Below are 57,671 nucleotides of genomic sequence, written 5' to 3'. Positions count from 1 at the left end.
GACCGGGACGACCGCCGTTTTCAACCACCGGAATGCCGGAAATGCCGTGCGCCTTCATCAGAGAGAGAGCTTCGGCCAGCGTGGCATCCGGACCGATGGTGACCGGATTGACGACCATGCCGCTCTCGAACTTCTTGACCTGGCGTACTTCTTCGGCCTGCTGGACAGGGGTCAGATTGCGATGAATGACGCCAATGCCACCGGCCTGTGCCATGGCGATTGCCAGACGGCTTTCCGTGACCGTATCCATGGCTGACGACAGGATCGGAAGCGACAGATCGATGTCGCGGGCAATGCGCGTGGCTATATTCGTCTGTCCGGGCATGACTTCGGAATGACCCGGCTGCAGCAGCACGTCGTCGAAAGTCAGCGCTTCGGCGCCCGTTGCGGATTCAATGATTCGAGCCATGGCCAATTTCCTTACAATATAGGAAGCCCGTCCCGGCGGGAGATACCGGAAGCGTTCTTCAGGAATGGGAAGTTGGCGAGGGCTGGTAACACGGTTATGACAGGATGGGAATAGCAAAAAGCGGGGCTTCTTCCGATACCCCGCCTTCAGATCCATAAAACTGACTGCTGTCAGATGTCGAACTGGTAGCTCTTCGGCACGAATCGGTAGCCGGTATCCTTCTTTTCCACGAAACCGACCGCCGGGAACGGCATATGGTAGCCAAGGAAGGCAACCTTGTCGGTCGCAAGCATATCGAACACCTTCTTGCGGGTCGCGGCGGCGGCTGCCTTGTCCATATCAAAGCGGACTTCCCATTCCGGCTTTTGAAGCGACAGCACATAGTGGTTTGCCGTATCTGCCGTCAGGATCAGGCGCTTGCCCGCGGATTCGACGTTGTAGATCATGTGGCCCGGCGAATGACCGAAGGCCGCCATGCCGGTAATGCCGGAGGTCACGGACGCATTGTCACCAACGAACTTCGTCTTCTCCGCCAACGGCTTGACGTTTGCCAGAACGCCCTTCTGGCCGCCTTCTGCAGGTGTGCCAGCCCGGGCAGGATTGGTCCAGAAGTCATATTCCGCCTGGCCCGCGATGTAGCGCGCATTAGCGAAGGTCGGCTTTCCATCTTCCATCAGGCCGCCAATGTGATCGCCATGCATGTGGGTGATTACAACAACAGTCACGTCTTCCGGCTTGTAGCCAACGGCCTTGATGCCTTCCAGCAGTCGGCCCGTACCCTGTGCGCGTCCGGCCTGGCCAAGGCCCGTGTCGAACAGCACCACATCGCTTCCGGTATCGATAATGACCGGAGCGAAGGAGTTCACGAACTGGTCCTTCGGCAGGAAATTCTCGGCCAGCAGGGCGCCGACAGCATCCGCGCTCTGGTTGGTGCCGAAGGTCTCATTCGGTTTGCCGGAGGGTCTTGCCCCATCCTTCAGAACGAAAACCTTGAAGTCTCCCAGCTTGAAGCTGTGCGTCTCCGGCGGCAATTGTGTCGTCATGCTTTTATCCGTCGATGCTTGAGGAGCGGTCTGCGCGAAGGCGCGACTCGAGATAATTGTCGGCGCCGCCAAAATTCCCGCACCGGTTGCGCCCAGAAGTGCGCGCCGTCCAAATTTCCATCCTGCCATCTATCCCTCCAAACAGTACGATAATCGCGGATCGTCGTGATTGCGCGACCGGACCGAGAGATAATGGAGGTATCGATAATGAAAACTCCGCTCACGTAGACGTGAAAATGCTCACAGTCGCGTGAAAGCACTGGCGAGGCGAAAGCGAGGGGCGTAGTGAGTGACACAATCTTTGTTGAGCGTGACCGCATGAACCGCATCGTACCGCTGATCCTCGCCGTAGCCCTGTTCATGGAACACATGGACTCCACCGTTATCTCGACAGCTTTACCGGCCATCGCGATGGATCTCGGCGTAAGCCCGATCACGCTCAAGCTGGCGCTTACCTCCTATATGGTGTCGCTGGCGGTCTTCATCCCGATCAGCGGCTGGATGGCAGACAAGTTCGGCGCGAAGAACGTTTTTCGGCTGGCCATCGGCGTTTTCGTCGTCGGCTCGATTTTTTGTGCGATTTCCTCGTCCGTCTTCAGCTTCGTCATGTCACGCTTCCTGCAGGGCATGGGCGGCGCGATGATGACACCCATCGGTCGCCTCGTTCTGCTCAGAACGACGGACCGCAAGGATCTCGTTTCGGCCATGGCGCTGCTAACGATTCCGGCACTGGTCGGCCCGCTGACCGGTCCGCCGATCGGCGGCTTTATCACCACCTATTTCACCTGGCACTGGATCTTCATCATCAATGTACCGATCGGGATCATCGGCATCTGGCTATCTTCCGTGCATCTTCCGGAGATTCCTCCCCGCGGAGCGCCGCCGCTGGACAAGATCGGGTTCGTTCTGACCGCTGTTGCGGCGGCAGGACTCGTGTTCGGGCTATCCGTCGTCAGTCTTCCGGCTCTGCCACCAGCGATCGGCATCGGCACGACGCTGCTGGGCATACTCTGCGGAGGGCTTTACATCCTGCATTCGCGGCGTCACCCGAACCCCATCCTGAAACTGGAGATCTTCCGCAACACGGCCTTCCGGGCTGCGACCACCAGCGGTTCGCTTTTTCGAATAGCAACCGGTGCCGTTCCTTTTCTCATGCCGTTGATGTTGCAGCTGAGCTTCGGGATGACGCCGTTTCAATCGGGCCTCACCACTTTTGCCGGGGCTGCTGGCGCGCTGACAGTCAAGTTTGTTGCAAAGCGTGCCTTCGCCGCCATCGGGTTCAGAACGGCACTCATGAGCGCAAGCGTCGCAGGTGCGGCAATGACCGCCGTGAACGCGCTGTTCACTGCAGCCACGCCGCCGCTCATCATCACGTTTTTCCTATTTGCATCGGGCCTTGCGCGGTCGCTGTTCTTCACGGGCGCAAATGCTCTGAGCTATTCCGACATCGGAGATGACGAGGCGAGCCAGGCAACGTCCATCAGTTCCGTCATGCAGCAGGTCAGTCTGGCGCTTGGCGTGGCCTTTGCAGCGCTCGTACTGGAGTCTTCCTCCTATATCTCAGGAACGCACCTGCAACTGGCGGATTTTCATCTGGCCTTCCTGATCGTCTCGGCGATCTCGCTCTGTTCGATCATCCCGATCCTCTCGCTACCGCGCCATGCGGGCGCAAGCGTCTCCGGCCATCGCATCAGAACCGCCGATCCGGCAGAGGCGCCGGGCGAATAGATCGCTGCTACTCCTCAGCGGTCTCGCTCTCGATTGTAGCATCTTCCGCATCCTGAACAGCCTTGCGGCCTTTGAAGCCCTTGGCCAGCAGGAACATTTCGACCGATTCGGAACGGGAGGAGGCAGGCTTGATGTGCATGACCTGCCGAAAATTCTGCTTGAGCATGTTCAGCAGATCTTTCTCCGTACCGCCCTGGAAGGTTTTCGCCAGAAAGTGCCCACCTTCCGCCAGAACTTCTACAGCGAAATAGGCCGCCACTTCGCACAGATGCATGGTGCGCAGGTGGTCCGTCTTCTGGTGGCCGGTGGTCGGCGCCGCCATATCGGACATCACGAGGTTTGGCGTTCCGCCAACAGCTTCCATCAGCTGGCGTGGCGCATCATCATCCAGAAAGTCGAGTTGCAGGATCTTGACACCGGGAATGGGTGCGACTTCGAGGAAGTCGATGGCCGCAACGCGCACATCCTCCTCCGTCGATCCGGTCACTTTCGCGGCAATCTGCGACCAGCTTCCGGGCGCGGCGCCAAGGTCAATGATCCGGCGAGCGCCCTTCAGGATCTGGTGCTTCTCGTCGATTTCCAGCAGCTTGAAAGCGGCACGGGCGCGATATCCCTCCAGCTTCGCCCGCTGGACATAGGGGTCGTTGATATGACGCTCCAGCCATCGGCGAGACGACGCCTTGAGCTTGCCCTTCTTGACCTTTTGACCGAGCTTTCGGCCGATCGGTGTTTTCGTCATCTGTGCGTCTCCCCGGCACTGCGGGCCGAATGTTCAGCGCGGCGTCCGCGCGCGCGGCGCCAGACACCATCATCCGCCATCATATCTGTCAGCAGGCCTTCACGAAGGCCGCGGTCGGCGACACGCATGCGTCGCGATGGCCAGCGACGGCGGATAGCCTCCAGAATGGCACATCCGGCGAGCACCAGATCTGCCCTGTCCGGCCCAATGCAGGGATTGGTTGCCCTGCCCTCGAAATCCCAGGACAGAAGTTTCTCCTGCATGGCGCTGACTTCCGCGTCCGACAACCAGAGCCCATCCACCTTGCGGCGATCATAGCGTGGCAGATCGAGGTGAACGCCGGCAAGCGTCGTTACCGTGCCAGAGGTTCCGATAAGGTGGAATTCGGGATCCGGCTCCTGACCGTCGGTTTCACCAAAGTTCGGGCAATCGAAACCTGCAAGCATGGTTTCGACCTCCGCCACCATGGCCGAGAAAACGGTGGGTGTGACATCGCGCCCACCATGGCGCTCCGAAAGTGTAACCACGCCCACCGGCAGCGATGTCCAGTGCGTGATGTGGTTGGCCAACCGGCTGGAGCGATTGTCCTGAATGCGAATGACCGCGATTTCAGACGAGCCGCCGCCGATGTCAAACAGAACGACCGAGCGCGCTTCGCGCCCGACCAGCGACGAGCAGCCGGAGACGGCAAGCCGCGCTTCCGTTTCCCGATCGATGATTTCCAGCGTCAGTCCGGTCTCGCGGGTGACACGCTCAAGGAAATCCTCGCCATTGGCCGCTGCACGGCAGGCCTCCGTCGCAATCAAACGCATCTTGCGGATCTGGCGGGAGGCAAGCTTGGAAGCGCAGATTTTGAGCGCCTCTACGGCACGATCCATGGCCTCGTCGGAAAGCCTTCCGGTCGCGGCCAGTCCTTCACCCAGACGAACAATGCGCGAGAACGCATCCACGACGCGGAACTGCCCCGGGCGCGTTGGCTGTGCAATCAGCAGACGGCAGTTATTGGTGCCAAGATCGAGCGCCGCGTAGAGATCATCGGCCTGCGAGCGTCGGCGCTGGTCCGCGAACTGGTCACCGCCAGATGACGTGCGTGCCGGTTGATCGGAAGCATGCCTGAGGTGCGCCGGGCCCTTTGAATGGCCGCCTTTCGCCTGATGCGGCTTTGCCGTGCCAGTAGTTGCCATCGAGGGAGAAGTCTGGAGCGCTTTCGCACCCGCCCCGCCCTTTCCATGCCCATGAGACTGCGTGGCGAGCGGGCGCCCCTGCAGACCACGCGCCTGGTGCGCCTTCTTGCCTCGCCCCTTGCGCCGGCCTGCATTTGGCGCATGACCTGCCGCGTTAGCCGACTTGGCCGACGTCGCGTCCGGCCCCGATTGAGCATCGGCATTTGCAGGTCCCGCTGCGCCCGCTTGCGCACCCGCGCTACCGCCCGGCGATCCGCCAGACTGGCCGTTGCCACGCGCACGGCGGCGCTTTCGCTTTCGCGGGGAGAGTTGTTCCTGTGTTTCCGGCCGTCGGACTTCAGAACGGGCCTGCGCGTCGTGTACACGCGAGCCTTCAGGCGCAGCAATCTGCTTGCCGCCCCGTTTCGCCCTGCGGCGACGGCGGGGTTTACCCCCGGGTCGCCCATCTGCCGACGTACCACCTACGGGCGGCTTTCCGCCGCTATCGGGGTTCATCACTGTCTTATTCCATGGCCGCGCCCAGAGCATTGCTTGCCCGCAGCGGCGTTAATCGTTTCGTTGGCAACAGGATAACAGCCTCTGGCGAATTCGCCAATGGCTTTATCCAGAAAGCTTGAAGAGGCAAATCATGCCGAGAATGCTCCCCGACGGACGGCGCATTTTTCACCACACGGGAAAATTTCAGCTCTCCTCAAAAAACTTGCCGACCGCTCTTGATCACCTGCGGAATTCTGTTAGAAGGGCGCTCACGATGTTGCGGGGTAAAAATGCATCGGGCTTCTTCTCCGACGAAAGCCTGCATCGCCATTACAAGGGCGTAGCTCCTTGCGATTGGGGAATAGTTCAATGGTAGAACGGCGGACTCTGACTCCGTTAATCTTGGTTCGAATCCAGGTTCCCCAGCCAAACTCTTTTTCTCGTTTATTCTCAGTTACTTAGATTGTTGACGCAATCAGCAACCGGAACAGTTTGCCTAAGCACCTATCCGGATCAGCATACATGTACGCCTCAAGGGAGTAAGGTTGTTCGAAGCAGCAGGAGTTCACGCTGGGATCGTTGCCTGACACCGCTCTATCAAAGCTCCGCGATCTTGAACCGGGCGAACGGATAAGGACATGCTTTCCGTGTCCGCTTTTTGCGTGCGGTCGGCACCCATAGAATTTGGGCTGCCCTTTCCGTCTTGGCAGTCAATGTCACCTTATCCAAAAAAATTTGGTTTGACCTATTTCAGCCCAAAGATAACCCGCTGCACCACCCTGCAACCATATGCTGAATTCATGCTTCGTCTGGTAACAGCTGAGGGGGCAAGAATGCGCTTACTGAGATCTAAGGGAACCAGCTACACACGATTTGAGGGACGTCGCGGCCGAGCTAGAGAATAAAGGCGGCCCTCCAGCCGCTCAGGAGGAACGCCGGCCACTCCCTTCACGCGGATTGATGCTCAAGAGCAAATCCACCGATCGAAGCCAAGAAGATGGGGCAGTTCGATTTGCCCTCTTATATCGCGAGAACTCATCTCGGCACCTGCCTTTGGAATCTTTTCGCCGATCTGCAGTTCGAGGACGTGCCGCTGCAGGATCCTGAATATCAGCTATATCTTAAGCGCTGGCAGGCCAAGGTTCATCCCTATGCCCGGCATGAAGTGAACTGGAAGAAGCCGGAGACAGATGACAATGCCAAGGACATTGTCGAAGCGCGGGCTGCTAGCGGTAGCACGAGCGGAGCCCCAGTCTCAAAGACTCGCTGGACATCCGTCTTTAAAGTTCCCATTGGCGCATCAGGCGCTGAAGCCTACCGCGAGGCTGCCGGCAAGATCGAAGATCATCTCCGACTGCAGGAACTGACGATCGAGGGCAAAGAGCGAAAGAGTGACAAGCGGCCGACAGGCTACGGCTTCATCAACAAGCGCGGTGAGATCATCACACTCAATGCGACCGACCCCCGTGATCTTGAGGGTTTTGAAAAACACAAGGTCTGGTCGGAAGAGCTTGAAGATCTCTACACTCGACACGGCGACGTCGCTCGTCAGATCATCGAGGGGTTCAGAGCCGAATCGCGCAAGGGTCGCCCCAGACAGAGGATCGGAGCCGCTCTATACGACCACTTCGGCAAAGTTCTGAATGACCCCTCTATTCCGGAAGAGAAGCGCCAGGAACTGTGGAACCTTCACAATCGCATCCGGCATTTTTATCGCTCTCTTGCCGAGAGCACACGTTTGCTGGAAGCCCTGAGAACCGGCGACAACAACAAGCTTCGTTTCCTTCTGCCACAGAACATGGACGAGCTGCTGGCGCGCGTTGGCGGCAAACGAGATGCGACTCGTCTCACCCGCAAAATCAGGCTTGGCAAGATCATTGCGCACTCCGTGGACATCTGCTCCGGACATGCGGGCGCTGATTTCAACTCGCTCGTCCGCAAGGCCATGGACTACTACACCACGAGCGTCGGCCAGTCAGACATCAAGAGAAACAAGGCCTTCGTCCGTGTCGTGCGGAATGCGGTCGCATTCTCGATCAGGACTCATGCAACTTGGCTGGCAGAAGGTGTCAATCTTCATGCAGAAAACAGCTTCAACGCCGACAAGGCCGGCGGACGAAAGCCTGCTTATCGGGACCTCACACTGAACAAGACGGCTGCCGGCGCTCTCGAATGCACGAAGATCGAAAAAATAGTATCGCATGCTAGACTGATCTTCGGGGCAAGGAAGCACGAATTCCAGATGGACTCTGGACGCACGGATAAAGCTGCTGCTGCAATTAGCCGGACCGATGTTCTGTTTGACGGGAGCGATCTGGACAAGGAAGTGCTCTGGGGACTGTTGCGACTGGCGGCTCTTGTCCGCAACCGCAGTTATCACTTCGACACAAAGAAGCGCTTCTTGAATACGCTAGAGAGCGGGCTGCTGCGGCCTCCGGCGAGCAAGAACGAATTGTATTCAAACCCGGACGTCGAACGGCCTGGTTCTGTTCAGAGTCATCGAATATAGAGACTAGTGACATCCAAGATCTGAGCAGTCGCATAGCGAATAGGCTCTCCGGATCTGAGTTGCCACCTCTTGGGGAAGCGGCGGCAACCATCAAGGAGACCATCCTTGACGCCCTACCCGAACGATTTAGAAGCGAAGCAACAAGACTAGAAGACCGATTCAACAATCAATTTTCCATCACTCCGACTGATGATGGCTCGACAGCGATTGAGCTCGCGGTAGCCCAAGAGCTGTCCCGGGTCGCTCTTGGCGTCGAATTCGTTATTGCCCAGCCTCGTACTTAAAGGGCAATGAACCATGCGGGAGCGGAACGGTTACCCTTGCCAAAGCCCTAGGGAACAGCCCCACACCTGCCATGCGACGGAGAAGGTCAGCAGGCTGTAGGCGGCGCGGCGCGCAAACTGGCGTCCATCCGAACCCCATAATGGTCAACTTTTACTTACGCTAATCACCTCATCCGAGGTCGCAAATATCAGCCGTCAGCAGTGCGTTCTTGAGCGGAAATAAATGCCGCTCTCCCGCCATGTTGACGTCGGCCCAAAGCCAGGGCACAAAGATAGCATCCATGGTCGCTCGCGGCAGGAAAACATAGGAAATCAAAGGCGATTTTGTTAAGCCTTTGAAATCATATGAGAATCCATGTCTCCCAACCAAAAAACCTCCAGACGTTAGGTGATGTTTGTACTTAATTACATCATGGGTTGACCCGAGATAGTGCAACTTCTTGCGGACTTTCGTGGCAAAGTAGATGACAGGTTCGCCTAAGCCTTATTCTGTGCAAAGCATAAATATGATTTAGAGCACCTCCCAATATCGCAGATTGGAGCTGTACACTTCATCCGTTGGTTCATTGCATTTCCTTAACGAGAAATCGCCGCACGCGACTGCACCAGTGCAATGAATTTGACATTGATTCCTGCCTGCAACACGCTCTCAGCGCAAACGTACAATGCGGAAACTCAAAGAGCATCATGTAGTTGCTGAAGCATGTCGTCGCTAAAAGTGTGCAGCGGTTTTGCGATAACGACATGCGATGAGAAAAGACCTAAAGCGTTAGAAGCGAATCTGAAAGATCGCGACACGCTTTAGCAGTCCAGAAGAAAGAGTCCGTCATGAGTGTGGCCTTCGTAAATGAAGAGAGTGCAGAAACGGCAGCGGAAACCCTGTTGCCGGACCGCCCCATATCGCCGCATCCAAACCTTGTGACCGAGGCTGGACTGGAGCAAATGAAGCGGCAGCTGGAGGAAGCGCGAGAGGCCTACCAGGCGTCCAGCGCAATCGACGACATTAACGAAAGAAGACGACAGGCTGCCGGACCGCTGCGTGACCTGCGCTATCTGACGGAACGGGTAAGGACTGCCCAGATCGTACCGGATCCGACAGATACCGAGGTGGTCGCTTTCGGCCACACCGTCACCTTCTCAAGGGAGGACGGCAGGGTTCAGACCTACCGGATCGTGGGGGAAGATGAAGCAGACCCCAAGGCAGGCAGCATCTCTTACGTATCGCCCGTTGCGAGGCAGCTTGTGGGAAAACGTGTGGGCGATGTCGTCATGGCGGGCGGACAGGAACTGGAACTGCTTTCCATCACCCTTCAAGACGTGTGTTAACGTCAACCAGAAAGCCGCTTGAGTGCGAGGACCTCGGCTTCCATTAGATTGCGGCTTTCACCTTTTGCCAGATCTCCAAGCGTCAGATCGCCGATAGCAACGCGCACGAGCCTGAGACATTCGACCTGATGCGCCTCCAGCATTCGGCGGATCTGCCGGTTCTTGCCCTCATCGAGCACAATTTCCAGCCAGGCGTTTTTCTCGCCCTGCCGCAAGACATCCACGCGTCTGGCGCTCAGTCTTTCTTCGTCATGCACCACGCCGGCTCGCAGGCCCTCAATGAGCGTGTCGTCCGCAGGCCCATCGATCTGTACATGGTAAGTTTTAGAAACATGCGTTCTGGGATCGAGCAGGGCATCAGCAAATCGCGTATCGTTGGTGAAGAGCAACAGGCCTTCGCTCGCCTTGTCCAGACGTCCGACCGGGGAAACATGCCGGTCCGGCAGATGTTTCAGGCAATCATAGACTGTTGCCCGACCCTGCGGATCGTGACGGGTGGTGACGAGGCCGCGCGGTTTGTTGAGCATCAGATAAACATGGTCTTCTGCGACGACCGGTCGGCCATCCACGCTGATATTTGCGGTGTCGAGGTCCAGCCAGGTTTCGAGGTCAGTCGTGATATTTCCATCAAGGGAAACGCGGCCCGCGCGCATGAGTTCTTCCCCTTGCGTGCGCGAACAGAAGCCAAGCTTGGAAAGCGCCCGCGCCAGGGTCACGCGCTGGCCCGCAGCCGCCTTTGGCGCAGCCTTCAGTTTCGGCTTGCCGGCTTTGCCCAGCACCCTTCCCGGAGACCGGGCTGGCGGTCGCTGACCGCGCGCATTTCTGTTTCTCACCGTTGTTCTTCACTCTGTTGACCAGCCGCACGCACCATTCTACAGCGAGGGCAGTTTTGCACGACCATATTTTATAAGTGCCATAACCTGGAACTGCGATAACCCAAGTCAGGAAGTGAGACGATCTTGAACACTGACCTCATCACTCAGGAACTCGTAACGCTGCGCGACTATTGGCGTTATGCCATTTCGCGCTTCAACGCGGCAGATCTGGCCTATGGTCACGGCACTAGAAATGCAGGCGATGACGCTGCTTTCCTGCTGCTCGATTCGCTCGACCTGCCGATCGATACGCTGGACCCGTTTCTGGATGCAAGACTTCTGCCCCACGAACGCAAGCTTCTGGCGGAGCGGATCGAGACGCGCGTTTCCACACGCAAGCCGTCCTCTTACATAACCGGTCATTCCTACATCCAGGGTGTGCGCTTTCATGTGGACGAGCGGGTCATCGTTCCTCGCTCGCATATCGGCGAAATCCTGTTTGCGGAATACACCAACCCGCATGGCTCCAACTGGCTGCCGGATCCGATGATGGTGGAACGTGCCGTGGATATCTGCACCGGTTCCGGCTGTCTGGCCGTTATCATGGCGAAGTTCTTCCCGCAGGCGGAGGTCGATGCGGTTGACCTGTCAGCCGATGCTTTGGAAGTCGCCAGGCTCAACGTCGCCGAGCACGAGGTGGAGGGTCAGGTGACGCTTCATCAGGGTGATCTCTTCAAGCCGCTTGATGGACGACGCTACGATCTCATCATCACCAATCCGCCCTATGTGGATCATGAAGCCCTTGCCGGCTACCCGCCGGAATATCAGGCCGAGCCGCGCATGGCCCATGATGGCGGAGAAGACGGACTTGATCTCGTTCGCGAAATCCTGCGCGAGGCACCGAAATATTTGACGCCCGAGGGCGGCCTGTTGTGCGAAATCGGTTCCGGTCGCGAAATTCTGGAAGAGGAATTCCCGCATCTGGAATTCACCTGGCTGGAGACAGCAGAATCCCAGGATGCAGTGTTCTGGATTACGGCGGAACAGCTCGGTATTGAATAGGCTTCTCGCCTCTCCCGGTTGGAAACACCCTTGCAGTCGCTCCCTTCCGTGATATCTCTGCCTCACTAATGCATATCGCGCTCAACCGGATTCGGTTGAGCGCGATATGCATTAATTTAAAGTCTTACAGCGTCGTTCGCGCGTTCAATCGAACGCGCCGCGCTGTAGCTTATGGAGGCAGAGATCATGTCAGAGACGAAAGTGGCACTCATTACGGCGGGCGGCAGCGGCATGGGCGCGGCAGCCGCAAAGCGGCTCGCCGCCGATGGCTACAAGGTTGCCATCCTTTCCTCCTCCGGCAAGGGCGAAGCCTTGGCCACAGAGCTTGGCGGCATCGGCGTGACCGGCTCCAACCAATCGAACGATGATCTCAAGCGGCTGATCGATGGCGCCATGGAAAAGTGGGGCCGGATCGACGCGCTGGTGAACTCTGCCGGCCATGGACCGCGCGCGCAGCTTCTGGATATCACCGACGAGCAGTGGCACACCGGCATGGATGTCTATCTCATGAACGTCATCCGCCCGGTTCGACTGGTGGCGCCCATCATGCAGGCGCAAAAGGCTGGCACCATCGTCAACATCTCGACCGCCTGGGTGTTCGAGCCATCGCCCATGTTCCCCACCTCTGCCGTGTTCCGTGCGGGTCTTGCGGCCTATACGAAACTGTTTGCCGATACTTATGCCATCGACAATGTGCGCATGAACAATGTTCTGCCAGGCTGGATCGACAGTCTGCCCGGCACGGAGGAGCGGCGTGAGAGCGTGCCGATGAAGCGCTATGGCACGATGGAGGAAATCGCGGCCACCATCTCCTTCCTCGTTTCCGAAGGTGCGGGCTATATCACCGGCCAGAGCCTGAAAGTGGATGGCGGATTGATGCGCTCCGTTTGATGTCAGAAGGTTGGCGGCGTGCAGGCGCTGATGACCTCGCAGGGAACAGGCCCGACACAGCGGAAACGATGTGGTCTGCGGCTCTCGAAATAATAGGCATCGCCGGGTCCGAGGATCCGGCGCTCTTCATCCACCGTCACCTCAAGACGGCCGGACAGCACGATACCGCCCTCCTCTCCTTCGTGAACAAGCGGGACCTTGCCCGTATCGGCGCCCGGCTGATAGCATTCCTTCAGGATCTGCAGACTACGGCCAAACAGATTATCGCCGATCTGGCGATAGGAGATCTTGCCCTTGCCGATCTCGACAAGCTCTTCTGCCGCATAGAAGGCCTTCTTCGGCTTATCCGGCTCGAAGGCGAAGAATTCGGCGAGCCCGATGGGAATGCCATCGAGAATGCGCTTCAGTGCCCCAACGGATGGATTGGAGGCGTTCGATTCGATCAACGATATAGTGGAGTTTGTTACACCAGCGCGCTTGGCCAGTTCCCGCTGTGAAAGCTTATGGGCCATGCGCAGATGGCGAAGACGGTTACCCACATCGACAGACACGATAGATCCACTGTTTCGGATGTTGAAGATATCGCAAATCCTGCAACTTCTATATCGAAAAATCAATAGCTTACAGATTGAGAGAAAAGGACTTGTTGGCATCTCAAAAATCGCCCACACCAGCATGACATGCTGTGCCGAAGGAGCCGAACCGCCATGGACTACACAAAGCAATCCAACACACCGACGCTGGAAAATTTCTGGATGCCGTTCACGGCGAACCGTCAGTTCAAGGCCGCTCCTCGCCTGCTCGCCAGCGCGAGTGGCATGTATTACACCGACGTCGATGGTAATACGGTGCTGGACGGAACGGCGGGTCTCTGGTGCGTCAACGCCGGTCACGGTCGCAAGCGCATTGCCGATGCCGTGGAACGACAGCTGCGCACGCTGGATTTTGCCCCAACCTTCCAGATGGGCCATCCGATCGCGTTCGATTTTGCCGAAAAACTGGGAAGGATCGCGCCGGGTGGTGCTGCCGCTGAGCTTGACCGCGTCTTCTTTACAGGCTCCGGATCCGAGTCCGTCGATACCGCCCTGAAGATCGCGATCGCCTATCAGCGCGCCATCGGCCAGGGTACGCGCAGCCGCATCATCGGTCGCGAGAAGGGTTATCACGGCGTCGGCTTCGGCGGAATTTCCGTCGGCGGCCTCGTCAATAATCGTCGCGTCTTCCCGCAGATCCCAGCCGACCACATGCGCCATACGCTGGATATCGAGCGCAATGCCTTCTCCAAGGGTCTGCCGGCGCACGGTCTGGAACTGGCGGAAGATCTGGAGCGCCTGGTCCAACTGCATGGGCCGGAAACCATTGCCGCCGTCATCGTCGAGCCGATGTCTGGTTCTGCCGGCGTCATCCTTCCGCCAAAGGGCTATCTGGAGCGCATTCGCGCGATCTCGCAGAAATACGGCATCCTGCTGATCTTCGATGAAGTCATCACCGGTTTCGGTCGCCTCGGCACACCTTTTGCAACCGACTATTTCGGCGTCGTGCCGGATCTCGTCACCACGGCAAAGGGCCTGACGAATGGTGCCATCCCGATGGGCGCGGTATTCGCCAGCCGCAAGGTCTATGACGGGCTGATGAACGGACCGGAGAATGCCATAGAGCTCTTCCACGGCTACACCTATTCCGGCCATCCGGTGGCCAGCGCCGCTGGCATTGCGACACTGGAAATCTATGCGGAAGAAAACCTTCTGACGCGCGCTGCCGGTCTGGCAGAGACCTGGCAGGAGGCGCTGCATAGCCTGAAAGGTCATCCGCATGTGGTGGATGTGCGCAATCTCGGCCTCGTTGGCGCCATCGAACTTAGCCCGCGTGATGGTGCACCGGGAACGCGCGCTTATGACGTGTTCGTCGATTGCTTCAAAAAGGGCCTGCTGATCCGTGTGACGGGCGATGTCATTGCTCTCTCGCCGCCGCTGATCATCGAGAAGGAACAGATCGAGACGATCGTTTCCATGATCGGCGATGCCCTGAAGCGTGTCGCGTAAAAGTGTGAAGCGGTTTTACGGTTACGACACGCGACCCGACAATTCTGTGAAGCGTGTTGCTTGATGCAACGCAAGATACCCCTGATGAGATTTCATCGGGGGTATTCAACTGTTTTCCGTCATGCTCGGGCTTGTCCCGAGCATCTACAACCAACTGGTTTGGTCAACTTCAGTAGATTCTCGGCAGAAGGCCGAGAATGACGTCGGGTTAACGTGTACGTTATCCCAAGGTTACCAAAGATCGACGTGGCGGTTCACGTCCTTGTAGAGCAGATACCGGAAGCGCCCCGGTCCACCGGCATAGCAGGCCTGCGGGCAGAAGGCGCGCAGCCACATGAAATCTCCGGCCTCGACTTCTACCCAGTCATCATTCAGGCGATAGACCGCCTTGCCTTCCAGAACATAGAGACCGTGCTCCATGACATGCGTTTCCATGAACGGAATGAGCGCACCCGGCTGGAAAGTCACGATATTCAGGTGCATGTCGTAGCGCACGTCCGCGGGATCGATGAAGCGAGTGGTTGCCCATTTTCCATCGGTATCCGGCATGGCGGAAAGCTGGTGGTCATCCTCATGGCTGAAGATGGCAGGAGGCAGTTCCAGCCCCTCGACAGCCTGAAACTTCTTGCGCACCCAATGGAATTTGGCGAGGCTCTGGCTGTTGTTCTTCAGGGTCCATTTCGCCCCTGCAGGCAGATAGGCAAACGAGCCTTCGCGCAATTCGTGGGCTGTGCCATCCAGCACTATGGTCATTTCGCCTTCGACCACGAAGATGGCTGCCTGGGCTGCCGCGTTCGGCTCGGGCCTTTCGCTGCCGCCACCAGGCGCGACCTCCATGATGTACTGCGCGAAGGTCTCGGAAAAACCGGTCATCGGTCGGGCGATGATCCAGGCGCGCGTCGCATCCCAATGTGGCAGCACGCTGGTGACGATATCCGACATGACCCGCTTCGGGATGACTGCATAGGCAGTCTTGAACGTTGCCTTGCTCGACAGAAGCTCCGTCTGCCCCGGAAGTCCGCCCATGTTGGAATAGTATCGTCCTGATATCATGCCCATGTCTCCGTCGGGTGATGCCCCGCCATGTTGTCTGACAGCGGCATCGATTCCTCCTGTCATATCCTCAAGCGAAGTCGAAATAAATCGAGAACTCATGGTGCTTCGTGATCTGGGGCTGTCAACCTGCGCCCAAGGATCCAGCCTTCCCAATCACGACAAGCCGCCAGATCCGGCACTCCGTCGGTGTGTCTTCCCTCAACGATCTCGATCATCGGAAGCAGGCCCATCAGCGCGTCAAAGCGATCTTCGCCGCTAGCATCACTGCCGAAGCAATCGTCGATCATTTCGAGCAGCCCGTCATCCGGTTGCAGATCCGGCCTCGCCGCCAACCATTGCCGGATAGTGGGCGCGAACCGCTGCCGGTCCTCCTGCCTTCGCTTGCTCCATACCGGGTTTCGCGGAATGCCAATTTTCGCATAGGCATCCGCCGGATAGCTTTCTGCGACGACTATCTTATGGGCTCCAAACAGATCAACCAGACCGCCATCGAAGGGCCAGATGCCGATCCTTTGACGAAAGGGCTGGATCAGTTCTCGCCACCCGGCAATTGCCGCCTTGCCCACCTGCGATGCACCCATGGTCCAGAACAGCATGGAAGGTGGCGAAAGGCCTGGAGCCGGACGCTCGCACAGACGCAGCAAATTCTCTCTCCCGATACCCAAGCCCTCGAACAGATGTGCCTGAAGCGTGCCGCCAGAGCGCGCCGGATAAAAGGGACGCCTCAGCGAAATCTCTGAAGGTTTGTCAGCGGGGCGAAACCAGTCCGACCATTCATCGTGACCAAGCACATCGAGCAGATCCCGGAAATTCGCGAAGCCAGTCTTTTCGCCATAAGTGTTTGGAACACCGATCGGGAAGTCGAAACCGAAAAACACACAACCATTTCCCTGATTTCGCTTGGCGATTCGATCGAACAGGGAAATGGTCGATCCAACTTTTTCAGGAGCAGAGATCAGCCAATTCGTTCCGTAGCGACAGGCGAGCGTCATCCACCGTTTTTCATCGACTACACTCCAATCGCAGTGCACAAGACAGGAAGGTTTCATGGACCCGTTTCTACCTCGTTCTCTTTATTGAACATTTGAAACTTCTCAACTGCCCACACACTCAGCGATCCTATGCATCGACACATTGATTGAGCAGATGCAGCACACAAGAACATACGATCTGAGTTGCATTTTATATATTTATTCAATTTTACCCTGCATTATCTTTTCTCTTAGACCAAAGTCGTTCTGATTCAGGCATCAGGCCTGTGCTAGCTTCAAAATCCCAGGTTATCGTTTTGACGATGATGGATACGCAGGGCAAGCTTGGTCCACCTAGATGGACCAATGGGAACTGGAGGGCGTGCCGCCATGGGGGCACGTGAAAGCCTTGAGGCGGTAGAGGGCCGAACTTAAGGCAAGCGAAAGCTACGGAGGTGGCGATCGCGATGGATGTTGAAAGACATTTTCCGGTCGACAGGCCGGACACAAGGAGGAGGAATACATGGCAGCAATCGAGATGAATGCGAGGGACCGTTCACGGCCCATGACCGCAGAGGAAAAGAAGGTCATCATGGCCTCTTCTGCCGGTACAATCTTCGAGTGGTACGACTTTTATCTCTACGGTTCACTGGCCGCCATCATCGGCGCGCAGTACTTCACCGCGTTCCCAGAAGCCACGCGGAACGTGTTTGCGCTTTTGGCCTTCGCTGCCGGCTTCATCGTGCGTCCGTTCGGCGCGCTGGTGTTCGGCGCGCTGGGAGATCTCGTCGGCCGCAAGTACACCTTCCTGATGACCATTCTCATCATGGGCTTCTCCACCTTCCTGGTGGGCCTGCTGCCGGGATATAACAGCTGGGGTGCGGCGGCACCGATCATCCTGATCGTGCTTCGCATGCTTCAGGGTCTGGCACTTGGTGGCGAATATGGCGGTGCCGCGGTCTATGTGGCCGAACATGCACCGTCCAACCAGCGTGGTTATTTCACGGCCTTCATCCAGACGACCGCGACGCTCGGCCTTCTACTGTCTCTCGTGGTTATTCTGGCCGTGCAGAGCTATGTGAACGCCAACTGGGCTCCTACTGCGGTTCTCGATGCAGCCGGTGCTGCCGTCATGAACCCGGATGGCACGCCACGCATGATCAAGGCCTTCGATCTCTGGGGCTGGCGTATTCCGTTCCTCGGCTCGATCATTCTGCTGCTGATTTCGCTCTATATCCGCCTGCAGATGAACGAATCCCCTGCCTTCAAGAAGATGAAGGAAGAGGGTGCTGCCTCCAAGGCGCCGCTGCGTGAAGCATTCGGCACCTGGAAAAACGGCAAGTTTGCACTCATCGCACTCTTTGGTCTCGTCGCTGGTCAGGCCGTCGTATGGTACTCCGGCCAGTTCTATGCACTGTTCTTCCTGCAGAACGTCATCAAGGTCGACAGCTTCACGGCAAACGTCATGGTTGCCTGGTCGCTCATCCTCGGCACCGGCGGGTTCCTGTTCTTCGGTTCGCTGTCGGACAAGATCGGCCGCAAGCCCATCATCCTTGCAGGCTGCCTGATTGCGGCACTGACCTACAAATTTGTCTTCCCTCTGCTGACGCAGGTCGCCAACCCGGCACTCCATGCCGCACAGCAGACTGTCGTCACTGTCACCGCAGCCCCGGGCGACTGCTCTTTCCAGTTCAACCCGGTCGGCACAGCAAAGTTCACGTCTTCTTGCGATATCGCAAAGTCGACGCTTGCCCGTTCCTCGGTCAACTACACCTCGGTGCAGGACCCTGCGGCAACGGTTGCACAGGTGAAGATTGGCGAGACGGTCATCCCGTCCTATGACGCGACCAAGCTTGCAGGCGATGCCGCCAAGACGGCTCCGGCTGCCTTTACAAAGTCTGTCAACGATGCTCTGACGGCTGCCGGCTACCCGGCTTCCGCAGACAAGAATACGACCGTCATCAAGGCCGCCCATTTCTTCGATATCTTCAGCGGCCAGAAGATTACCGTGGTCCTGATCCTGACCTACCTCATCATTCTGGTGACGATGGTCTATGCCCCGATTGCAGCCATGCTGGTCGAACTCTTCCCGACACGCATTCGCTACTCCGGCCTCTCCCTGCCATACCACATCGGTAACGGCTGGTTCGGCGGCCTGATGCCTGCAACTGCCTTCGCCATCTCTGCGCAGACGGGCAACGTCTATGGTGGTCTGTGGTACCCGATCATCATCGCTGGTGCGACTGTCGTCATCGGTGCACTGCTGGTTCCGGGCAACACTCACAAAAAGGATATCTTTGCGGACGACGCACAGTAATCCAGACGGTTCCTTTTGAAGGAATGTGACAGGCTGGCCTCACCGCCAGCCTGTTTTGTATTTCAAGATCAACTTTTTCGTTTTTCCCAAAAGAACCAGCCGACCAGAAATACGCCGAGAATAACGGCATTGGAAACGATGCCAAGGCCGATGGACGTGAAACGCGCAACCTCTGCGCTGGCCGCCGTGGTCATGGGCAGCAGGATCGCAACGAAGACCACGCCCATGGCCAGAGGCGCCTTCATGCCCATCGTATCGCGCGTGCGGATCGCCGTGACGAGCAGGAAGAACATCATGCCGATGCGAAACGGATCCGTGAGTTGCGAAACCAAAATGTCTATCATCGATCTCCCCCCTTAAAGCGTGTCGCGGTCTTTCAGATTCGCTCCTGACGCTTTAACTGCTTTTTTATCGCATGTCGTTATCGCAAAACCGCTGCACACTTTTGCGCGAAATGCTTTAAACATCTGGTTCGCCTTCATAAACTGAAAGTACGCCCAAGTCTTGCAAAAGAGTTGTGAGGCAAGCAGCAACCACGTCATCATTGAAAAAGCCGACGGAGAGACCCCGTCGGCTTGATCGTTTGCCTGATGGATGACTTAAGCCAGTGTGTAGGCGGTCTTGACGACGGTGAAGAATTCCGCCGCGTATTTGCCCTGCTCGCGCGGGCCGAAGGAGGAAGCCTTGCGGCCACCGAAGGGCACGTGGAAATCGACGCCGGCGGTCGGAAGGTTGACCATGACCATGCCTGCTTCCGAATTGCGCTTGAAATGGGTGGCATGTTTCAGGCTGGTCGTGGCGATGCCGGCAGACAGGCCGAATGGCGTATCATTGGCAACCGCCAGGGCTTCCTCGTAGTCCTTGACGCGAATGACGGCCGCAACAGGCCCAAAGATCTCTTCGCGCGAGATGCGCATCTGGTTTGTTGCTTCGGTGAACAGCGTCGGCTGCAGGTAGAAGCCGGGGGTATCGCGTTCAATACGCTCTCCACCGAAGGCGAGCCTGGCGCCCTCCTGCTTGCCGATTTCGATGTAATCGCAATCCTGCTGGAGCTGCTTCTCATCGACCACCGGGCCGATATGTGTTCCATCCTTCAGTGCGTGATCCACGTTCAGCTTGCTCAAACGTTCTGTCAGAGCAGCCACGAACTTGTCGTGAATACCTTCCGTGACGATGAGGCGCGAAGAGGCAGTGCAGCGCTGGCCCGTGGAGAAGAAGCCGGAATTGGCAGCCGCTTCGACAGCAACGCCAAGATCTGCATCATCCAGAACCACCATCGGGTTCTTGCCGCCCATTTCCAGCTGGAACTTGCGATTATGCTCGATGGAAGACAGCGCCACGCGCTTGCCGGTGCCGGTGGAGCCGGTGAATGTGATGCCTGCGAGATCCGGGCTATCCAGCATGGCCTGACCAACAACCGAGCCGCGGCCCATCACAAGGTTCAGCACGCCCTTTGGCAAACCCGCACGATGGAGAATGTCGACGATGGCCCAGGAGCAACCGGGAACCAAATCCGCTGGCTTGAAGACCACCGTGTTACCATAGGCAAGTGCCGGGGCAATCTTCCAGGCGGGAATGGCGATCGGGAAGTTCCACGGCGTGATGATGCCGATTGGACCCAGCGGCTCGCGGGTAATTTCGACGCCAATGTTCGGGCGCGCGGAGGGAAGCACTTCGCCTGCCAGACGCAGGGTTTCACCGGCAAAGAAATCGAAGATCTGCGCGGCACGGATGGTCTCGCCAATGCCTTCCGGAAGAGTCTTGCCTTCTTCCTGCGAAAGCAGGCGTCCGAGTTCCTCCTTGCGGGCGAGGATCTCATCCGCCGTCTTCTTCAAAATCGCGTGGCGCTCCAGAATGCCGGAACGGGACCAGGCCGGGAATGCGGCTTTGGCTGCGGCAATAGCCGCCTTGGCATCGTCAGCAGAGGCCTTCGCATAAACGCCGACGACGTTCTTGGTATCGGACGGATTGATGTTTTCCGAACCTTGTGTGCCGACCCATTCACCGGCAATGAGATTTTGATGGATGGTCATGAATGCCTCCCTTTCGCTACGTGCTTTTCATAGTAGTTCCACGATCCGGCAGCCGCCGGATCAGCATGGATCCCTCACTTATCATATATCTCAGCCAAATAAATATGATAAGTTGATTTAAGCATCGGTTAGACCCGCTGGCCCTGCCAGGGTTGAAGGTTTTTGAGTGCGCCCTACATAAGTTGTGACATGAGGTCGTCGATCGACGACATGGCGACGCAGGCACATGTCAACTTCGGCCGCCGCGCGCCGATCTTGATACCATTAGCATAGGACCGGTAACAAGCTGCAAGGTTTGAACGGTTACGATGCAAAGGAGATGTTTTGCAGGTTCTAGTTCGAGATAACAATGTCGATCAGGCCCTCCGGGTCTTGAAGAAGAAGATGCAACGTGAAGGTATCTTCCGGGAGATCAAGGCGCGTAGCGCCTATGAAAAGCCGTCCGAAAAGCGCGCATGAGAAAAGTCGGAAGCCATCCGCCGCCAGCGAAAACTTGCGCGAAAGAAGGCACAGCGTGAAGGCCTTCTGCCGGCGCCCAAGAAAGCAGTTGGCCGAGGAGGCCGCTGACCGGACGATTTTGCAATTCCGTTTGACGAGAAAGGTAGGTCCCAATGTCCATGGAAGAAGCGACTTTAACCCCCGCCAAGCTTTCGCCGCGTGACCGGGCGGAAGCGACAGACAGGGCGGCAAAGGCCATTATCGACTCTGAGGCGATTGCTCGGGAAAAGAAAACCGAGAAACTTCGCGCCATGCGAATGGCGAAGGCAACGCCCCAGCCCGTCAAGACCAAGCGGTAACCCTGCTACAAAAAAGACGAAGCGGCCCCACTGAAGCGGTTCGAGTGCCGCTTCTTTTTTGCGCTCACACGCCGGATTTGATGGAAGTCAACCGCCCTGCTGGCCTAGAATATCCGTCTTGATCAAGTGGGAGCCAAAACCCACTTTATCAAGGCGGATACTCTAGGGATTTCCCGGGCCGGATCACAGGCATATTGCCTGTCTTGGGTGCGGGTTCCACAAGTTGCTGATCGCCCGTCGCAGGTGGTTTCAGAACTCCGTTACAATCAGCCAGGCTACCACTCAGGCTTTGCGAAGAAGCATCCTCGTTGGCGGATTGGCCATTGGCTGCCTGACCGTTTTGCGATTGCTGTTGCGGCGGGACCTGACAGTTCGTCGTTCCAGACGGCGTCTGGGCAAACGATCCCGCCGGGCTGGCGAACATCGCGGCAGTGGCGGCGACCATGAAAATCCGGCGCAGCGACGCTCTGGATTTCTGTGTTGGCTCCATGTCTATATCCTCCTGAGGCCCCAACTGTCTGATGCAGGCTGAGGTTCCCCGGCAGCGCTCAGAGTGGAGCCCGACCTGTCTGAATCATTCTGCGGTAATGGATTTTAGTCAGGATCAGGAGTTTTGCCCCTAGGCATAATCTGGCCATACGTCCAAGGCAAAAGCCGAAGGTAATGGCGAAATTACAGGTCGCCCACCGGCCACGCCGCTTTACCCCGGCAAAGCGACGAGCGTGTCCGGAACTCCAAATATCTGCCGGTTTGCAAGGCAGTCCGGCGGAGTGTTGGCTGAAACCAACCGTCCAGTTTATTGAAGGGCCTGGATGTATGCCATTATAGCTACGCCACGCGCCCTTCTCCTCGTGGCATGTACGGTTGGGCCTAACAGAAGCCCCCCAATCGGTCGATCTCCGCTCCAGGGGTAATCAACATGGTCTAAAGAGCCGTCCGTACGTTAGATGACAATGTGTCGCGTTTTACGGCAAAGAGTGGAACTTATGCTCTGCCCACTTGTTCAACTTCGGATAGGGAATGGAGGCCAACCATCATGACCGATCCAAGCAGCCGCAACCGCGTGCAGGCTGAAATGATAGAACTTATACCCGCACTCAGATCATTCGCGAGAAGGCTGGATAGAAGTCCGAGCAACATCGACGATCTTGTCCAGGAAACCTTGGTTCGCGCCATTGCTAACATTGACAAATTCCAGGAAGGAACCAGCCTCAAATCCTGGATGTTCACGATCTTGCGCAATACGTTTTGTACGAAATTCGGATTGGCGAAGCGTGAAAACGTTGGGCTTGAAGATTGTGCGTCCGCGCGATCCACCGTGAATGCGCCGCAAGAATGGTCGGTGCGCGCACACGAGTTCCACCGCGCGTTACTCAGCCTACCGGAACATTATCGCGATGCAGTCGATATCATTCTTCTGCAAGGCCAAAGTTACGAAGTTGCGGCTGAACGATGCGGCTGCCCTGTTGGCACCATAAAAAGCCGCGTCAACCGGGCCCGTGCGCAACTGGCATTGCAGCTAAACTGAGTAAAGTCCCACTCACTATAAGCGGGTGCTGCATTGCCGCTCCCGCTTTGTTGTGAGTTGCGCATTACTGGTCGATGGCATGGGGCGATGGCTGCCCCGGAGCATGGCCGGACGTCGAGTTCGGCCTCTCCAAGAGTGATGCTACTGCAATTAAGAGAAGAATTATTCCGAGCATCAACAACACACGTCTACGCATTTCATTACTCCTGTTATCTATCCAGCGAAATTTGTAATATAGGCTGCTGTATATATCATATAAATATCGCCGGCTGTCGGCTGGAAGCCTGACTGTTATGCGCCACTTTTCCACCGACGAGGTTCCGGGCCATGTCCGGGCAAACACCTAGCACGCGAGATTTGAAAAGATCTGTCGTCAGGGATGCCCTTCTCCCATGCTAAAGCTGGAAAAAGGTACGCGCCGTCGGGACGCTGGGGCCCGACCCACTACGCAAAATGACGACTACATCTGCTCGGATTGCGCACCGCTTCCCGGTTTGGCCTTACCCAGCACGGGTTCCGGTCCAAGGGCTGAGGACAGGGGCGTGGTTGTAAATTCGCCTTTGCCATCGATCGAGCGCCCCTCGGACCATCGCCCGGAAACAGGCGGCGCTCCATCCGCCTGGAAGCCGAGGAAGGCATAGGAAAATTCCTGCTTTTCGTCTTCCTGAGGGAAGCTGTTGGGAATGGGAAACGCCCCCTGGTGACCGCCAAGTTCTTCCAGCGCGGCCAGCCATTGGTTCTGGTGCATGGTATCGCGCGCAATCAGATAGGATAGCATGTCCTTCATGCCCGGATCATTCGTCATATTGTACAGGCGAACGGCCAGCACCCTTCCGGTGGATTCCGCCGCGACATTGGCTGTCATGTCGGCGGCGATATTGCCGCTTGCATAGATGTGGGACATGTCGAAGGGCACGCCATCACTGTCTACCGGCATGGCGGAGAGCCCTGCGGACAGAATGTTCTTCATATTGATGCCCCCCATGACCATGCTGGCGACGGGATCCTTGGCCACTGCCTCCCTCTCCGAAAGAGGGGCGCCTTCCATGTTGAGAGCGACGGCTGTTGCCAGCATTTCGATATGGCCCAGCTCCTCCGCTGCCGTATTCATCAAGAGATCGCGGAACTTGGGATTTCCTCGTGCTCCACAGGCCTGGAAAAAATACTGCATGGCGACCCGGATCTCGCCTTCCACGCCGCCAATCGCCTGCTGAAGCGCACGGGCAAACAGCGGATCCCGCTTTTCGACACGCACCGGATATTGCAGCTTTCCGTCGGTATAAAACATGAGTTTCTCCTTCCTGTTGAGAGCCCGCCCAACAAGAGGCCGTGTCAGAAGTTCCGTGCCCCATTCAAGAACAGGGATTGATGCCCCGATTGCAGTTTTCGTTTGCAAGCGATCCCGCACGGACGCATGGTCACCCACGAATTCAATACAGCGTGAGACAGTCATTCATGTCGGCAGATGCAATTGTTCTGGGTGCGGGTATCATCGGCGTTTCAACCGCCGTGCACCTGGCGAAACGTGGAAAATCCGTTGTTCTGGTGGACCGCCGCGAACCCGGCGAAGAAACCTCCTACGGCAATGCCGGCCTCATTCAGCGCGAAGGCGTTGTTCCCTATGGCTTTCCCCAGCAGATCGGCATGATCCTGCGCTATGCGCTGAACAACCGGATCGACGCGCACTATCACCTGAGCGCCGTTCCATCGGTCGCGAAGTTTCTGGCGAAGTACTGGTGGAATTCGAATGTCAGCCGGCATCAGGTTATCGCCAAGGCCTATGCGCCTCTCATCGAGCATTCCATCTCCGAACACGATGCCCTGATCCGTGAAGCGGATTGCGAGCATCTGATCAAGAAGGACGGCTGGACGGAAGCGTTCCGCACACCGGCCAAACAGGATGCGGAAGTCCGGGAGGCCGAGCGGCTGAAGCGGGAATACGACCTGAATTTCAAGGTGCTGGATGCCAGGCAACTGGCCGAGAAGGAACCGCATCTTTCAAACGACTTTGTCGGTGGCCTGACCTGGGTCGAACCCTGGTCGGTGCTCGATCCGCACGCGCTGACCATGGCCTATGTAAAGCTGCTGGAAAGGCTCGGCGGACGGTTTGTGCGCGGCGATGCGACGACGCTTGTGCGCACCGGCGCCGGGTGGCGGGTGACGACGGATGAAGGCACCATCGAGGCGAAAGACGTCGTCATCGCTCTCGGCCCGTGGTCTGATACCGTCACGGCACCGCTCGGCTATCGTTTCCTCGTCGGTGTGAAGCGCGGTTACCACATGCATTACGGCACGCGCGACAACAAGGTGTTGAATGGCTGGACCATGGATGCCGAACGCGGCTATTTCCTCGCCCCCATGAACCAGGGCATCAGGCTGACGACCGGTGCTGAATTTGCGCTTCGGGACGCACCAAAAACGCCTGTGCAGCTTGAGCGCGCCGAAGCCGTAGCCCGGACGATCTTTCCGCTTGGCGAGCGCCTTGACCGCGAACCCTGGATGGGAGCGCGCCCCTGTACGCCCGACATGATGCCGATCATCGGCAAGGCGCCGCGTCATGATGGCCTGTGGTTTGCCTTTGGCCATTCGCATCATGGCCTGACGCTCGGGCCGGTCACGGGCCGCCTGATTGCAGAAGCCATCTGTGGTGAAAAACCTTTCATGGATGCCTCAGCCTATCGCCCGGAGCGATTTGCAATCTAGCGGGGAGCCGAATGACGTCCGTATCCGCGCAGTCAGACAATGCTGGTCATGCCAACAGCTGGTACGCGGCATCGGCCCGCGACAGGCGCATTCGGCCTTCGCTGGCGGAAGATCTGCAATGCGATGTGTGTGTCATCGGCGCAGGGTTTACAGGCGTCTCGGCAGCCCTTGCTCTCGTTGAACGAGGTTTCTCCGTCGTTATCCTGGAAGCGGAACGCATCGGCTTCGGTGCGTCCGGACGAAATGGCGGCCAGATCGTCAACGGCTATAGTCGGGATCTGGCAACGATCTCGGCGCGCTACGGGAAGGACAAGGCCGTCAGGCTGGGTGAAATGTCGCTCGAAGGCGGCGCGATCATCCGGGAGCGGATCTCCCGCTACGCTATCGATTGCGATCTGCGGGAGGGCGGTTTCTTCGCAGCCTTCACGCAGAAACAGATGCGCGAGATGGAGGTGCACAAGCAGGACTGGGAGCGCTACGGCCATCCCGGTCTCGAAATGATCTCGCGATCCGAAGTGGGAGCCTATGTGCAGACCGATCGCTATGCCGGCGGCATGATCGACCGCCTGGGCGGGCATATTCATCCGCTCAATCTGGTTCTTGGAGAAGCCAGGGCCTTCGAACAGCAGAATGGCCGGATCTTCGAGCGCTCTCGCGTTCTGCAGATGGACGATGGCGAGCGACCGGTCGTGCGCACGGCTGCGGGTTCCGTGACCTGTGACTACGTTCTGATCTGCGGCAATGCCTATCTCGCCCCGCAGTTTCCGGCGATCAGCGAGCGGGTCCTGCCTGTCTCAAGCCAGATCATTGCAACGGAACCGCTCGATCCAGCGCTGGCGCAGTCTCTGCTGCCGGCGGATTTCTGCGTCGAGGACGCAAACTATGTGCTGGATTACTTTCGCCGGACAGCCGACAATCGCATTCTTTACGGCGGCGGCATCGGATACGATGGGCGCGATCCGCATGATATCGCCGAGGCAATCCGGCCAAAGATGCTGAAAACGTTCCCGCAACTGGCCCAGACGCGCATTGATTTTGCCTGGGGCGGAAACTTTGCCCTGACCTTGACCCGTATTCCCCATATCGGGCGTCTCTCACCGCGCGTCTATTTCTCTCATGGAGACAGCGGTCACGGTGTGACGACGACGCATCTTCTGGGCCGCATTCTGGGCGAAGCGGTGGCGGGCCATGCGGAACGCTTCGATGTCTGGGCTTCGCTACCGAACCTGCCCTTCCCCGGAGGAAGCCGCTTCCGCGTGCCGATCACGCAGCTCGGCGCGTGGTGGTATGGGCTGAGAGACCGACTTGGCATCTGAACGACGTAAAAAACGCCGATGGAGTGACCAACGGCGTTTCAATGACGGACATCTGATCTACGACAGACTTACTTCGAAGGACCTTCGTTGAAGCCCACCTTGTCGACCAGTTCCGATGCCTGCTTGCGATGCTTGGCGATCTCGGTCAGCGCAATCGTATCCGGCTTGATGGTGCCGAAGGACTTGACGATTGCGGATGGCTCAGCGCCCGTCATGACCGGGTACTCGAATACCTGCTCGGCATAGATCTTCTGGCCCTCGACCGACGCCAGGAATTCCATCAGCTTCAGCGCGTTGGCCTTGTTGGGAGAATTCTTCGCAAGCGCCATGCCTGACACGTTCACATGCGTTCCGCGATCCTTGACGTTCGGAAACAGAACCTTGATGGACTTCGCCCATTCCTTCTCTTCCGGCGCCTTGTCGTTTGTCATCATCAGGCCGACATAGTAGGTGTTGCCGAGCGAGATGTCGCACTCGCCAGCCATGATGGATTTCGCCTGGCTACGATCATTGCCGTCCGGCTTGCGCGCAAGGTTGTTCTTCAGGCCCGTCAGCCATGTCTGCGTATAGTCTGCGCCGTGATGGGCGATCATCGAGGCGAAGAGAGCAATGTTATAGGCATGCTGTCCATCGCGAATGCAGATCTTGCCCTTCCACTTCGGGTCAGCCAGTTCTTCATAGGTGATCTCGGACTGGGCGACGCGATCCTTGGAGGCATAAACCACGCGACCACGGGTGGTGAGGCCAAACCATTCTCCATCCGCATCGCGAAGCGACGCCGGAATGTCCTTGTTGATGAGCGCATTGTCCTTCACCGGCTGGACCACACCGCCATCCTTCGCTTCGGTGAGACGCTGGATGTCGATCGTCAGAATGACGTCCGCCGGGGAGTTTACCCCTTCAGCCTTGATACGCTCCACCAGTCCCTTGTCGAGGAACAGGACGTTGGTTGCAATGCCGGTTTCTTTCGTGAAGCGATCAAGAAGCGGCTTGATCAGTTCGGGTTGACGATAGGAATAGATGTTCACCTCACCTGCGGCATGAGCAACCGTAGACGACATCAGCGCCAGAGCGCCCGCCAGAGCAATGCGCGTGAGTTTTTTCATGAATGTATCCCTCCACTAATAATTCTGGACTGGCTCATTCAGGAAAAGAGGGGCACAGTCAACTCACGGCCCTGTGAGGCCCACCTTAAGATGAACAAAATTTTCATATTTTGGAATTGTTCAAAAGAAGCTCAAGGCTTATATGTGTGTCGAACGGGAAACACGGAGACTGGCATGCGCTTGACCAAGCAGACGAATTACGCCGTACGTATGCTGATGTACTGCGCAGCCAATGATGGCAACCTGAGCCGCATCCCTGAGATCGCCAAGGCCTATGGCGTCTCCGAACTGTTTCTGTTCAAGATCCTGCAGCCTTTGACAAAGGCAGGTCTCATTGAGACTGTCCGCGGCCGCAATGGTGGGGTTCGCCTCGGCCGTGCAGCCGACAAGATCTCCCTGTTCGACGTCGTAAAGGTGACGGAAGACAGTTTTGCCATGGCAGAATGCTTCGAAGACGGCGCCGTCGAATGTCCCCTTGTCGATAGCTGCGGCCTCAATTCCGCGCTTCGCAAGGCGCTGAATGCCTTCTTCGACGTCCTGACGGAATACTCGATCGACGATCTGGTAAAGGCACGTCCCCAGATCAACTTCCTGCTGGGGCTCGATGACCTTGCGCCGCGTCCGCGTGCCGCTCTGCCGGCCTGATGACCGCATGGCGCGTTCACCCGGATTGAGGCTGAACGCGAGGGCCAACCACTTGGCTGGTCTGCAACACAGCGCTGCTAGGTGAAAATGTTCTCGCAGGATATCTGGCCGGTTGCCATCACCGCCGCTCTTGGCTTGATGGGCGCCCTGATTGCTTCGGCGCTTTCACTCCCCGCTCCTTATCTCATCGGACCTGCGGCATTGGTAACGCTTGGCAGCCTAACCGGGCTTGATCTCCAGGTGCCCCACCTTGTACGCAACGTTGCTTTCCTGTCGGTCGGCTTGTCGATGGGATCCGGTGTTACGCCGGAGGTTCTTTCAGCGGCACAGGCATGGCCCCTCAGCTTCATCACGCTGGCGGCCATGTCGCTTGCTCTTCTGCTGATCGTCTATGCAGTCCTGAAGGCGGTTTTCCGATACGACCCCATGACGTCCATGCTGGCGGCCTGCCCTGGACATCTCAGCTATGTCCTTGCACTGGCTGCGGGGGTCAGAAGCGATCTCGTGAGCGTCGGTGTCATTCAGAGCGTGAGAGTTCTGGCCTTGACGCTTCTTGTGCCCTTGTTTGTCGAGATGAGTGCCCCGATTGGCACGCCGATGCCGGTCGCCTCCACCACAATCACCCCCCTCGCTCTTTCGATGATGGGAGCGGTTGGCTTCCTGCTTGGTCGCGGCCTGGACAGACTTCGCGTACCGGCTGCTCTGCTGATTGGCGGAATGATCGTCTCAAGCGCGGCGCACCTCACCCATGTTGTTGAAGGTGGCATTCCGATTTGGCTTCAGGTCCCCGTCTACGTCGCTCTTGGCAGCATGATAGGATCGAGATTTGCGGGCGTCAGCCTGTCAGACCTGAGATCAGCCTGTATGGCAGGTCTGACCGCAACCATCATCGCCGGTGTCATTTCTGTCGCCGTTGCAATTGGAGTGTCGCGTTTACTTGGCGTTCCTCTACCAGCGGCCCTCATAGCTTTTGCCCCGGGAGGACTTGAGACCATGGCCGCCATGGCCATTATACTTCATGCCGATCCTGCCTATGTCGGTACGCATCATATTGTAAGACTTATATTTTTGTCATTCCTAATGCCCGCTATGATCGCATGGGTCCGGAAGCGCTAAATAATCATCTACAAAAAACCGTATTCAAAAAATGAGATATTCATGGGTTCATGCAGTTGAACCCCTGTACAACATGAAGTACTGACAGAGATAAGCGCAAACGTTGCAGATGCAAGCGCGAAGCAAAAATTGCGTTTTGATAACCTGTCAGACATGAGCTTACACGGGCAGTATGCTGTATGAGCGACCAAGAACAAAGGAATGCTTCTTATTTACTGAAGCAGTTAAGTTTTTCGAAATTCTGTTAGGCCGCACATGAGAAAGTCAGGATCTTCGGATGCAATCTGACAATGTGTGATGTCGATGAAGCTCAGTTCAGGTCGTTCGATCTGGTCTGACTTCAAGGCGGATGTAATGCTTGGAGAGATACGGGCTTCTCCAGTTAAAAATGCGTGAAGGTTTCGCCGAACGTGCATTCGCAAGTTTTCTGCAAGGAATACTTGTTATGCTGCCAGGCGCACCTGTCGAGGGGAGAATTAGAATGGACGCAACGGGAAACCAGATGGCCGATAGGCGTGATGTAGGTTCGCATTTTGCCCTGCGCCGCATTCCGAAGCAGGAACGCAGCCGCGAGCGGATCGATGAGATCCTGAAGGTGGCGATGGACCTGATCGGCCAGAAGGGGATCGACGCGGTAACGATGAAGGAAATCGCCAGCCTGTCAGGCGGGCCGATTGCCTCCGTTTATCAGTATTTCCCCAACAAAACGGCGATTATTGCCACACTGTACGAGCGTTATATTTCACAACTGCGTTCGATCCTTGCGGGCGCCCTGCCTCAGATCAACGAAGCGGGTGGAATTGCCGATGCTGCGGAAGAGATGATCACACTCTATGCGAGTTTCGTACGCTCCCATCCGCATGTTCAGGATCTGATCAATGCAGTACAGGCGGACAAGCTGCTCGAGGATATCGATATCAAGGAAGCGAGGCAGATCGCAGACATGTTCTGCAAAGCTTCGGAAGCCTTCGTTCCGGCCAACCTGCGTGAGGAATTTGTTCGTACCGCCTTCGTCATGTGTCACCTGACGGTCAGCATGGTGCGACTGGCGATAAAAGTGGCAGACGACGAAGGCGACCAGATCGTATCTGATTTCAAGGCATCAATCCGTCATCAGTTGGGACGATTTGTCAGCAAGTGACGTAAACGCGTCCGGTGACCAGTATTTTGAATGGCCCTGCCCGACCGGCGGGGCCGTTTTCGTTTCAAAGCGTGTCGTTATCGCAAAACCGCTTCACACTCTTGGCTACGACACGTTTCAGCAAGACGCACACAAAAAAAGGCGGCTACGCGAGCCGCCTTTCTGGTCTGATCGAGTGATGATTACTTCATCGTCGGCATGACGAACTGGGCGCCTTCCTTGATGCCGGAAGGCCAACGGCTGGTCACCGTCTTGGTCCGGGTCCAGAACTTGATGGAATCCGTGCCGTGCTGGTTTAGATCGCCGAAGGATGAAGACTTCCAGCCACCGAAGGAGTGATAGGCCAGCGGTACAGGGATCGGAACGTTGACGCCCACCATGCCGATATTGATACGGCTGGCAAAGTCGCGAGCTGCATCACCATCGCGGGTGTAGATGGCAACGCCGTTGCCGTATTCATGCTTCATCGGCAGATCGAGTGCTTCTTCGTAGGTCTTGGCGCGGACGACCGAGAGAACGGGACCAAAGATCTCGGTCTTGTAGATGTCCATGTCCGGCGTCACGTTGTCGAACAGGCAGCCGCCGATGAAGTAGCCGTTTTCATAACCCTGGAGTTTGAAGTCTCGGCCATCGACCACAAGCTTTGCACCGGCTTCGACGCCGCTGTCGATGAGGCCCAGAATACGGTCGCGTGCTTCCTTGGTGACAACCGGTCCAAGGTCGGCCTTGTCATCAGTGTAAGGACCGATGCGAAGGCTTTCCACCATGGGTGTGAGCTTCTCGATAAGGCGGTTCGCCGTATCTTCACCCACCGGCACAGCGACGGAGATGGCCATGCAACGCTCGCCGGCGGAGCCATAACCCGCACCCATCAGCGCGTTGGCAGCCTGATCGAGATCGGCATCCGGCATGATGATCATGTGGTTCTTGGCGCCACCGAAGCACTGGGCGCGCTTGCCGTTCATGGCCGCCGTTCCGTAGACATAACGAGCGATCGGCGTGGAGCCGACGAAGGAAACGGCGCCGATGTCCGGATGGGTGAGGATGCCATCGACAGCCGACTTGTCACCGTTGACGACGTTGAGAATGCCTTCCGGCAAACCGGCTTCGATCATCAGTTCGGCCAGACGGATCGGAACCGAAGGGTCACGCTCGGATGGCTTCAGAATGAAGGCGTTGCCGCAGGCGATTGCCGGCGCGAACATCCACATCGGGATCATGGCCGGGAAATTGAACGGCGTAATGCCTGCGCCGACGCCGACAGCCTGGCGGATGGAATACATATCGATGTTCGGACCAGCGCCTTCCGTGAACTCGCTCTTGGACAGATGCGGAATGCCGATGACGAATTCGCAGACTTCCAGCCCGCGGATGATATCGCCCTTGGCGTCTTCGATCGTCTTGCCATGCTCGCGCGACAGCATTTCGGCGAGCGAATCCATGTTATCATTCAGCAATTGAACGAACTTCATGAACACGCGTGCGCGGCGTTGCGGGTTCATGGCAGCCCATTTCGGCTGCGCAGCCTTGGCGCTGGCAACAGCAGCGTTCAGTTCTTCCTGGCTGGCAAGAGCGACTTCACCCTGCACTTCGCCTGTAGCGGGATTAAAGATGCCCTGCTTGCGGCCCGATGTACCGGCGACCTTCTTGCCGTCGATGAAATGTCCGATTTGATACATGGTGTTCCTCCAGTGTTGTGGCCGCAGTATGCGCTTTCATTTGCACAAGACAACAGCATGATTTACGCATCCATTGTGCAAATTTTATAGTCTGAGGCAGTGTCGATGGATTGGGACAATGTGCGCATTTTTTTGGCCGTGGCTCGCGAAGGCCAGTTGCTTTCGGCGTCTCGAAGGCTCGGGCTCAATCACGCAACGCTCGGGCGGCGCATCAATGCGCTTGAAGAGCAATTGCGGACGCGGCTCCTGATCCGCAAGCCCAGTGGATGCGATCTGACGGCAGAAGGACATGCCTTTTATGCCACGGCAGAACGCATGGAGACCGAGATGCTGGCGGCGCAGGCACGAGCAGGCAAAGTCGATGCTCCGATAGAAGGCATCGTGAGGATCGGCGCTCCGGATGGCTTCGGCGTATCATTTCTGGCCCCAAGACTCGGACCTCTGATGCGTCGGCATCCGAACCTGCGCATCCAACTTGTGCCCGTTCCTCGTTCCTTCTCGCTGTCTTCGCGAGAGGCAGATATTGCCATTACTGTCGAGCAGCCCTCGCAGGGGCGACTGATCTGCGCACGGCTGACCGATTACACGCTCGGACTTTATGCATCCGAGGATTATCTCAAGCGGCACGACGCCCCGCGCGATGTCGAAGACCTGCGGCATCATGCCAGGATCGGTTATGTGGAAGATCTGATCTTTTCCCCGTCGCTGAATTTCACCGGTGAAATCATGCGCAACTGGGATGCCAGTTTCGAAATCTCCAGCGCAATCGGTCAAACTGAGGCGGTTCGCTCAGGCGCTGGTATCGGCATCCTGCACGATTACATCGCAAGCCAAGTGCCGGAACTGCGCCGTATTCTTCCGGCTATCTCAATCCGCCGCGCCTACTGGACGAACTATCACGAGAGCCTGCGTGACATGGCACGCATCAGGACCGTCGTTTCGTTTTTACAGGAGATCGTCGGACAAAACAGAGCACGTTTCGTCCCCGAGTAACAACTTCAATCCTAAGGGAAAAATGGTACGGTTGGGGGGTCTCGAACCTCCGACCTCAGGTGCCACAAACCTGCGCTCTAACCAACTGAGCTACAACCGCACATCAGGCTGCGGACCGTTCGATCCGCTGCTCTGCGGCGTGACATAAGAGGATTGCGTTGTTTTTGCAAGCCCTTCTTTTGCCCCGCATACAAAAATGGCCGGACACGAATGTCCGGCCTATCCTTGGGAGGATATGGTTCAGGCAGGCTTGAAAGTGGAAAACGCCTTCTCAGCCGCTTCCTTGGCAGGCTTGGACACATCTTCCGAAACCTTGCGCGTTGTTTCCTGCAAAGCCTTGGCCTGCTCGACCGCGACTTCAGCCTGCTTCCGGATGAAGGCCGTCTGAAGCTCGATCAACTGCGCCACGGACTTGACGCCCAGGAGCGATTCCATGTGCGTCAGCGACAGGTCAGCATTGGTACGAATTGCGTCGATGGCCTTCAGGCCGATTTCGACAGAGGCGGACTGGGCCGTCTGCATGGTGGTTTCCACAACCTTGGTCGCTTCTTCAGCAGCGTCCTTCATCTTGGTGAAGGCTTCGCGGGACTGCGTTGCGCCCTTCTCGGCGAATTCACGGAAGCTGTCCGTCAGCTTGCTCGGATCGAAGGTCGAGAACGAGAAAATGTCATCAGTTCTGTATGCCATGTGATCTGTCCTTTTTTTGGTGAGCCCCAATCAGGAAAGCTCCATGACCTCCTATATAGAGGGTTTCGTTGTGCGTTGCAATATTTTTGTGCGCTGCACAATAATATTTTACAGATTAACCCTGTTCGGGTTTTATTCTCCCTGCCGCATGGACGCCCGAGGGCTGGGAAGTTACTAACAATGTGTTAATCTACCGTCTTAACAAATGGTGACGGTCCCGGTGCAAGGAAGCTTCATGTCCTCTGTACAGTACCCATTCATTGATCTTGCCGTGCATGAGCGCGTGAGGCTGAACTATGCCGCGGGCAAAGCGGTGATCATCTTCTCGGCCGCAATGGATGAGGTGATCTGGGCCAATGGGGCCGGTGCGCAGCTTTTCGGCCAGGCCAGCATTTATGATCTGATCGAACAGGGGCCGCCCGCAACGGACCTGACCTTCAGGCAGGCCAAGGCCAGCGCGCGCCCCTTGCAGAACACCGGAGATACGCGCAGTTTTCTCATTCGCATGACTGCGGGTTTTGACCGGGTGACCGTACAGGCGAATCTGGAACTCATTTCCCTTCCGAACGGCGACCATGCCGTGCTTCTCGCGGTCCCAGCCGGCGAGGCGCAGCCGGCAAGCCTGACCAGCGCGAGCCAGATGCTGCAGGGTTTCGATGACCCCTCTACCCATATGGCCGTTCTGGACCATCAGGGGGACGTGATCACCGCCTCGTCCGGCTTTTCCGGGCTTGCCTTGTCTGCCCAGACGATACAGTTGCTGGTGAGGCTTGCCGGGTCCGGTCCGGACCGGCTTATCAAACGCGCCGTACCGACCGGTTTCGGAAGCCTTCCAACAGCCATCGCGCGCCTGAGCGATGAGCCAGCTCTTTACCTTGTGATGCTTGTTCAACCCTCCCCGACCATCGAAGAGGTTGAAACAGAGACTGCAGTCGCGGAGGATGTTATCGCGGATCAACCGACTGCCAGCGGCAATGTCGCGGACGCTGCATTCGAGACGGCGCTTGATGCAGTAACTTCCATCGATGACATGGAGGAGGAACTCGACGAGGATCCTGACTTCGTGTCGCAGGGCGATGAAGATCCGGCAGACCATGCAGACATCGTTGACGAGACGGAGACTTCCGCAGCGGTGGTCGAACCCCTGAAAGAGAGCGTCGCAAACAGCGCGCTAATTCCTGACGCAAGCGATCTGGAGAGCTCAGCGGCACAGCCAGTATCCCCGCACCGGTCGTTGCGCCGCGAGACCCGCGCCACGCGTTTTGTCTGGAAAATCGATGCCGATGGCTATTTCAGCGAGATCTCGCCGGAATTGGCCGCATCCGTCGGACCGCACGCCGCAGAAATCGTCGGCCTTTCCTTTACGGACGTGGCTGCCTTGTTCAATCTCGATCCGGAAGGAAAGATTGCCGAATTGCTGAACCGGCGTGACACCTGGTCCGGCAAGACGATCTGGTGGCCTGTGGAGGGTACATCAGCGGTCGTGCCTATCGATTTGGCAGCACTTCCAACCTATTCGCGCAATCGTGAATTCGATGGCTTCCGGGGTTTTGGCATCATCCGGCTTGCGGACGCGGAAGAGGACGAGCACGCAATCGGCCTGACGTTCCTGGAAACCGGTTCGGATCCGGTGATCGCAGAGGATGCGACGCAGGATGAGAGCGCAGCCGAGGAGGCGCCAGACGCAACGAACGACGCAGCGAACAGCGATGGAACAGACGAGAACCTAGATCTGACACCGGTTGTCACGGCGGCGGAATCTCAAGACGCGCAGGTTGAGACAACAGAGGTTGAAGCCGAAACCGTGCCGCAGTCCGATGACGCCGCGTCTCAAATGGCAAGCGATGAACCCGCTGATGCGGATGCATCGCAGCCCATTGCAGAGACGACGGACGAGAGCACGATCGGTGATGACGCGGTAACGGAGGAAGAGGTCGAAGCCTACTATGTCGAGCTGGACGAGTGGGTTCCAGAGGAAGGCGACGAGAGGGCTACACCGACTGACGCGCCTGCTGCAATCAATACCCCGATCCCTCTGCCCGCATTCGAAAAGCCCGTTCTGCGCATCATCGAAAATCCGGGCCTGCGTTATTCCGACAAGGTTATCCGTTTCGACGAACGCCGGAGCAATCTGCAGGATGGCCTAACGGCGGGCGAACAGGCAGCGTTTCGCGAGATCGCCCGAAAGCTGGACGCGTTTCGCCGCGGTGAGGATCCAAAAGCGGAAATGCCGAAAGTCACAGCGGAGGAACAGCTGGATCCGAAGCCGAGCGACGTGCAGGCAGTGGACACTCCCGAGGCAGAGGCAGAGGCAGATAGCGAAGTAGCGCCGATTGCTTCTGCTTCGGCCGCATCCTTTGCGCCCCGCTCGCTGCTCGAAGCTGACGAAGAGCCTGTCGATGCAGCCGATCCCGACGTGCAGACAGAAGAAAGCGAAGCGGTAAAGGATGGTGAGACCGCTGCCGACGATAACCGAATCTCGCTTGCGGAAGCCTATGCACAGGCCATTCCCTTGCGTCCCCGGCCGGAATTGACAGCCGAGATCATCGATCAGATGCCAGTCGCTCTGCTGGTCCATAGCGGCGATACCCTTATCCATGCCAATCCGGAGTTCCTGCGCCTCACGGGCTATGCGGGTCTTGAAGATCTCAACGCCGTTGGCGGTCTCGATGCGCTTTTGCAGCGTCAGGATCTCGACGACAAGACGCACGAAGCCGGCGGCATGGTAGTGGTTCGCGAGGATGATTCCATCGTTCCCGTAACGGCGCGCTTGCAATCCGTTCGCTACGATGGCGCAACGGCTCTCATTCTCGCCTTGATGCCGAGCCAGGCCACTGTGGAGATGACAGAGCCCTCTGTAGAAGTTGCGCCGACCATATCGGCAGAAGCGCTCGAAGAGCATGCGCGGCAGGCAGGCGAGATTTCCCGTCTGCAGGTCGAGGTCGAGGAATTGCGGGCAATCCTGGATACCGCGACGGACGGCGTTGTGTTGATGGGTGCTGACGGAACTATCCGTTCCATGAACCGGGCCGCCAATGCGCTGTTCAACTATGACAACGAGCAGACCAGCGGAAAGCCGTTCGTCATGCTGTTTGCCCATGAGAGCCAGAAATCCGTTCTCGATTACCTGCATGGTCTCAGCAGCCACGGCGTCGTCAGCCTGTTGAACGATGGGCGTGAGGTGATCGGACGTGAAGCGGGCGGTGGTTTCGTTCCGCTTTTCATGACGATCGGCAAGCTTACGTCTTCCAATGGCTATTGCGCGGTCATTCGCGATATCACCCAGTGGAAGCGGACCGAGGACGAGTTGCGCAGCGCCAAGCGCGCAGCCGAAACGGCGAACGCCCACAAGAGCGATTTCCTCGCGCATGTCAGCCACGAGATCCGCACACCGCTGAATGCAATCATCGGCTTTGCCGACATGATGGCGACCGAGCGGCTGGGCCCTATCGGACACGCACGCTACATCGAATACGCCAACGATATCGGCCGCTCAGGTCGCCATGTTCTCGATATCGTTAACGATCTTCTGGATATCTCCAAGATCGAGGCGGGCGAGATGGAACTGGATTTTGTTTCCGTTGGCCTTAACGAGACGATTGCTGAAGCCGTCTCGCTTGTTCAGCCACAGGCAAATACCCAGCGCGTTATCATCCGCACGGCGCTCAGCCATGCAGTGCCTCCGGTGGTGGCAGATCTTCGCTCAGTCAAGCAGATCGTCCTCAACATCCTGTCCAACGCCATTCGCTTCACGCCATCGGGGGGACAGATCGTAGTTTCAACGTCCTACGAGACCAATGGCAGCGTGGTGCTGCGGGTGCGCGATACGGGCATCGGAATGACACGCTCCGAACTCGAACTGGCGATGAAGCCGTTCCGGCAGGTGGCCGGTGCGTCTCGGAAGCGTGGCGACGGAACAGGGCTTGGTCTTCCTCTGACGAAGGCTATGGTAGACGCCAATCGCGCTGTGTTTACCATCCATTCGGCACCGAACGAAGGAACGCTGGTCGAGATCACCTTCCCCTCGCCCCGTGTGCTGGCGAATTGAACGGATCGCGTAGGACGGCATTCCGATTCCTGATGTCTTGATGTAGAGGGACCGGACGAAGAAGGGATGCCGGTTTTGCCTCGAGCCAGTCATGATTATCCGCGCGTAGTGAAGGAAGAGACTCGCTCGCTCATTTTTCTGGCGGTGCTTGTCGCACTGATATCGGCGGTGCCGCTCGGCGCGGTGGTCTGGATCGCCTTTTCCGGCAGTACGGACAGCCTTTCTCATGTCTTGGTCAATGTCTTGCCAAAAGCCGCGAGCCGGACGTTTCTCCTCGTGAGCATGACCGGAGTGCTCAGCGCCCTCTTCGGTATTGCAACCGCCTGGCTCGTGACGACGTTCGAATTTCCATTCAGGCGCATCCTATCGGTCGCGCTCGTCTTGCCGCTTGCGATACCCTCCTACATCGCAGCCTATACCTTCGTGGAATTCCTGGACTACACAGGGCCTCTCCAGACAGCACTTCGCTCGACCCTTGGCTTCAAGACGGCGCGCGACTACTGGTTTCCAGACATCCGGTCACTCGGTGGCGCTGTGCTGATCCTGTCCAGCGTGCTTTATCCCTATATCTATCTCGCCTGCCGGGCGACATTCCTGATGCAGGGGCGCGCGGCAAGCGATGTGGCGCGCACGCTGGGTTCCGGACTCTGGCGAACGCTCTGGCGAATTCAGCTTCCGATGGCGAGACCCGCTATTGTAATCGGCCTGACACTGGTTGCGATGGAAACGCTGAATGATATTGGCGCGGTTGAATATCTCGGCGTCAACACAATCACCTTCTCGATCTACGACAGCTGGCTCAACCGCGGTAGTCTGTCTGGTGCTGCACAGCTGGCACTCGTGTTGCTTGCCGTTGTTATTGTTCTGATTTCCATTGAGCGGATCGCACGGCGTCGCCAGCGTTTTTCCGCAAACCGGACGACATCCAGCGTGAATGACCATGTGCGGCGTCCGCTTGGTTTTGGGAGCGGCTCGCTGGCCGCTGTCGCCTGTCTTCTGCCTGTTGCGCTGGGCTTCCTTCTCCCCTTCGCAATGCTGGTGCATTATGCAAGCATCCGGCTGGAACTGCTTGCAGAACCGAAACTGATCAAGGCCTTGTGGAACAGCGTGCAGGTTTCGGCCGCCGCAGCACTGGCAACGGTGATGATCGGCTTTATGCTTGCCTACACGCACCGCAAGGACACAAGCCATTCTACCCGGTTGGCAGGCCGTATCGCGTCACTCGGCTATGGCATACCGGGAACCGTGCTTGCAATCGGAGTCCTGTTTCCGCTTGCCGCCTTCGACAACACGCTCGACGCAATCCTGCGTGCGCATCTGGGAATCTCCACGGGCCTGCTTCTTTCGGGCTCCGGCTTCGCCATCTTCTATGCCTGCAGCGTGCGCTTTCTGACGATGGCGGAGGGCACAGTGGATGCCGGATTCCAGAAGCTTTCGCCGCATCTCGATATGGCGGCAAGAACGCTGGGCCGAAACCGACGACAAACCTTGCTGTTCGTCCTTCTGCCAAACATGCGGCCAGCGCTGCTGACGGCCGGCCTCTTCGTGTTCGTCGAGACCATGAAGGAACTCTCGGCCACGATCCTGCTGCGCCCCTTCAACTTCAACACGCTGGCGACGCTGGTCTATGAGGATGCATCGAGAGCGCAAGTGGAAGATGCCTCTGTCGCCGCCCTCATCATCGTGCTGGTCGGTCTCATTCCGGTTCTTTTTGTATCCAGAACAATGGAGCGCTGAGTTGCTCAGAACCGAAGCGTATCAGCTCCATTTCTGACAAAAAATAAGAAGAAAGGCAGCCGAAGCTGCCTGTGAGTTTAAAGTATGCTGATGGATTGTCTCCAGAGCGACCCATGATGACAATTTCCTGCCGCTTCATGGATCGATACTCGATGGTGTCCTTTTCATCTTAACAAGGGATTAAAACACGATACCTTATTATGATGGTTAGGTCTTTGGTTCACCGGATGACAATTCCGCCACATAGTGAAACTTAGTCCTATTGCGGTTCACGACTTGAGAGCAGCCAGATCGGCGAAGAGATCAAGCGCTTCCGGATTTGCCAGGGCTTCCTTGTTCTTGACCGGACGACCATGAACGACTTCCCTGACGGCGAGCTCCACGATCTTACCGGACTTCGTACGGGGAATATCTGAGACCGCGATGATCTTTGCGGGAACATGGCGCGGTGTGCAGCCGGTACGGATACGATTCTTGATGGCCGCCACCAGATTGTCGTCGAGGGTATGGCCATTGGCCAGACGCACGAAGAGGATGACCCGGACGTCATCATCCCAGTCCTGACCGATGCACAGCGCTTCAAGCACTTCCGGCATCTGCTCAACCTGATTGTAGATTTCTGCGGTGCCGATGCGCACGCCGCCGGGATTGAGCGTTGCATCCGAACGTCCATGAATGACGAGACCGCCATGGCTCGTCCACTCGGCAAAGTCGCCATGGCACCAGACATTGTCGAAACGCTCGAAATAGGCGGCGCGATATTTCTTGCCGTCCGGATCGTTCCAGAACATCACCGGCATTGAGGGAAAAGCCTTCGTGCAGACGAGTTCACCCTTTTCGCCGCGCACGGAATGCCCGTCATCGTTCCAGACATCCATCGCCAGTCCAAGACCCGGCCCCTGGATCTCACCGCGCCAGACAGGCTTCAGCGGATTGCCAAGCACGAAGCAGGACACGATGTCGGTGCCTCCAGAGATGGACGCCAGATGCACGTCCCGCTTGATGCCCTCGTAGACGAAGGTGAAACCCTCCGGCGAGAGAGGTGATCCCGTCGAGGTGATCAGACGCAAGGCGCTCAGATCGTGCGATTTCAACGGCTCCAGACCGCTCTTCCGAACCGCGTCGATATATTTGGCGGAGGTACCGAAAACGGCAAATTTCTCTTCTGCAGCGTAATCGAACAGCACGCTTCCGTTCGGCGCAAACGGGGACCCGTCGAAAAGGCAGAGCGTTGCACCAGCAGCAAGGCCGGAGGCCAGCCAGTTCCACATCATCCATCCGCAGGTGGTGTAGTAGAACAGACGGTCGCCAGGCTGGATGCCGCAGTGAAGAACATGTTCCTTCAGATGCTGCAAGAGAGTTCCGCCGGCAGAGTGCACGATGCACTTCGGAACTCCAGTGGTGCCGGAGGAGAACAGGATGTAGAGCGGGTGCGAAAAGGGAAGCTGCCGGAACTCAAGCGGCCGGACCTCAAAACCTTCAATAAACTGCTCCAGCGTCCGGGCATTCGGGATTGACCCGGCCAATGCGGCGGCATCTCCCGCATAGGGAACGACCAGAACTGGCACCTTGAGTTCGGCAGCCACATCCCGCACCTTGGCAGAGACATCCTGCAGCTTGCCATTGTACCAGTAGCCGTCGCAAGTGATGAACAGCTTCGGCTCGATCTGACCGAACCGGTCGAGCACGCCTTGCGGACCAAAATCAGGGGAGCATGACGACCAGATGGCACCGAGGGACGTTGCCGCAAGCATGCAGGCGATCGTCTCCGGCAGGTTCGGCATCATGGCTGCAACGCGATCTCCCTCGCCTATGCCCATTGCCGCAAAAGCCTGCTGCAGGCGAGAGACTCGACCCTTCAACTCATCCCAGCTCCAGCGATAGGACACCTTGTCCTCACCCCGGAAAATCAAGGCATCTGTTTCACCAGATTGCCTGAGAAGATTCTGGGCAAAGTTCAGCCGCGCATCAGGAAAGAAACGGGCCTCCAGCATGCGACCGTCATTGATCAGCGCATGCTCCCCCTTCTCGCCCTCGACACCGCAAAAATCCCAGATGGCGGACCAGAATTTACCTCGATTCTCGACCGACCAGACATGAAGCGCATCCACATCCGGGAATGTTGTCCCTTCGCGCTCGCTCAACCATGTCATGAAACGCGACAATGGCTGCGCGTTCTTGAAGTCTTCGGTCGGCGTCCAAAGCGGCATTTCAATTGTCATCAGCATACACCTCCACCCTGATCGCCAAGCTATAGCATGTTGCACTGCAAGATAAAGAGCTCGAGCCGCTGTTGTTTGCAAGCCAGCAATAAATCCGGTAACCCACAAGGCAAACGACAATGCGGCACAATCTAAACACGTGAAAACTCAGTCTATGTACCAGAACCTGCTCCGTACCATGCCGGTCCGAATTGCCCTTGCGGCGGTTGGGCTCGTGCTTGTCTTGCTGGTTTTGTTCCGCCTGCTTTCGCCGCTGCTTGTTTCCTCCGATCTCGTTCGTGAGCGCATGGAAAGCGCAGTCGAAGAATGGCTGGGCCATGATGTGGTCATCCGAGGAACGCCTTCGCTCAGCTTCTGGCCCCGACCGGTTGTCAAGATTGATGATATCGCCATCCGCCAAGAAGACAGACCTGATGCTCCCATACTTGGCCATGTGACATCTCTCTCGGCACGGTTCAGCATCTGGGAGGCACTGCGGGGAACACCTGTGTTTCAGGACTTTACTCTGACGGAGCCGCAGGTCCTTCTGCGCCAAAATCAGGATGGGTCGTTGAACTGGAGTTCAGATGGCGTTCTTGGCCAAACCTTGCACAGAATCGGACAGTCTCAGTCTGCCGTTGACAGCCAGTTGCAGCTTGAACGCGACCCGGTGATCGGCGACATTTCGATCGTTTCGGGCTCTCTGCGGATCGAAGACCGGACCGGACGCTCTATTCTGATCGACAAGATCGAGGGCAGCCTCGACTGGCCCCGGCTCTCACGGTCTGCTCGCCTGCGAATCGAGGCTATCGCAAACAATGAGCCTGTATCGCTGGATGTCAGCGCCGTGAACCCGCTGCTGCTGCTTGCCGGAAGGGGAAGCGAGGTGGATGCCACACTGCAGTCTCCGCTGGTAACAGCAAGCTTCCGCGGCGCCGCAGATCTGCAGCGTTATGCCTTCATGTCTGGTGACCTGAAGATTTCCGTGCCCAAAGTCGCAGAGGCCGTGACATGGGGAAATATCCCTGTCCACATCGCCGATCGACTGACAAACCTCTCGCTGACGGCCAAGCTGCTGACGATCGGAAACGTTCTGCGTTTCGACCAGCTTTCGGTCGCAGCCAACGGCACCAAAGGCACCGGGGTCATGGATCTGGCCATGGCGACACCGTCCAGTCCACCTCGGCTGACCGGGACTCTCGCCTTCGATACCATTGATCTTGCGAAACTCGGACATGTTATAGCCAGCGAGGACCAGACCATCGGCTCCGACAAAACCAAGCGCGCGACGCTTCTCGAACGTCAGATTGGCCTCGATGTGCGGTTTTCGGCGGCCTCTGCGGCACTTGGTCCCGTGACACTGGAGAATGCGGCTGTGAGCATCGTCTCGAATGCCAGCCAGACGCAAATCGAGGTTCTGGATAGCGATCTCTTCAAGGGTAGTCTCACAGGCGAGCTGACCTTGCTTCAGGTGCCAGAGCTTTCCACCAAGCTGAGGATTGCCGCCAAGGATGTCGATCTCGCCAGCCTTGGGAAAGCGCTTGCCTGGTCTTCGCCCTCCATCACGGGGACAGGCAGTCTGCAAGCCAGGATGAAGCTTTCGAAAACGCTACTACAGGCATCTTCTAACGATGTGACGGGCGATTTCCGCTTTCAGGCGAAAGCCGGAAACATCGGCGGGCTCGATCTTTCAGGGCTCATGACATTGGCTGACGGAGCCTCGTATTTCTCCCTCCAGCAGGCAGGTCAAAGCTCTACCAGTTTCGAGACTTTGGAAGCGGCGGGGAGGATAAATGGCAGCAGTGCCGAACTCAATTCTGCATTTATGGTCGCCGCCCCGTACCGGCTCACTCTTGCAGGTGTTATTCCGTATGAAAGTCGAAGCCTTTCACTTTCGGCAACGATTGAAGATGGAACAAGAAGCCATCGATTGTTCATTGGGGGGGCGTGGCCAAATCCTGTCATCTGGCCCATTCACGAACAAATTCAGACCCCTGATCCCTCACGACCCTGAGAAAGCTTTAAATTGCCGCGCGAATGGCATCATGCTCGTCGCGGATACGACGCAGCTCCGTTCGCTTAGAACTGATGGCGGCGCAGATCACACCGATCGTCACGAGACCAATCAGGATCGTACAGATGGCATTGATTTCCGGCGTCACCCCTAAGCGGACCTGCGAATAGATCTTGATGGGAAGCGTGGTGGCCCCCGGCCCCGTCGTGAAGCTTGCGATCACCAGATCATCCAGCGACAGCGTGAAGGCCAGCATCCAGCCCGAGATGATGGCCGGCGCGATGAGCGGCAGCGTGATGCGAAAGAAGGTCTTGACCGGTGGGCAGCCGAGATCCATGGCAGCCTCTTCCAGTGATCTGTCGAAGGTCAGCAGGCGCGACTGCACGATGACTGCCACATAGCACATGGTGAAAGTGGTATGAGCGATCGTTACCGTCCAGAAACCGCGGTCGATATTCATGGCCACGAACAGCAGCAACATGGACAGACCGGTAATCACTTCCGGCATGACAAGTGGTGCATAGATCATCCCGGTAAAGGGAATACGTCCCGGAAACCGTGGAAAGCGCACCAGCGTCAAGGCTGCGAGGGTTCCAAGGATCGTGCCGAGTGTCGCGCTCAGCATCCCGACCCGCGCGGTGACCCAGGCAGCATCCATGAGCCCCTGGTTACTCCACATCACCCTGTACCACTCCAGCGAAAAGCCGCCCCAGACGGTGACCAGCTTCGACGCGTTGAACGAATAAACGATGAGAATGATGATCGGGATATAGAGGAAGGCGAAGCAGAGCGTCAGGACGGTGCTGTCGAAGCGCGATGGTTTCATGTCATGACACCTTCCGCTGCTGGTTCTGGAAGATGACGATAGGAACGACCAGCGCAAGCAGCAGCAGGACGGCAACGGCAGACGCAAGCGGCCAGTCGCGATTGCCGAAGAACTCGGTCCAGAGTGTCTTGCCGATCATCAGCGTGCTCGCGCCGCCCAGAAGATCGGGGATCACGAATTCGCCGGTGATCGGAATGAAGCAGATCATCGAGCCTGCGATCACACCCGGCAGCGATAGCGGAAATGTAATTCGCCAGAACGCTTTCCAGGGCGGGCAACCAAGGTCGCTTGCCGCCTCCAGAAGCGTGCCATCCATTTTTTCCAGGGCCGCGTAAAGCGGGAGGACCATGAAGGGCAGATAGGAGTAGACGATGCCAATGAAGACCGCCCAATCGGTGCGATAGATCTGGACCTGATCGTCCGGCCCCAGAATGTGGAGCGTCTGAAGCAGAAGCGTCAGCAGCCCCTCCGGCTTCAGGATGCCGATCCAGGCATAGACGCGAATGAGAAAGGAGGTCCAGAAAGGCAGAATGACCAGCATCATCAGCGTTGGCCGGATCGTGCTGGGTGCCCGCGCCATGGCCAACGCCATGGGGTATCCGATCAGCAAAAGCAGAAGCGTCGAGATGAAGGCAATGCGCAGGGAGGAGAGATAGGCATCGAGATAGAGCGGATCCTCGGTCAGGAAGCTGTAGTTATCGAGATCCAGCCCGGCGAAGAACGAGCTGATGTCACCGAAACCCACGAACACGGGGGTATAGGGCGGCATGGCAATGGCCGTATCCGACAGCGATATCTTCAGGATGATGAAGAAGGGCGCGGCAAAGAACAGCACAAGCCAGATGTAGGGTATGGCTACGACGAGCCAGCGGGCGGGGTTGCGATGGGTCGGGGCTGCAATCTCTGCCATGGCTTCACCCTAACGCGTCAAGACAAGGCCGGCATCAAGCGGCCATGTGAGCCAGACCATGTCGCCGAAGGTGATGGGCCGATCGACAAGACGCGACACATTTGCCTGCGCCGCACGGACGACACGCCCATCGGCAAGCTTGACGAGGAAGACGGAAAAATCTCCGAGATAGCCGATATCCCAGACCTCGCCATGGACCGCATTGACACTGACATCGACGGGCTGATCCAGCGCGATGCGGACCTTTTCAGGTCTTATGGCAAAGGCGACGGATGCGCCGGTAACGGCGGCACATTCCTGCTCCACGGCGATGGGAACGCCCCGGCTATCCAGCCTGACGACCGGTGGATGACCTGGCTGCAGGATCTCGCCCGTGTTTGCCACAACAGCACATTCCAGAATATTGATATCCCCGATGAACTCGGCGACATAACGGGTGTTCGGCGCCTCATAGATTTCGGCAGGCGTTGCAACCTGCATCACAACACCCTTGTCCATGACCGCAATCCGGTCGGATACGGTCATCGCCTCTTCCTGATCGTGGGTGACGATCAGGAATGTCAGGCCCAACGTGTGCTGGATATCCATCAGTTCGAACTGCGTTTCCTCGCGCAGCTTGCGGTCGAGAGCACCCAGCGGCTCGTCCAGCAGAAGAACCTTCGGGCGCTTGGCAAGCGAGCGCGCCAGCGCCACACGCTGCCGCTGTCCGCCGGAAAGCTGTGCGGGCTTGCGCTTGGCAAAGGCTTCCAGCTTCACCAGCTTCAGCATCTCATCGACACGCGCCGAAATTTCGCCCTTCGGCAGGCCATCCTGCTCCAGGCCGAAAGCGATGTTCTTCTCGACCGTCATATGTGGGAAGAGCGCGTAGCTCTGAAACATCATGTTGGTGGGGCGCTTGTAGGGTGGCGTGTTGGCGAGATCCTTGCCCTGCAACAGGATGCGTCCCTCGGTCGGCGCCTCAAAGCCCGCCAGCATGCGCATCAGCGTGGTCTTGCCGCAGCCCGACGGCCCCAGGAGCGAGAAGAATTCCCGCTCATAGATATCAAGCGACAGGTTATCGACCGCAACGAAATCGCCGTATCGTTTCGTAATGTTCTCAAAGCGGATGAAGGGCACGGCATGCGGCTCGGTCCAGGGAGAGAATTTGCGCTTTACCGGTCCCAAAGATCTGGCCATGCCCGAGCCCCTGCTTCACCCAACAATTTCACATTGCCGGAACCTCCGGCAATGTGTTCGTTCAACGCTTATTTGCCGGTCTTGATCGACGTCCACTCGCGGTTCAGGACGCGCTGGGCCTTGGGATCGTAGGGCGAGATGGTGAAGAGCTTTGCGAGTGTTGCCTCTTTCGGATAGACTGACGGGTTCTTCGCCACAGATTCATCGATGAACTTCTGCGAGGCGAGGTTGCCGTTGGCATACTGAACAAAGTTCGAGGCCTTGGCTATCACCTCCGGCTTCATCAGGTAGTTGATGAAGGCATGCGCTTCCTCGACATGCTTGGCATCTGCCGGGATCGCCAGGTTGTCGAACCACATGTAGGTGCCTTCCTTCGGGATGACGTAGTTCACCTTGACGCCGTTCTTCGCTTCAACCGCGCGCTTCTTTGCCTGGAGAATGTCTCCCGACCAGCCGATGGTGATGCAGGTATCCCCGTTCGCCAGTTCATCGATATAGGCCGAAGAGTTGAAGCTCTTCACATAGGGGCGAATCTTCCTGTAGACCTCGCCACCGGCCACCAGATCGGCAGAGGCCTTGCTGTCGGCATTCTTGCCAAGATAATTCATCGCAATTGCAAAGGTTTCGTCGGACGCATCCAGAATGTTGATGCCGCAGCCCTTCAGCTTCTTGGCGTTTTCCGGCTTGAAGAGAACATCCCAGCTATCGATCGGAACATCACCGAGAGCCGCCTTTACCTTGTCGACATTGTAGCCGATGCCGGTGGTGCCCCACATATAGTTGACGGCAAACTGATTGCCCGGATCATACTTCGCCAGGCGCTCCATGACCTGCGGCCACATGTTGGAGAGGTTCGGCAGCTTGGACTTGTCCAGCTTCTGGAAGACACCGGCGCTGATCTGACGGGCAAGGAATGGCCCGGTGGGTACCACGACATCGTAACCCGAGCCGCCTGCCAGAAGCTTTGTCTCGACGATCTCGTTATTGTCGAAGACGTCATAGACAACCTTGATACCGGTTTCCTTGGTGAAATCCTCCAGGATCGATTCATCGATATAGTCAGACCAGTTGTAGACATGAACCACGCGTTCCTGCGCCAACGCCATGGTTGGCAGGGCGGAGGTCGTGAGGATTGTCGTTGCCAAAGCGGCGCCGGCAGCGACGAGGCGCAAGGTGGTCTGTCTCATAACAACTCCTGTTCCATTCTTCTCCGGCTTCGCGTCGAACGCGCCCGGAATTTGTACGTCGTTTCAGAAGAGTAGAAAGGAAAAAGGTGTGCCACAAGCCTAAATGTTCGGCAGCGCACAAGGCTTGTTCAAATTGGCTCTACTGGAAGTCATAGGCGCTCAGCCCGGTCACCATCTCGTCCAGCCCGAGCGGACGCGTGACCGGAGGCTCTGCCCGCGACAGACAGCCCTGCCGCTCGCAAAGACGGCACGCGGTTCCCGTATGAACACGTGCCGCAGGCATGTCCGCCGCTTGGCGATAGATCATGTCACCGCTGGCTTCCAGCTCGCAGCCGAGCAAAAGCGCCGTCCGGCGAAGCCTTTCGCCATAGGCGGCATGGGGGCCGTCGATGGTTCGGCAGATCGTCAGGAATTGCGTTGCATCCGGCATCTCCACGCAGTCCACCAGAGTTTGACCGGGCTGGGAGAACGCAAGGTGATGACCGAGCTTCGGACAATTGCCGCCGAACCTTGCTTTCGGAAAGCCCTGCACGCCCGCGCGACGCAGATGGTTTCCCGCGTGATCCACTTCCATGATGAAAAACGGAGGCACTGCACTGCCGGGTCTGCCGAGCATGGACAGGCGGAATGCCGCCTGCTCGAATGACACATCGAACCGAGCCGCCAGAATCTCGACGTCGAAACGCGCACGCTGTGCCGCCGCCAGAAAGGTACCGTACGGCATCATCAGCGCCAGCGCGCCGAGCCGCGCCAGCTCGAAACGGGCAATCCGCTGCGCCTCCGCGACCGGCAATGCAAGATCCTGAAGCTCCTGAGCGATTTCTTCCCGCAGGGCCAGCAAGGCAACCTCCTGCGCCACCTCGCGACGACGTTCCGCAAGAGACAGGCGTTCTGACAAAAACAGCCGCATCGAATGCCGATCGTAGCGGCGCCTCAACATTGGCATGGCATGCACCGGCAGGATGCGCACCGAGATGCCATGACTGCTTTTCAGCCACGCCTTCAATTGACCGGCCGGATCATCCGCTGATGGAAGAGAGGCCAGGAAGGCTTCCGCGGCCGCCTCGATCCGCGCGAAGAAACTGGAGCGTCCCTCCAGCTTTTCCCGTACGAGATCGATCGGCAATCTGGTTCCGGAGACAGATGTCTCATGGCCTTCGCGCGCCAGGATTTCTGCGAGATCGGAGAGCCTGACCGCCTGCTCCCGATAGGCGCGATACAGTTTCAGGACGCCGCCTGCCGCATTCGGAGCCCCTTCAGCCAGATCGACCAATTCCTGATCGCCAGGGATTTCACCCGCCAGCAACGGATCAGCAAAGACTTCCCGCAACTGAGCCGCTGCACCACCAACTTCAGCCTGCAACTGCTCCAGATCGACCTTGTAGACGGACGCCAGCCTGAGCAGCAATTGAACCGTCAAAGGTCGCTGATTTCGCTCGATGAGGTTCAAGTAGGATGGCGAAATTCCCAGCCCCTCCGCCATGGCCGTCTGCGTCAGATCCAGGCTCTGTCGCAAGCGCCGCACTTTGGGTCCTGCAAAAATCTTGCGTTCAGCCATGTCACATCCTTTGACAATCGCTAACAGAGGGAGAGTTTACAATTTTGACAAGTTTACAAGGCGTTTTGTAAATTACAATACATCCTAACCTCTTTCATCATGCTGATTTTGCTTATTTTCTGGCGTCATTTTGCAACGCAATGTAAATCTACTCTCATCAAAAGGCAGCGAAGATCTTCTGTCCTAGCCGCGAATATATATCGGGAGAGAGAACCATGACAGACTTTTACAATCTTGTTCCAACCGCACCCAAAGGCCGCTTTGACGGCATCGAGCGTCCCTACACGGCAGACGATGTCAAGCGTCTGCGCGGCTCGGTCGAGATAAAGTATTCGCTGGCTGAGCGTGGCGCGATCCGTCTGTGGGAGTTGCTCGACCGCGAAGATTTCGTCAACGCACTCGGAGCACTGTCCGGCAATCAGGCCATGCAGATGGTTCGCGCGGGCCTGAAGGCCATCTACTTGTCTGGCTGGCAGGTTGCGGCAGATGCCAACACGGCGTCTGCCATGTATCCGGACCAATCGCTTTATCCGGCCAATGCGGCGCCGGAGCTTGCCAAGCGCATCAACCGCACCCTGCAGCGGGCAGACCAGATCGAGACCGCCGAAGGCAAGGGTCTCTCTGTCGAGACCTGGTTTGCACCCATCGTCGCCGATGCGGAAGCCGGCTTTGGCGGACCCCTCAACGCCTTCGAAATCATGAAGGCCTTCATTGAAGCCGGTGCCGCTGGCGTTCATTTCGAGGACCAACTGGCCTCTGAGAAGAAGTGCGGCCATCTGGGCGGCAAGGTTCTGATCCCGACCGCTGCGCATATCCGCAACCTGAACGCTGCACGTCTGGCGGCCGACATCATGAGCGTTCCGACACTCATCGTGGCACGAACCGATGCGGAAGCGGCGAAACTGCTGACATCCGACATCGACGAGCGGGATCGTCCTTTCGTGGATTACGATGCCGGGCGCACGTCTGAAGGCTTCTATCAGGTCAAGAACGGCATTGAGCCCTGCATCGCTCGCGCTATCGCCTATGCGCCTCATTGCGACCTGATCTGGATGGAGACCGGCAAGCCCGATCTTGAGCAGGCCCGCAAATTCGCCGAGGCCGTGCACAAGGCGCATCCGGGCAAGAAGCTTGCCTACAACTGCTCGCCATCGTTCAACTGGAAGAAGAACCTCGATGATGCGACCATTGCGAAGTTCCAGCGCGAACTGGGCGCCATGGGTTACAAGTTCCAGTTCATCACGCTGGCTGGCTTCCACCAGTTGAACTACGGCATGTTCGAACTGGCGCGTGGCTACAAAGAGCGCCAGATGGCGGCCTATTCGGAGCTGCAAGAGGCGGAATTTGCCGCTGAAATCAATGGCTACACGGCCACCAAGCATCAGCGCGAAGTGGGTACCGGCTATTTCGATGCCGTCTCGCTGGCCATCAGCGGTGGCCAGTCCTCCACGACGGCGATGAAGGAATCGACCGAACATGAGCAATTCCGCCCTGCGGCGGAGTAAGCTCGCGAAGCCTCGCCCTCCCCAACCTGACCTCAAGGGCGAGGCTTCAACCCCATTTGCAACCGTTCAAGAACCCCCAACACAAGAGGAGAAATGCCATGACACCCCAGACCCGAGTCAAGGAACGTGCCGAAGAACAGGCAACATCGATGAGCACTGACCAGCAATCTGCCATTCGGATGCTTGCAAACGAGCTGCATCGGCTGAACCACGCCGTCATGAAAGCAGTCGAGGCAGGCGTTTCGGTTGAGCTCGTCCGCTCAGCCCGCCACCACGGCGGCAACGGAAACTGGGGCGACCTCATGATACCGGTTGTCGTTGCGCAACCGAGGTAGGCAATATCTCTTTGTCATGATTGAAAACAGAAAGGGCAGCCATTGCGGACCGCCCTTTTTTGATGTGTCGAGCCGGGATCAGGCTGCGCGCCGCGTACCAGACGTCGTGTTCTCCAGACGGAATTGCTGGACCAGTTCGCGAAGCAGGGCGGCTTCCGCAGCCAATCTCGCGCTGGCCTGATTGGTTTCGGCAACCATTGCCCCGTTCTGCTGGGTCAACTGATCCATCTTGTTGACGGTCGTATTGATCTCTCGCAATGCTGACGACTGATCCTGGCTGGAAGTGGCAATCGACTCGACGTGATGGCTTGCCCCGGCAATCTGCTCACTGATGCTGGCAAGGACCTTGCCCGCCTGCTGCACAAGTTCCGAACCATTCTGCACTTCGGCGCTCGATTGATTGATAAGCGCCTTGATCTCCTGCGCAGCACTGGCGGAACGCTGCGCCAGTTCGCGCACTTCCTGCGCCACAACGGCAAAGCCCTTGCCTGCCTCGCCTGCGCGCGCTGCCTCGATACCAGCGTTCAGAGCAAGAAGGTTGGTCTGGAAGGCAATCTCATCGATGACCTCGATAATGGATTCGATCTTGCCAGACGCTTCCTCAATGCGAGACATGGCTTCGACGGCGCTGTTGACCACCGTTGCGGAACTGTCCGCCGTCTTACGGGTCGAGGCGACGGCAAGATTTGCCTCACGGGCACGTTCGGCGGAGTTGGAGACGGTCACTGTAATTTCGTCAACGGCTGCGGCGGTCTCTTCAAGCGAGGCAGCCTGCGATTCCGTACGCCGAGCCAGATCGCCGGATGATTGGCTGAGTGCTGCAGTGCCGTTTTCAATGGTGACCGCGCTTCCGTGGATCTGCGAGATCGTTTCTCTCAGCCGCGTGATCGACGCGTTGAAGTCCTGCCTCAACTGCTCAAGCCGACCGGCGAATTTCGTTTCGATCGTGCGGGTTAGGTCACCTTGGGCGAGACGGGCCAAGGCGGAGCCGAGTTCCGCGACGGCTTGATCGATCTGACCGTCGAGACGCGCCTTCTCTTCATCGTGATGCAGGCGCTCTGCATCAGCCTTGGCGCGATCTTGTTCGGACCGGGCTTCGACCATCTGCTTCTCCTCTGCATTTCTGCGGAAGATTTCGAGCGCACGGGCGATATTGCCAAACTCGTTCGATCGATCCGTGAAAGGTACTGTAACGTCCCGACCATCGGCAATAGCGCGCACCGTTTCGGTCAGAACCGGCAGTGGACGCACCAGTCCGCGTAGCAAAACGACACCGATTATACCGACAAAGCTGATCGCTATGAGAGCAGTGAACAGCATCAGTGTCGCAGACGCCTTGAGTTTGGCGAAGTAAACTTCGAGCGGAATGCCGATGAACAGCATTCCTGTCGTTGCCCCCGCAGCATCCTTGACCGGGAAATAGCCGGTGACGAAGTCTCGGCCGAATAGAGTAGCCGGGCCGTAATAGGCCTCGCCACGCGCAAGATATGGCTGCGCGGGGTGATCTGCAGCCAGCTTCGTACCAATAGCGCGATCGCCATTTTCTTTCTTGACGTTAGTCGAGATACGGACGAAATCCGCGCCCTGTTTCTCGAAGATGGTTGCAACGCCATTGATGGATTGGGCAACCCGATCAACCAGGACATGATCGGAAACGGTGACTTTTCCGGACTGTGACACAGCGCTTACAATGCCATCCTTAATCTGCATTGTAGACATCGGAACAGCAGCTGTATAGAGCGTCGCCATGGCGCGCATGGCAGACTGAGCATCGTCCTTCGACCTGTCTGTGATGTCGGCGCGCACGTTCCAGTAGGTCATACCGGTAATGCTACCAACAGCGGCGACAACAAGGAGAAGACAGAGAAAAACTATCCTTGCCGTAACCGAGGCCGGAAGAAATTTAGACATGTGGACCCCCAAGAACGACTGATCATTGTCAACTTACCAAGGGTCAGTAAAAGAGATATAAATTTCTAACCTAACACGTATTAATGCAGAAAGCGGGGATATGGGGCAGTCGGTCGCTCAATTAAACTTGCTGCTGCCCCTGACATTTTTCCAATGTCACATAGACAGGCAAAGAAGCGCCAGAACGGCGAAGCCGGAAATTGCCAGAAGCCGAAGGCGAAAACATGCCTGCTCCTGTGCGAGGGTGAGAGCGATGGCACGTGCACGTTGCTTCTGCATTGCATGATCCTCTAACTGTTACACTCGGCTCGAAGTCTTATGCTTTGTACTACGTTTCTTCGAGCGCAGGAGATCAGCATGGAATACGTCGCTTAACAACTGCTGAAGACCCGGGGCGTCACGGTTTCACCTACGAGCACATAGTAAAGAACCTCCCAACTGACAGCCGGGAGGTTCACAGTATACATATCTTTCGTACAAAAACGCGTCAGGCAGCCCGATTTATTCCAGGAGCATGCTGCATGCTCGCACGACCAGTGACCTTGAACTGCCGTAACAGTTCGACGAGTTGATCGGCCTCATCGGCAAGCTGACGGCTTGCGGCACTGGTTTCCTCAACCATCGCGGCATTCTGCTGTGTCAACTGATCCATCTGGTTCACGGCACCGTTCACTTCTTGCAAGGCAGAGGATTGATCGCGCGAAACATGAGCAATGCTCTCCACCTGCTGCGCGATGCGCGTTACCTGATCACCGATCGTCTCGAGGGCCTGTCCGGTCTGCTGTACAAGATCGGAGCCCTTGTCAACTTCAATTGTCGAGGCGGTGATGAGTTCCTTGATCTCCTTGGCAGCGCCCGCAGAGCGTTGCGCCAGTTCACGCACTTCCTGGGCGACGACGGCAAAACCCTTGCCGGCCTCACCTGCACGCGCCGCCTCAACACCGGCATTCAACGCCAGAAGGTTGGTCTGGAATGCGATTGCATCGATGACCTCTGTAATCTGACCGATCTTCTGTGATGCTCCTTCGATCCGCTGCATTGCAGATACGGCATTGCGAACGATGACCAGGGATCCGTCCGTATTGCGTCGCGTTTCATCAACGATGGCATGTGCCTCGCGTGCCCGGTCGGCAGCGGAGCGAACATTCGAGGTGACCTCGCTGACGGCTGCCGCAGTCTGCTCCAACGAAGCTGCCTGGGTTTCGGTTCTGCGCGACAGATCGTCAGTCGACTGCGACATCTGGCGAACATTCGTCTGGATGGCGACCACATTCTCCTGAATGAGGCCGATCGTATCCTGCAGCCGTGTCAGCGACGCGTTGAAGTCTACGCGAAGCTGTTCCAGGCGACCGACGAAAGGAGTGTCGATCGTCGAGGAAACATCACCGGCGGCCAACTTCTCAAGGCCCTGCGCGAGCGCTCCGACGGCGAACTGGATCTGTCGATCGGCTTCCTCCTTCTCAAGCTCGTTGCGGCGGCGCTCTTCGTCTGCTGCGGCACGCTCCTGTTCACTGGCGGTTTCGATACGGACCTTTTCCTGGGCATTTTCCTTGAAAACACCGAGAGCACGCGCCATGTCGCCAATCTCATCACGACGCTGCTCACCAGCGATGGAGGTTTCGAGATCCCCTGAGGCAAGACGACGCATCGCAGCTGAAATCGCAAGAATCGGCCCCTTGAAGGTAAAGACAAGCCCAACGCCAGCGAAGATCGCAACGAGAATACCAAGCATCATAGCAGTGACAGAGATTTGGTTTGCCTTGTCGCGCTCGGCACCAGCCGCATCGCGCTGGGCAGCTGCAAAGCGTGTCAGCGTCGCCCAAATTCGATCGATATCGGCCGCAGCGGCCTTGAACTCGGCAGCACGTTTTGTCGAAAGTTCCAAGAGCGAGGCTGCGTCCTTGTCCATCTTGGCGGAGATGGGCAGCATCGCGGCAGCGCGCTGGCGCACCTGCTCGGACGAATTCTTATCCGCTTCAAGGACACCGACCGGGATTTCCAGCGTCATCAAGACGTCCTGTAATTCGCGCAGGCCTTCCGAGGTGGGCTTGGCACCATAATGGGCAGACTTCAACTCAATTGCGCGGATGGCATCGAAGATCTGCCTCGTCGTGGCAAGGAACTGGGTGGCGCGGGCAATCGGCTCGTCAAGCTGGCCAAAGACCTCCATGGCCTGACGCGCCTTCAGCGTGGAGAGACCCTGCAGCCGGATGGAGAACGGGCGCATCAGATTGACGATGCGGTCGATGTTGTCCACCGCCGTTTCGCTCGCAGTCGGAATCGCCATCAGATCGCGGATCTGCTTGAGGTTGTCCGTCAGCTGTCCGGCAAGCGCCTGTTGCTCGGCAGGAAGGGATTCACCGATGGCTGTCACGGCCTGGGCGAAATCACCCACTTGCTCTTTTAGGACATCCATCTTCTCCTGGGGCGTGGCCTTGCCGTTGAAATCAGCAACCAGCTTGGCTATCACATTGGCACCGCGGGTCAGTTTTTCCGCATCGCGAAGGAGAGATTTTGCCCTGGTTTCATCGGCTGCAAGGTTTTCGCGTGCGCTGGTGGCATAATTGAGCAGATCCGTCTGGCTGCGCACCAAAGTCGCGAGACCATTGTCAAGGTTTTGACGGACCGTCGATTCCTGCTGATACTGGGTCCAGAGCTGATCGACACGTGAACCGATTGCTTCCGTTCCCTTCACAGCACTTTCTATTTCGGTGAGGCTCTCATCGGAATTCGCTCCGGACCGAACCGATTTGAGTAGGCTGGACTGCATCTCAATCTGTTTCTTCAGATTAGACCTCGCCTCTTCCGTCGTGTTCTGGAGGAAGGAACCCATGCCGGAATAGACATCCTTAAAGCCGCTGAGCGACTGCAGGACCGAGTTCGACATATCCATGCGCGATTGCAGCAAACTCGACGCGTAAAGGCCTGAAAGGCCCACAGCGGAGATAGAAACGACGAAGGGAACGATGAAGGCAATAACTTTAGTCTGAATTTTAAAACGTGCGAGCATGCGATCAATCATCATGCTTTTCCCCTTGAATCATTTGTCGCTGAATTAGCGCTATCAGCCTTGATCGGGCTGTTCTCTCAAGTTCTCGCACCCACCAATGAACGAAAAATAAATAAAGCAAGAATCAGATTTAAATTTTAATTCTATCAATTAGTTGCATTTGAATTACGCAGGATTTTACCAATCTCTGACTTCAAAGAAATACTAATTCACGCATAAGGTGTCCTGTTCGCCAAAGCCTCGGCACATGCATAGCCTGATGACCATGCCCACTGAAAATTGTATCCGCCCAGCCAGCCAGTCACGTCGACGGCTTCTCCGATGAAATAGAGACCTGGAACCTTTTTAGACCGCATGGCTCGTTGATCCAGCTCATTCGTATCGATACCGCCCAGCGTTACCTCAGCAGTCCGGTAGCCCTCCGAACCCGCTGGACAGATCTGCCAGTTCTGCAGAGTGTCGCAAACCGCCTGAAGCTTTCGATCGCTCTGCTCGGCCATGGTTCCGGAGAACCCGTTTTCATCCGACACAAACTGAGCGAGCCGCTTTGGCAGAATATCGCCAAGCACGGTCTGGATCGCCTGCTTGCCGTTTGCCTGCCTGCCATCCTTCAATCGCTGCAGGATGTTCAAGTCCGGACGCAGGTGAAGATTGAC

General features: G+C 57.4%; 45 protein-coding genes, 2 tRNA genes and 1 pseudogene (2 of these 48 cut by a window edge). 22 read left to right on the top strand and 26 right to left on the bottom strand.

Translation table 11 applies throughout. The features are described from left to right. Together guaB and MUU53_RS01060 are read right to left on the bottom strand one after the other, a co-directional pair. Nucleotides 1-409 carry the start of an IMP dehydrogenase gene (gene guaB / locus MUU53_RS01065; protein ID WP_247259194.1) on the bottom strand. The gene continues 1,085 nt to the left of window position 1, outside the view, so 409 of the gene's 1,494 nt are visible here — the first part of the coding sequence; it begins with the start codon at nucleotides 407-409; the stop codon falls past the left edge of the window. A 170-nt stretch (nucleotides 410-579) separates the two neighbouring features. Beyond that, a complete protein-coding gene (locus tag MUU53_RS01060; protein ID WP_247259193.1) occupies nucleotides 580-1,581 on the bottom strand; it encodes an MBL fold metallo-hydrolase in 1,002 nt (333 codons plus the stop codon). Between the two features lie 189 nt (nucleotides 1,582-1,770). On the opposite strand from MUU53_RS01060, the gene MUU53_RS01055 reads away from it, so the two are divergent. Further along, nucleotides 1,771-3,180, top strand: a complete 1,410-nt coding sequence (locus MUU53_RS01055; protein WP_247259251.1) for an MFS transporter — start codon at nucleotides 1,771-1,773, stop codon at nucleotides 3,178-3,180. A gap of 7 nt (nucleotides 3,181-3,187) precedes the next feature. Here the strand turns inward: MUU53_RS01055 and MUU53_RS01050 are convergent, their stop codons facing one another. After that, entirely contained in the window at nucleotides 3,188-3,919 is a 732-nt protein-coding gene (locus tag MUU53_RS01050) for an RlmE family RNA methyltransferase (RefSeq protein ID WP_247259192.1), read from the bottom strand. Next, complete coding sequence (locus tag MUU53_RS01045) at nucleotides 3,916-5,598, bottom strand: Ppx/GppA phosphatase family protein (protein WP_281434941.1); 1,683 nt, start codon at nucleotides 5,596-5,598, stop codon at nucleotides 3,916-3,918. Before MUU53_RS01045 ends, MUU53_RS01050 begins: the two co-directional genes overlap by 4 nt. A 337-nt stretch (nucleotides 5,599-5,935) precedes the next feature. Between MUU53_RS01045 and MUU53_RS01040 the strand changes: the two genes are divergently transcribed. The 3 genes from MUU53_RS01040 (at nucleotide 5,936) to greA (ending at nucleotide 9,699) form a co-directional block, all read left to right on the top strand. Then, nucleotides 5,936-6,009 (top strand) — tRNA-Gln (locus tag MUU53_RS01040). A gap of 568 nt (nucleotides 6,010-6,577) precedes the next feature. Beyond that, the gene (cas13a, locus tag MUU53_RS01035) at nucleotides 6,578-8,089 is read left to right on the top strand and encodes a type VI-A CRISPR-associated RNA-guided ribonuclease Cas13a (protein WP_247259190.1); all 1,512 of its coding nucleotides are present in this window, start codon (nucleotides 6,578-6,580) and stop codon (nucleotides 8,087-8,089) included. 1,112 nt (nucleotides 8,090-9,201) lie between these two features. Beyond that, nucleotides 9,202-9,699, top strand: a complete 498-nt coding sequence (greA, locus tag MUU53_RS01030) for a transcription elongation factor GreA (protein WP_247259189.1) — start codon at nucleotides 9,202-9,204, stop codon at nucleotides 9,697-9,699. A 2-nt stretch (nucleotides 9,700-9,701) separates the two neighbouring features. Here greA and MUU53_RS01025 read toward each other — a convergent pair whose 3' ends face one another. After that, on the bottom strand, nucleotides 9,702-10,478 hold the full coding sequence (locus MUU53_RS01025) for a pseudouridine synthase (RefSeq protein WP_247259188.1): 777 nt from the start codon (nucleotides 10,476-10,478) through the stop codon (nucleotides 9,702-9,704). A gap of 180 nt (nucleotides 10,479-10,658) precedes the next feature. On the opposite strand from MUU53_RS01025, the gene prmB reads away from it, so the two are divergent. Next, entirely contained in the window at nucleotides 10,659-11,576 is a 918-nt protein-coding gene (prmB, locus tag MUU53_RS01020; protein WP_247259187.1) for a 50S ribosomal protein L3 N(5)-glutamine methyltransferase, read from the top strand. 186 nt (nucleotides 11,577-11,762) lie between these two features. After that, nucleotides 11,763-12,467: an SDR family oxidoreductase gene (locus MUU53_RS01015; protein WP_247259186.1), complete on the top strand. Its 705-nt coding sequence runs from the start codon at nucleotides 11,763-11,765 to the stop codon at nucleotides 12,465-12,467. Between the two features lie 2 nt (nucleotides 12,468-12,469). Here the strand turns inward: MUU53_RS01015 and MUU53_RS01010 are convergent, their stop codons facing one another. After that, complete coding sequence (locus MUU53_RS01010) at nucleotides 12,470-13,018, bottom strand: cupin domain-containing protein (protein ID WP_062555421.1); 549 nt, start codon at nucleotides 13,016-13,018, stop codon at nucleotides 12,470-12,472. Between the two features lie 156 nt (nucleotides 13,019-13,174). Between MUU53_RS01010 and aptA the strand changes: the two genes are divergently transcribed. Continuing rightward, the gene (gene aptA, locus MUU53_RS01005; RefSeq protein ID WP_247259185.1) at nucleotides 13,175-14,509 is read left to right on the top strand and encodes an omega-aminotransferase AptA; all 1,335 of its coding nucleotides are present in this window, start codon (nucleotides 13,175-13,177) and stop codon (nucleotides 14,507-14,509) included. A 231-nt stretch (nucleotides 14,510-14,740) separates the two neighbouring features. Here the strand turns inward: aptA and MUU53_RS01000 are convergent, their stop codons facing one another. Then, entirely contained in the window at nucleotides 14,741-15,562 is an 822-nt protein-coding gene (locus MUU53_RS01000; protein ID WP_247259184.1) for a bifunctional allantoicase/(S)-ureidoglycine aminohydrolase, read from the bottom strand. 98 nt (nucleotides 15,563-15,660) lie between these two features. Further along, nucleotides 15,661-16,557, bottom strand: coding sequence for a DUF429 domain-containing protein (locus MUU53_RS00995; protein WP_247259183.1), 897 nt, complete (start codon nucleotides 16,555-16,557; stop codon nucleotides 15,661-15,663). 544 nt (nucleotides 16,558-17,101) lie between these two features. On the opposite strand from MUU53_RS00995, the gene MUU53_RS00990 reads away from it, so the two are divergent. Further along, nucleotides 17,102-18,853, top strand: coding sequence for an MFS transporter (locus MUU53_RS00990; protein ID WP_247259250.1), 1,752 nt, complete (start codon nucleotides 17,102-17,104; stop codon nucleotides 18,851-18,853). Nucleotides 18,854-18,921: 68 nt separating this feature from the next. On the opposite strand, the gene MUU53_RS00985 is transcribed toward MUU53_RS00990, so the two are convergent. Both MUU53_RS00985 and MUU53_RS00980 read right to left on the bottom strand, forming a co-directional pair. Continuing rightward, on the bottom strand, nucleotides 18,922-19,197 hold the full coding sequence (locus tag MUU53_RS00985; protein ID WP_247259182.1) for a hypothetical protein: 276 nt from the start codon (nucleotides 19,195-19,197) through the stop codon (nucleotides 18,922-18,924). Between the two features lie 255 nt (nucleotides 19,198-19,452). Then, nucleotides 19,453-20,886 carry an aldehyde dehydrogenase family protein gene (locus MUU53_RS00980; RefSeq protein ID WP_247259181.1) on the bottom strand — a complete coding sequence of 478 codons (1,434 nt, stop codon included), beginning with the start codon at nucleotides 20,884-20,886 and terminating at the stop codon, nucleotides 19,453-19,455. Nucleotides 20,887-21,210: 324 nt separating this feature from the next. Here MUU53_RS00980 and rpsU point away from each other — a divergent pair. Together rpsU and MUU53_RS00970 are read left to right on the top strand one after the other, a co-directional pair. Next, a pseudogene (gene rpsU / locus MUU53_RS00975) lies at nucleotides 21,211-21,453 on the top strand (30S ribosomal protein S21). Nucleotides 21,454-21,497: 44 nt separating this feature from the next. Beyond that, on the top strand, nucleotides 21,498-21,683 hold the full coding sequence (locus tag MUU53_RS00970; protein ID WP_247259180.1) for a hypothetical protein: 186 nt from the start codon (nucleotides 21,498-21,500) through the stop codon (nucleotides 21,681-21,683). Nucleotides 21,684-21,831: 148 nt separating this feature from the next. Here the strand turns inward: MUU53_RS00970 and MUU53_RS00965 are convergent, their stop codons facing one another. Beyond that, the gene (locus tag MUU53_RS00965; protein WP_247259179.1) at nucleotides 21,832-22,173 is read right to left on the bottom strand and encodes a hypothetical protein; all 342 of its coding nucleotides are present in this window, start codon (nucleotides 22,171-22,173) and stop codon (nucleotides 21,832-21,834) included. 546 nt (nucleotides 22,174-22,719) lie between these two features. Here MUU53_RS00965 and MUU53_RS00960 point away from each other — a divergent pair. Then, nucleotides 22,720-23,211 (top strand): sigma-70 family RNA polymerase sigma factor, encoded by a 492-nt coding sequence (locus MUU53_RS00960; RefSeq protein WP_247259178.1) that lies wholly within the window; start codon nucleotides 22,720-22,722, stop codon nucleotides 23,209-23,211. Nucleotides 23,212-23,671: 460 nt separating this feature from the next. On the opposite strand, the gene MUU53_RS00955 is transcribed toward MUU53_RS00960, so the two are convergent. After that, nucleotides 23,672-24,499 carry a manganese catalase family protein gene (locus tag MUU53_RS00955; protein ID WP_247259177.1) on the bottom strand — a complete coding sequence of 276 codons (828 nt, stop codon included), beginning with the start codon at nucleotides 24,497-24,499 and terminating at the stop codon, nucleotides 23,672-23,674. Nucleotides 24,500-24,666: 167 nt separating this feature from the next. Between MUU53_RS00955 and MUU53_RS00950 the strand changes: the two genes are divergently transcribed. Together MUU53_RS00950 and MUU53_RS00945 are read left to right on the top strand one after the other, a co-directional pair. Continuing rightward, nucleotides 24,667-25,914 carry an NAD(P)/FAD-dependent oxidoreductase gene (locus MUU53_RS00950; RefSeq protein ID WP_247259176.1) on the top strand — a complete coding sequence of 416 codons (1,248 nt, stop codon included), beginning with the start codon at nucleotides 24,667-24,669 and terminating at the stop codon, nucleotides 25,912-25,914. 11 nt (nucleotides 25,915-25,925) lie between these two features. Next, on the top strand, nucleotides 25,926-27,230 hold the full coding sequence (locus MUU53_RS00945) for an NAD(P)/FAD-dependent oxidoreductase (RefSeq protein WP_247259175.1): 1,305 nt from the start codon (nucleotides 25,926-25,928) through the stop codon (nucleotides 27,228-27,230). Between the two features lie 68 nt (nucleotides 27,231-27,298). Here MUU53_RS00945 and MUU53_RS00940 read toward each other — a convergent pair whose 3' ends face one another. Then, a complete protein-coding gene (locus tag MUU53_RS00940; RefSeq protein WP_377307255.1) occupies nucleotides 27,299-28,336 on the bottom strand; it encodes a Fe(3+) ABC transporter substrate-binding protein in 1,038 nt (345 codons plus the stop codon). A 174-nt stretch (nucleotides 28,337-28,510) separates the two neighbouring features. Between MUU53_RS00940 and rirA the strand changes: the two genes are divergently transcribed. From rirA to MUU53_RS00925, 3 genes are all read left to right on the top strand, one after another. Continuing rightward, nucleotides 28,511-28,981, top strand: a complete 471-nt coding sequence (gene rirA / locus MUU53_RS00935) for an iron-responsive transcriptional regulator RirA (RefSeq protein WP_062555410.1) — start codon at nucleotides 28,511-28,513, stop codon at nucleotides 28,979-28,981. An 87-nt stretch (nucleotides 28,982-29,068) separates the two neighbouring features. Further along, nucleotides 29,069-30,097: an AbrB family transcriptional regulator gene (locus tag MUU53_RS00930; protein WP_247259174.1), complete on the top strand. Its 1,029-nt coding sequence runs from the start codon at nucleotides 29,069-29,071 to the stop codon at nucleotides 30,095-30,097. A 481-nt stretch (nucleotides 30,098-30,578) separates the two neighbouring features. Next, nucleotides 30,579-31,238: a TetR/AcrR family transcriptional regulator gene (locus tag MUU53_RS00925; protein WP_247259173.1), complete on the top strand. Its 660-nt coding sequence runs from the start codon at nucleotides 30,579-30,581 to the stop codon at nucleotides 31,236-31,238. Nucleotides 31,239-31,420: 182 nt separating this feature from the next. Here MUU53_RS00925 and MUU53_RS00920 read toward each other — a convergent pair whose 3' ends face one another. Then, on the bottom strand, nucleotides 31,421-32,917 hold the full coding sequence (locus MUU53_RS00920; protein ID WP_247259172.1) for a CoA-acylating methylmalonate-semialdehyde dehydrogenase: 1,497 nt from the start codon (nucleotides 32,915-32,917) through the stop codon (nucleotides 31,421-31,423). A 105-nt stretch (nucleotides 32,918-33,022) separates the two neighbouring features. Between MUU53_RS00920 and MUU53_RS00915 the strand changes: the two genes are divergently transcribed. Continuing rightward, nucleotides 33,023-33,910 carry a LysR family transcriptional regulator gene (locus MUU53_RS00915; RefSeq protein WP_247259171.1) on the top strand — a complete coding sequence of 296 codons (888 nt, stop codon included), beginning with the start codon at nucleotides 33,023-33,025 and terminating at the stop codon, nucleotides 33,908-33,910. Between the two features lie 23 nt (nucleotides 33,911-33,933). On the opposite strand, the gene MUU53_RS00910 is transcribed toward MUU53_RS00915, so the two are convergent. Together MUU53_RS00910 and MUU53_RS00905 are read right to left on the bottom strand one after the other, a co-directional pair. Next, nucleotides 33,934-34,010: transfer RNA gene (locus MUU53_RS00910), tRNA-His, on the bottom strand. Between the two features lie 140 nt (nucleotides 34,011-34,150). Next, nucleotides 34,151-34,597 (bottom strand): phasin, encoded by a 447-nt coding sequence (locus MUU53_RS00905; RefSeq protein WP_247259170.1) that lies wholly within the window; start codon nucleotides 34,595-34,597, stop codon nucleotides 34,151-34,153. Between the two features lie 235 nt (nucleotides 34,598-34,832). Here MUU53_RS00905 and MUU53_RS00900 point away from each other — a divergent pair, with 235 nt between their 5' ends. Both MUU53_RS00900 and MUU53_RS00895 read left to right on the top strand, forming a co-directional pair. Then, nucleotides 34,833-38,645 carry an ATP-binding protein gene (locus MUU53_RS00900; protein ID WP_247259169.1) on the top strand — a complete coding sequence of 1,271 codons (3,813 nt, stop codon included), beginning with the start codon at nucleotides 34,833-34,835 and terminating at the stop codon, nucleotides 38,643-38,645. A 66-nt stretch (nucleotides 38,646-38,711) separates the two neighbouring features. Continuing rightward, nucleotides 38,712-40,382: an ABC transporter permease gene (locus MUU53_RS00895; protein WP_247259168.1), complete on the top strand. Its 1,671-nt coding sequence runs from the start codon at nucleotides 38,712-38,714 to the stop codon at nucleotides 40,380-40,382. A 269-nt stretch (nucleotides 40,383-40,651) separates the two neighbouring features. On the opposite strand, the gene MUU53_RS00890 is transcribed toward MUU53_RS00895, so the two are convergent. Beyond that, nucleotides 40,652-42,604 carry an acetoacetate--CoA ligase gene (locus tag MUU53_RS00890; protein WP_247259167.1) on the bottom strand — a complete coding sequence of 651 codons (1,953 nt, stop codon included), beginning with the start codon at nucleotides 42,602-42,604 and terminating at the stop codon, nucleotides 40,652-40,654. A 154-nt stretch (nucleotides 42,605-42,758) separates the two neighbouring features. On the opposite strand from MUU53_RS00890, the gene MUU53_RS00885 reads away from it, so the two are divergent. Continuing rightward, nucleotides 42,759-44,597 (top strand): AsmA family protein, encoded by a 1,839-nt coding sequence (locus MUU53_RS00885; protein WP_247259166.1) that lies wholly within the window; start codon nucleotides 42,759-42,761, stop codon nucleotides 44,595-44,597. 7 nt (nucleotides 44,598-44,604) lie between these two features. Here the strand turns inward: MUU53_RS00885 and MUU53_RS00880 are convergent, their stop codons facing one another. The 5 genes from MUU53_RS00880 to MUU53_RS00860 form a co-directional block, all read right to left on the bottom strand. Beyond that, the gene (locus MUU53_RS00880) at nucleotides 44,605-45,423 is read right to left on the bottom strand and encodes an ABC transporter permease (protein WP_247259165.1); all 819 of its coding nucleotides are present in this window, start codon (nucleotides 45,421-45,423) and stop codon (nucleotides 44,605-44,607) included. 1 nt (nucleotide 45,424) lies between these two features. Next, nucleotides 45,425-46,333 (bottom strand): ABC transporter permease subunit, encoded by a 909-nt coding sequence (locus MUU53_RS00875; RefSeq protein ID WP_247259164.1) that lies wholly within the window; start codon nucleotides 46,331-46,333, stop codon nucleotides 45,425-45,427. A gap of 9 nt (nucleotides 46,334-46,342) precedes the next feature. Beyond that, complete coding sequence (locus MUU53_RS00870) at nucleotides 46,343-47,509, bottom strand: ABC transporter ATP-binding protein (RefSeq protein WP_247259163.1); 1,167 nt, start codon at nucleotides 47,507-47,509, stop codon at nucleotides 46,343-46,345. Nucleotides 47,510-47,577: 68 nt separating this feature from the next. Then, nucleotides 47,578-48,696, bottom strand: coding sequence for a polyamine ABC transporter substrate-binding protein (locus tag MUU53_RS00865; protein ID WP_377307257.1), 1,119 nt, complete (start codon nucleotides 48,694-48,696; stop codon nucleotides 47,578-47,580). 139 nt (nucleotides 48,697-48,835) lie between these two features. Beyond that, nucleotides 48,836-50,254, bottom strand: coding sequence for a helix-turn-helix domain-containing protein (locus tag MUU53_RS00860; RefSeq protein WP_247259162.1), 1,419 nt, complete (start codon nucleotides 50,252-50,254; stop codon nucleotides 48,836-48,838). Between the two features lie 215 nt (nucleotides 50,255-50,469). On the opposite strand from MUU53_RS00860, the gene aceA reads away from it, so the two are divergent. Both aceA and MUU53_RS00850 read left to right on the top strand, forming a co-directional pair. Continuing rightward, nucleotides 50,470-51,759, top strand: coding sequence for an isocitrate lyase (gene aceA, locus MUU53_RS00855; RefSeq protein WP_247259161.1), 1,290 nt, complete (start codon nucleotides 50,470-50,472; stop codon nucleotides 51,757-51,759). Nucleotides 51,760-51,857: 98 nt separating this feature from the next. After that, nucleotides 51,858-52,094 carry an SMc00767 family acetate metabolism repressor gene (locus MUU53_RS00850; RefSeq protein ID WP_062555397.1) on the top strand — a complete coding sequence of 79 codons (237 nt, stop codon included), beginning with the start codon at nucleotides 51,858-51,860 and terminating at the stop codon, nucleotides 52,092-52,094. 78 nt (nucleotides 52,095-52,172) lie between these two features. On the opposite strand, the gene MUU53_RS00845 is transcribed toward MUU53_RS00850, so the two are convergent. The 4 genes from MUU53_RS00845 to MUU53_RS00835 all read right to left on the bottom strand — a co-directional run. Beyond that, the gene (locus MUU53_RS00845; RefSeq protein ID WP_247259160.1) at nucleotides 52,173-54,005 is read right to left on the bottom strand and encodes a methyl-accepting chemotaxis protein; all 1,833 of its coding nucleotides are present in this window, start codon (nucleotides 54,003-54,005) and stop codon (nucleotides 52,173-52,175) included. A 156-nt stretch (nucleotides 54,006-54,161) separates the two neighbouring features. After that, nucleotides 54,162-54,284 carry a hypothetical protein gene (locus MUU53_RS23150; RefSeq protein ID WP_281434939.1) on the bottom strand — a complete coding sequence of 41 codons (123 nt, stop codon included), beginning with the start codon at nucleotides 54,282-54,284 and terminating at the stop codon, nucleotides 54,162-54,164. 208 nt (nucleotides 54,285-54,492) lie between these two features. Then, on the bottom strand, nucleotides 54,493-57,030 hold the full coding sequence (locus MUU53_RS00840; RefSeq protein ID WP_247259159.1) for a methyl-accepting chemotaxis protein: 2,538 nt from the start codon (nucleotides 57,028-57,030) through the stop codon (nucleotides 54,493-54,495). Nucleotides 57,031-57,224: 194 nt separating this feature from the next. Next, nucleotides 57,225-57,671, bottom strand: partial view of a BaiN/RdsA family NAD(P)/FAD-dependent oxidoreductase gene (locus MUU53_RS00835; RefSeq protein ID WP_247259158.1) — the 3' end only. 756 nt of this gene lie beyond the right edge of the window; 447 of the gene's 1,203 nt are visible here — the last part of the coding sequence; its start codon lies beyond the right edge, outside the window; the stop codon is at nucleotides 57,225-57,227.

Source organism: Affinirhizobium lemnae (genome assembly GCF_022968395.1).
GTDB lineage: Bacteria > Pseudomonadota > Alphaproteobacteria > Rhizobiales > Rhizobiaceae > Neorhizobium > Neorhizobium lemnae.
This window is presented reverse-complemented; position numbering and strand designations above follow the sequence as displayed.

What these genes read in the sequence shown, in the direction of transcription:
- MUU53_RS00890 (WP_247259167.1), bottom strand. Translation starts at nt 42,604, where the DNA reads ATGACAATTGAAATGCCGCTTTGGACGCCGACCGAAGACTTCAAGAAC.
- MUU53_RS00955 (WP_247259177.1), bottom strand. Translation starts at nt 24,499, where the DNA reads ATGTTTTATACCGACGGAAAGCTGCAATATCCGGTGCGTGTCGAAAAG.
- MUU53_RS01055 (WP_247259251.1), top strand. Translation starts at nt 1,771, where the DNA reads ATGAACCGCATCGTACCGCTGATCCTCGCCGTAGCCCTGTTCATGGAA.
- MUU53_RS00930 (WP_247259174.1), top strand. Translation starts at nt 29,069, where the DNA reads ATGTTCTCGCAGGATATCTGGCCGGTTGCCATCACCGCCGCTCTTGGC.
- MUU53_RS01050 (WP_247259192.1), bottom strand. Translation starts at nt 3,919, where the DNA reads ATGACGAAAACACCGATCGGCCGAAAGCTCGGTCAAAAGGTCAAGAAG.
- MUU53_RS00885 (WP_247259166.1), top strand. Translation starts at nt 42,759, where the DNA reads ATGTACCAGAACCTGCTCCGTACCATGCCGGTCCGAATTGCCCTTGCG.
- MUU53_RS00845 (WP_247259160.1), bottom strand. Translation starts at nt 54,005, where the DNA reads ATGTCTAAATTTCTTCCGGCCTCGGTTACGGCAAGGATAGTTTTTCTC.
- MUU53_RS01060 (WP_247259193.1), bottom strand. Translation starts at nt 1,581, where the DNA reads ATGGCAGGATGGAAATTTGGACGGCGCGCACTTCTGGGCGCAACCGGT.
- MUU53_RS00840 (WP_247259159.1), bottom strand. Translation starts at nt 57,030, where the DNA reads ATGATGATTGATCGCATGCTCGCACGTTTTAAAATTCAGACTAAAGTT.
- MUU53_RS00985 (WP_247259182.1), bottom strand. Translation starts at nt 19,197, where the DNA reads ATGATAGACATTTTGGTTTCGCAACTCACGGATCCGTTTCGCATCGGC.
- MUU53_RS00995 (WP_247259183.1), bottom strand. Translation starts at nt 16,557, where the DNA reads ATGACGCTCGCCTGTCGCTACGGAACGAATTGGCTGATCTCTGCTCCT.
- MUU53_RS00970 (WP_247259180.1), top strand. Translation starts at nt 21,498, where the DNA reads ATGTCCATGGAAGAAGCGACTTTAACCCCCGCCAAGCTTTCGCCGCGT.
- MUU53_RS00895 (WP_247259168.1), top strand. Translation starts at nt 38,712, where the DNA reads ATGCCGGTTTTGCCTCGAGCCAGTCATGATTATCCGCGCGTAGTGAAG.
- MUU53_RS00960 (WP_247259178.1), top strand. Translation starts at nt 22,720, where the DNA reads ATGACCGATCCAAGCAGCCGCAACCGCGTGCAGGCTGAAATGATAGAA.
- MUU53_RS00860 (WP_247259162.1), bottom strand. Translation starts at nt 50,254, where the DNA reads ATGGCTGAACGCAAGATTTTTGCAGGACCCAAAGTGCGGCGCTTGCGA.
- MUU53_RS00920 (WP_247259172.1), bottom strand. Translation starts at nt 32,917, where the DNA reads ATGTATCAAATCGGACATTTCATCGACGGCAAGAAGGTCGCCGGTACA.
- greA (WP_247259189.1), top strand. Translation starts at nt 9,202, where the DNA reads ATGAGTGTGGCCTTCGTAAATGAAGAGAGTGCAGAAACGGCAGCGGAA.
- MUU53_RS00875 (WP_247259164.1), bottom strand. Translation starts at nt 46,333, where the DNA reads ATGGCAGAGATTGCAGCCCCGACCCATCGCAACCCCGCCCGCTGGCTC.
- MUU53_RS00905 (WP_247259170.1), bottom strand. Translation starts at nt 34,597, where the DNA reads ATGGCATACAGAACTGATGACATTTTCTCGTTCTCGACCTTCGATCCG.
- MUU53_RS00870 (WP_247259163.1), bottom strand. Translation starts at nt 47,509, where the DNA reads ATGGCCAGATCTTTGGGACCGGTAAAGCGCAAATTCTCTCCCTGGACC.
- cas13a (WP_247259190.1), top strand. Translation starts at nt 6,578, where the DNA reads ATGGGGCAGTTCGATTTGCCCTCTTATATCGCGAGAACTCATCTCGGC.
- MUU53_RS00940 (WP_377307255.1), bottom strand. Translation starts at nt 28,336, where the DNA reads ATGAAAAAACTCACGCGCATTGCTCTGGCGGGCGCTCTGGCGCTGATG.
- MUU53_RS00950 (WP_247259176.1), top strand. Translation starts at nt 24,667, where the DNA reads ATGTCGGCAGATGCAATTGTTCTGGGTGCGGGTATCATCGGCGTTTCA.
- MUU53_RS01045 (WP_281434941.1), bottom strand. Translation starts at nt 5,598, where the DNA reads ATGAACCCCGATAGCGGCGGAAAGCCGCCCGTAGGTGGTACGTCGGCA.
- MUU53_RS01000 (WP_247259184.1), bottom strand. Translation starts at nt 15,562, where the DNA reads ATGATATCAGGACGATACTATTCCAACATGGGCGGACTTCCGGGGCAG.
- MUU53_RS00980 (WP_247259181.1), bottom strand. Translation starts at nt 20,886, where the DNA reads ATGACCATCCATCAAAATCTCATTGCCGGTGAATGGGTCGGCACACAA.
- MUU53_RS00915 (WP_247259171.1), top strand. Translation starts at nt 33,023, where the DNA reads ATGGATTGGGACAATGTGCGCATTTTTTTGGCCGTGGCTCGCGAAGGC.
- MUU53_RS00925 (WP_247259173.1), top strand. Translation starts at nt 30,579, where the DNA reads ATGGACGCAACGGGAAACCAGATGGCCGATAGGCGTGATGTAGGTTCG.
- MUU53_RS01015 (WP_247259186.1), top strand. Translation starts at nt 11,763, where the DNA reads ATGTCAGAGACGAAAGTGGCACTCATTACGGCGGGCGGCAGCGGCATG.
- aceA (WP_247259161.1), top strand. Translation starts at nt 50,470, where the DNA reads ATGACAGACTTTTACAATCTTGTTCCAACCGCACCCAAAGGCCGCTTT.
- MUU53_RS00880 (WP_247259165.1), bottom strand. Translation starts at nt 45,423, where the DNA reads ATGAAACCATCGCGCTTCGACAGCACCGTCCTGACGCTCTGCTTCGCC.
- MUU53_RS00965 (WP_247259179.1), bottom strand. Translation starts at nt 22,173, where the DNA reads ATGGAGCCAACACAGAAATCCAGAGCGTCGCTGCGCCGGATTTTCATG.
- MUU53_RS00865 (WP_377307257.1), bottom strand. Translation starts at nt 48,696, where the DNA reads ATGAGACAGACCACCTTGCGCCTCGTCGCTGCCGGCGCCGCTTTGGCA.
- MUU53_RS23150 (WP_281434939.1), bottom strand. Translation starts at nt 54,284, where the DNA reads ATGCAGAAGCAACGTGCACGTGCCATCGCTCTCACCCTCGCACAGGAG.
- MUU53_RS00850 (WP_062555397.1), top strand. Translation starts at nt 51,858, where the DNA reads ATGACACCCCAGACCCGAGTCAAGGAACGTGCCGAAGAACAGGCAACA.
- MUU53_RS00900 (WP_247259169.1), top strand. Translation starts at nt 34,833, where the DNA reads ATGTCCTCTGTACAGTACCCATTCATTGATCTTGCCGTGCATGAGCGC.
- rirA (WP_062555410.1), top strand. Translation starts at nt 28,511, where the DNA reads ATGCGCTTGACCAAGCAGACGAATTACGCCGTACGTATGCTGATGTAC.
- MUU53_RS00990 (WP_247259250.1), top strand. Translation starts at nt 17,102, where the DNA reads ATGACCGCAGAGGAAAAGAAGGTCATCATGGCCTCTTCTGCCGGTACA.
- MUU53_RS00945 (WP_247259175.1), top strand. Translation starts at nt 25,926, where the DNA reads ATGACGTCCGTATCCGCGCAGTCAGACAATGCTGGTCATGCCAACAGC.
- aptA (WP_247259185.1), top strand. Translation starts at nt 13,175, where the DNA reads ATGGACTACACAAAGCAATCCAACACACCGACGCTGGAAAATTTCTGG.